40 protein-coding genes and 5 pseudogenes (1 of these 45 cut by a window edge) are annotated in these 57671 nt (G+C 62.1%); 25 read left to right on the top strand and 20 right to left on the bottom strand.

The genetic code is table 11. The annotated features are described in order from the left end of the window. The 7 genes and pseudogenes from ACHMXK_RS03315 to apbC all read right to left on the bottom strand — a co-directional run. Positions 1 to 2607, bottom strand: a pseudogene (locus ACHMXK_RS03315) (formate dehydrogenase subunit alpha) (it extends 370 nt beyond the left edge of the window). 32 nt (positions 2608 to 2639) lie between these two features. Further along, positions 2640 to 2843, bottom strand: coding sequence for a formate dehydrogenase (locus ACHMXK_RS03310; protein WP_397437653.1), 204 nt, complete (start codon positions 2841 to 2843; stop codon positions 2640 to 2642). A 299-nt stretch (positions 2844 to 3142) separates the two neighbouring features. Continuing rightward, a complete protein-coding gene (locus ACHMXK_RS03305) occupies positions 3143 to 3763 on the bottom strand; it encodes a molecular chaperone (RefSeq protein ID WP_397437651.1) in 621 nt (206 codons plus the stop codon). Positions 3764 to 3768: 5 nt separating this feature from the next. After that, positions 3769 to 5910, bottom strand: coding sequence for a 4Fe-4S binding protein (locus tag ACHMXK_RS03300; protein ID WP_397437649.1), 2142 nt, complete (start codon positions 5908 to 5910; stop codon positions 3769 to 3771). Further along, on the bottom strand, positions 5837 to 6502 hold the full coding sequence (locus tag ACHMXK_RS03295) for a DUF3306 domain-containing protein (protein WP_397437647.1): 666 nt from the start codon (positions 6500 to 6502) through the stop codon (positions 5837 to 5839). Before ACHMXK_RS03295 ends, ACHMXK_RS03300 begins: the two co-directional genes overlap by 74 nt. Further along, positions 6495 to 7022 carry a DUF3305 domain-containing protein gene (locus tag ACHMXK_RS03290; RefSeq protein WP_397442431.1) on the bottom strand — a complete coding sequence of 176 codons (528 nt, stop codon included), beginning with the start codon at positions 7020 to 7022 and terminating at the stop codon, positions 6495 to 6497. The genes ACHMXK_RS03295 and ACHMXK_RS03290 overlap by 8 nt, the downstream gene beginning before the upstream one ends. A 116-nt stretch (positions 7023 to 7138) precedes the next feature. Then, a complete protein-coding gene (gene apbC / locus ACHMXK_RS03285; protein ID WP_397437645.1) occupies positions 7139 to 8230 on the bottom strand; it encodes an iron-sulfur cluster carrier protein ApbC in 1092 nt (363 codons plus the stop codon). A gap of 189 nt (positions 8231 to 8419) precedes the next feature. Here apbC and metG point away from each other — a divergent pair, with 189 nt between their 5' ends. Next, positions 8420 to 10504 (top strand): methionine--tRNA ligase, encoded by a 2085-nt coding sequence (gene metG, locus ACHMXK_RS03280; RefSeq protein WP_397437643.1) that lies wholly within the window; start codon positions 8420 to 8422, stop codon positions 10502 to 10504. On the opposite strand, the gene ACHMXK_RS03275 is transcribed toward metG, so the two are convergent. Beyond that, on the bottom strand, positions 10501 to 11403 hold the full coding sequence (locus tag ACHMXK_RS03275; RefSeq protein WP_397437641.1) for a LysR substrate-binding domain-containing protein: 903 nt from the start codon (positions 11401 to 11403) through the stop codon (positions 10501 to 10503). The two genes, metG and ACHMXK_RS03275, sit on opposite strands and share 4 nt — an antisense overlap. Before the next feature lie 143 nt (positions 11404 to 11546). Here ACHMXK_RS03275 and ACHMXK_RS03270 point away from each other — a divergent pair, with 143 nt between their 5' ends. Both ACHMXK_RS03270 and ACHMXK_RS03265 read left to right on the top strand, forming a co-directional pair. Then, positions 11547 to 12524: a Bug family tripartite tricarboxylate transporter substrate binding protein gene (locus ACHMXK_RS03270; RefSeq protein ID WP_397437640.1), complete on the top strand. Its 978-nt coding sequence runs from the start codon at positions 11547 to 11549 to the stop codon at positions 12522 to 12524. Positions 12525 to 12531: 7 nt separating this feature from the next. Beyond that, on the top strand, positions 12532 to 13404 hold the full coding sequence (locus ACHMXK_RS03265) for an N-formylglutamate amidohydrolase (protein ID WP_397437638.1): 873 nt from the start codon (positions 12532 to 12534) through the stop codon (positions 13402 to 13404). Positions 13405 to 13412: 8 nt separating this feature from the next. Here ACHMXK_RS03265 and ACHMXK_RS03260 read toward each other — a convergent pair whose 3' ends face one another. Beyond that, positions 13413 to 15152 carry a 7TM diverse intracellular signaling domain-containing protein gene (locus ACHMXK_RS03260; protein ID WP_397437636.1) on the bottom strand — a complete coding sequence of 580 codons (1740 nt, stop codon included), beginning with the start codon at positions 15150 to 15152 and terminating at the stop codon, positions 13413 to 13415. Positions 15153 to 15293: 141 nt separating this feature from the next. Between ACHMXK_RS03260 and ACHMXK_RS03255 the strand changes: the two genes are divergently transcribed. Continuing rightward, positions 15294 to 16964 carry a SulP family inorganic anion transporter gene (locus ACHMXK_RS03255; RefSeq protein ID WP_397437634.1) on the top strand — a complete coding sequence of 557 codons (1671 nt, stop codon included), beginning with the start codon at positions 15294 to 15296 and terminating at the stop codon, positions 16962 to 16964. An 89-nt stretch (positions 16965 to 17053) separates the two neighbouring features. Here the strand turns inward: ACHMXK_RS03255 and ACHMXK_RS03250 are convergent, their stop codons facing one another. After that, positions 17054 to 17578, bottom strand: coding sequence for an outer membrane protein assembly factor BamE (locus ACHMXK_RS03250; protein ID WP_397442430.1), 525 nt, complete (start codon positions 17576 to 17578; stop codon positions 17054 to 17056). 126 nt (positions 17579 to 17704) lie between these two features. Here ACHMXK_RS03250 and ACHMXK_RS03245 point away from each other — a divergent pair, with 126 nt between their 5' ends. The 7 genes and pseudogenes from ACHMXK_RS03245 (at position 17705) to ACHMXK_RS03215 (ending at position 27720) form a co-directional block, all read left to right on the top strand. Then, complete coding sequence (locus tag ACHMXK_RS03245; protein ID WP_397437632.1) at positions 17705 to 17923, top strand: DUF3460 family protein; 219 nt, start codon at positions 17705 to 17707, stop codon at positions 17921 to 17923. A gap of 170 nt (positions 17924 to 18093) precedes the next feature. Further along, positions 18094 to 18891 carry a segregation and condensation protein A gene (locus ACHMXK_RS03240; protein ID WP_397442429.1) on the top strand — a complete coding sequence of 266 codons (798 nt, stop codon included), beginning with the start codon at positions 18094 to 18096 and terminating at the stop codon, positions 18889 to 18891. A 520-nt stretch (positions 18892 to 19411) separates the two neighbouring features. Next, positions 19412 to 21136 carry a ShlB/FhaC/HecB family hemolysin secretion/activation protein gene (locus ACHMXK_RS03235; RefSeq protein WP_397437631.1) on the top strand — a complete coding sequence of 575 codons (1725 nt, stop codon included), beginning with the start codon at positions 19412 to 19414 and terminating at the stop codon, positions 21134 to 21136. A gap of 50 nt (positions 21137 to 21186) precedes the next feature. Further along, positions 21187 to 23406 carry a filamentous hemagglutinin N-terminal domain-containing protein gene (locus ACHMXK_RS03230; protein ID WP_397437629.1) on the top strand — a complete coding sequence of 740 codons (2220 nt, stop codon included), beginning with the start codon at positions 21187 to 21189 and terminating at the stop codon, positions 23404 to 23406. A 372-nt stretch (positions 23407 to 23778) separates the two neighbouring features. Next, entirely contained in the window at positions 23779 to 24333 is a 555-nt protein-coding gene (locus ACHMXK_RS03225) for a hypothetical protein (protein ID WP_397437627.1), read from the top strand. A 290-nt stretch (positions 24334 to 24623) separates the two neighbouring features. Then, positions 24624 to 26322: pseudogene (gene nadB, locus ACHMXK_RS03220) on the top strand (L-aspartate oxidase). Positions 26323 to 26502: 180 nt separating this feature from the next. Continuing rightward, on the top strand, positions 26503 to 27720 hold the full coding sequence (locus ACHMXK_RS03215) for a Bcr/CflA family efflux MFS transporter (protein ID WP_397437625.1): 1218 nt from the start codon (positions 26503 to 26505) through the stop codon (positions 27718 to 27720). A gap of 13 nt (positions 27721 to 27733) precedes the next feature. Here ACHMXK_RS03215 and ACHMXK_RS03210 read toward each other — a convergent pair whose 3' ends face one another. Beyond that, positions 27734 to 28699, bottom strand: coding sequence for a LysR family transcriptional regulator (locus ACHMXK_RS03210; RefSeq protein WP_397437623.1), 966 nt, complete (start codon positions 28697 to 28699; stop codon positions 27734 to 27736). A 195-nt stretch (positions 28700 to 28894) separates the two neighbouring features. On the opposite strand from ACHMXK_RS03210, the gene ACHMXK_RS03205 reads away from it, so the two are divergent. Together ACHMXK_RS03205 and ACHMXK_RS03200 are read left to right on the top strand one after the other, a co-directional pair. Then, complete coding sequence (locus ACHMXK_RS03205) at positions 28895 to 29878, top strand: Bug family tripartite tricarboxylate transporter substrate binding protein (protein ID WP_397437621.1); 984 nt, start codon at positions 28895 to 28897, stop codon at positions 29876 to 29878. 9 nt (positions 29879 to 29887) lie between these two features. Further along, positions 29888 to 31744, top strand: a complete 1857-nt coding sequence (locus tag ACHMXK_RS03200; RefSeq protein WP_397437619.1) for a CocE/NonD family hydrolase — start codon at positions 29888 to 29890, stop codon at positions 31742 to 31744. A gap of 140 nt (positions 31745 to 31884) precedes the next feature. On the opposite strand, the pseudogene icmF reads toward ACHMXK_RS03200, so the two are convergent. The 7 genes and pseudogenes from icmF to ACHMXK_RS03165 all read right to left on the bottom strand — a co-directional run bounded on the left by icmF (position 31885) and on the right by ACHMXK_RS03165 (position 40985). After that, a pseudogene (gene icmF, locus ACHMXK_RS03195) lies at positions 31885 to 35179 on the bottom strand (fused isobutyryl-CoA mutase/GTPase IcmF). 24 nt (positions 35180 to 35203) lie between these two features. Continuing rightward, positions 35204 to 36043, bottom strand: coding sequence for a PPK2 family polyphosphate kinase (locus tag ACHMXK_RS03190; protein ID WP_397437617.1), 840 nt, complete (start codon positions 36041 to 36043; stop codon positions 35204 to 35206). Between the two features lie 116 nt (positions 36044 to 36159). Then, positions 36160 to 38082: a TRAP transporter large permease subunit gene (locus tag ACHMXK_RS03185; RefSeq protein WP_397437615.1), complete on the bottom strand. Its 1923-nt coding sequence runs from the start codon at positions 38080 to 38082 to the stop codon at positions 36160 to 36162. A 2-nt stretch (positions 38083 to 38084) separates the two neighbouring features. Continuing rightward, positions 38085 to 38711 (bottom strand): TRAP transporter small permease subunit, encoded by a 627-nt coding sequence (locus ACHMXK_RS03180; protein ID WP_397437613.1) that lies wholly within the window; start codon positions 38709 to 38711, stop codon positions 38085 to 38087. Positions 38712 to 38809: 98 nt separating this feature from the next. Beyond that, positions 38810 to 39928, bottom strand: coding sequence for a TRAP transporter substrate-binding protein (locus tag ACHMXK_RS03175; protein ID WP_397437611.1), 1119 nt, complete (start codon positions 39926 to 39928; stop codon positions 38810 to 38812). A gap of 165 nt (positions 39929 to 40093) precedes the next feature. After that, positions 40094 to 40558 (bottom strand): DUF6691 family protein, encoded by a 465-nt coding sequence (locus ACHMXK_RS03170; RefSeq protein ID WP_397437609.1) that lies wholly within the window; start codon positions 40556 to 40558, stop codon positions 40094 to 40096. 16 nt (positions 40559 to 40574) lie between these two features. Continuing rightward, entirely contained in the window at positions 40575 to 40985 is a 411-nt protein-coding gene (locus tag ACHMXK_RS03165; protein ID WP_397437607.1) for a YeeE/YedE family protein, read from the bottom strand. 78 nt (positions 40986 to 41063) lie between these two features. On the opposite strand from ACHMXK_RS03165, the pseudogene ACHMXK_RS03160 reads away from it, so the two are divergent. The 4 genes and pseudogenes from ACHMXK_RS03160 to cqsA form a co-directional block, all read left to right on the top strand. Beyond that, a pseudogene (locus ACHMXK_RS03160) lies at positions 41064 to 41741 on the top strand (MBL fold metallo-hydrolase); the annotation flags it as partial. Continuing rightward, the gene (locus ACHMXK_RS03155; protein WP_397442428.1) at positions 41739 to 42185 is read left to right on the top strand and encodes a rhodanese-like domain-containing protein; all 447 of its coding nucleotides are present in this window, start codon (positions 41739 to 41741) and stop codon (positions 42183 to 42185) included. The pseudogene ACHMXK_RS03160 and the gene ACHMXK_RS03155, both read left to right, overlap by 3 nt. A 159-nt stretch (positions 42186 to 42344) precedes the next feature. Further along, the gene (locus ACHMXK_RS03150; protein WP_397437605.1) at positions 42345 to 43655 is read left to right on the top strand and encodes an acetylornithine deacetylase/succinyl-diaminopimelate desuccinylase family protein; all 1311 of its coding nucleotides are present in this window, start codon (positions 42345 to 42347) and stop codon (positions 43653 to 43655) included. Between the two features lie 150 nt (positions 43656 to 43805). Continuing rightward, entirely contained in the window at positions 43806 to 45071 is a 1266-nt protein-coding gene (gene cqsA / locus ACHMXK_RS03145) for an alpha-hydroxyketone-type quorum-sensing autoinducer synthase (RefSeq protein ID WP_397437604.1), read from the top strand. Between the two features lie 25 nt (positions 45072 to 45096). Here cqsA and ACHMXK_RS03140 read toward each other — a convergent pair whose 3' ends face one another. Both ACHMXK_RS03140 and ACHMXK_RS03135 read right to left on the bottom strand, forming a co-directional pair. After that, positions 45097 to 46005: a response regulator gene (locus ACHMXK_RS03140; RefSeq protein ID WP_397437603.1), complete on the bottom strand. Its 909-nt coding sequence runs from the start codon at positions 46003 to 46005 to the stop codon at positions 45097 to 45099. Between the two features lie 88 nt (positions 46006 to 46093). Then, positions 46094 to 47311 (bottom strand): sensor histidine kinase, encoded by a 1218-nt coding sequence (locus tag ACHMXK_RS03135; RefSeq protein WP_397437602.1) that lies wholly within the window; start codon positions 47309 to 47311, stop codon positions 46094 to 46096. 174 nt (positions 47312 to 47485) lie between these two features. Here ACHMXK_RS03135 and ACHMXK_RS03130 point away from each other — a divergent pair, with 174 nt between their 5' ends. The 8 genes and pseudogenes from ACHMXK_RS03130 (at position 47486) to ACHMXK_RS03095 (ending at position 57332) form a co-directional block, all read left to right on the top strand. After that, positions 47486 to 48154, top strand: a complete 669-nt coding sequence (locus ACHMXK_RS03130; protein WP_397437600.1) for a LuxR C-terminal-related transcriptional regulator — start codon at positions 47486 to 47488, stop codon at positions 48152 to 48154. Between the two features lie 151 nt (positions 48155 to 48305). Next, positions 48306 to 49889, top strand: coding sequence for an ABC transporter substrate-binding protein (locus ACHMXK_RS03125; RefSeq protein ID WP_397437598.1), 1584 nt, complete (start codon positions 48306 to 48308; stop codon positions 49887 to 49889). A gap of 139 nt (positions 49890 to 50028) precedes the next feature. Further along, positions 50029 to 50982, top strand: coding sequence for an ABC transporter permease (locus ACHMXK_RS03120; RefSeq protein WP_397437596.1), 954 nt, complete (start codon positions 50029 to 50031; stop codon positions 50980 to 50982). Beyond that, positions 50982 to 51869, top strand: coding sequence for an ABC transporter permease (locus tag ACHMXK_RS03115; protein WP_397437595.1), 888 nt, complete (start codon positions 50982 to 50984; stop codon positions 51867 to 51869). Before ACHMXK_RS03120 ends, ACHMXK_RS03115 begins: the two co-directional genes overlap by 1 nt. Beyond that, entirely contained in the window at positions 51866 to 53512 is a 1647-nt protein-coding gene (locus ACHMXK_RS03110; RefSeq protein WP_397437594.1) for a dipeptide ABC transporter ATP-binding protein, read from the top strand. The genes ACHMXK_RS03115 and ACHMXK_RS03110 overlap by 4 nt, the downstream gene beginning before the upstream one ends. A gap of 5 nt (positions 53513 to 53517) precedes the next feature. Beyond that, positions 53518 to 55018, top strand: a pseudogene (locus tag ACHMXK_RS03105) (M81 family metallopeptidase). Positions 55019 to 55051: 33 nt separating this feature from the next. After that, entirely contained in the window at positions 55052 to 56497 is a 1446-nt protein-coding gene (locus tag ACHMXK_RS03100) for an amidase (protein WP_397437592.1), read from the top strand. 58 nt (positions 56498 to 56555) lie between these two features. Next, positions 56556 to 57332 (top strand): type III pantothenate kinase, encoded by a 777-nt coding sequence (locus tag ACHMXK_RS03095; protein ID WP_397437590.1) that lies wholly within the window; start codon positions 56556 to 56558, stop codon positions 57330 to 57332. Positions 57333 to 57671: the final 339 nt, after the last annotated feature.

Here is a 57671-nt window from a genome sequence, read left to right as displayed (position 1 = left end):
CCCTCGTATTCGACCAGTCGGCCCGAGGTCAGGATGAGCGGGTATTTCAGCTCTACCTTGTCGGCCACGTTTTTCTGCTGCAGGGTCTTGTACAGCGTGGGCAGACGCCAGAAAGCTTTCTTGTCGTCATGTGTCGGGTACTTGGCCACCAGGTCCGGGCGGATGCCGTAAATCGGCTCACGGTGCTGCGGAATCGCATCGGGGAAATTCCAGACCACGGCACGGGCCTTGGCATTGCCGAAGGGGTAACAACCATGGTTTTTCATGGTCACACGAATCATGCCGCCCGAGGAATCGGTTTTCCAGTTTTTGCCTTCGGCCGCGACCTTCTCGGCATCGGTCAATTCATCCCACCAGCCCAGCTTTTTCATGAACAGGTGGTCGACTTCCGGATAACCGGTGGTGATGTCCGCGCCCTTGGAATGGGAACCATCCTCGGCCAGCAGGTTGACGCCGTCTTTCTCCACGCCGAAGTTGGCGCGGAAATTACCGCCGCCATCCATCACGTGCCGGGAGGTGTCATACAGGTTGGGCGAGCCCGGGTGTTTGAGCTCGGGCGTACCCCAGCACGGCCACGGCAGGCCGAAATAATCGCCCGTCACGTCGTAACCGGTTTCCTTGTCCTTGCCGGGTTTGGCCCTGAGCGTTTTCACGTCGAACAAATGCATGTTGCGCATATGGGCCTTCAGGCGCTCCGGGCTTTGCCCAGTGTAGCCAATGGTCCAGCAGGTCTTGTTGACTTCGCGCAGGATATCTTCCGGCACGGGTTCGTCCAGGCCTTTGACTTTCTGCATCTTGAAGTTTTTCGACAACTCCTTGGCAAAGCCGAATTTTTCAGCCAGCTGGTGCATGATCATGTGGTCACTGCGGCTTTCCCACAGCGGCTCAATCACTTTTTCGCGCCACTGCAGCGAACGGTTCGACGCGGTCACGGAGCCGCTGGTTTCAAACTGGGTGGCCGCCGGCAGCAGGTAGACCGCACGGTTCGGGTTGAGGTCTTCGGCCTTGCCTGGCATGGCGGCCATGGCCGCGGTCGCCGACGGATAAGGGTCCACCACCACCAGCAGATCCAGCTTGTCCATTGCGCGTTTCATCTCCAGGCCGCGGGTCTGGGAGTTGGGCGCATGGCCCCAAAACACGCAGGCGCGCAAATTGGCGTCCTGGTCGATCAGCTCGTTTTTCTCCAGCACGCCATCAATCCAGCGCGACACCGTGATGCCGGGCTTGCCCATCATCGCGGGCGAGGCATAACGGCCCTTGATCCAGTCGAAGTCAACACCCCAGGTCTTGGCGAAATGTTTCCAGGAACCTTCGGCCAGACCGTAATAACCCGGCAACGAATCGGGGTTCGGGCCGATGTCCGTCGCCCCCTGCACGTTGTCGTGGCCACGGAAGATGTTGGCGCCGCCACCGGACACACCGACGTTGCCCAGGGCCAGTTGCACGATGCACGACGCCCGCACCATGGCATTGCCAATGCTGTGCTGGGTTTGCCCCATACACCACACCAAGGTCGAGGGCCGGTTCTTGGCCATCATGGTGGCCACACGCAGCATTTGCTCTTCCTTGACGCCGCAGGCTTCTTCGACCTTGTCCGGCGTCCACTTGGCCATCACGTCGGCCTTGACCTTGTCCATGCCGTAAACACGGTCGTTGATGTACTTGGTGTCTTCCCAACCATTGTTGAAGATGTGATACAGCAGGCCGAAGAGGAAAGGAATGTCGGAGCCGGAGCGGATACGCACGTATTCGTCGGCCTTGGCGGCGGTCCGCGTGAAGCGCGGGTCCACCACAATCATCTTGCAGCCGGTTTCTTTGGCGTGCAGCATGTGCAACATGCTGACCGGGTGTGCCTCAGCGGCATTCGAGCCGATGTACAAGGCGCACTTGCTGTTTTGCATGTCGTTGTAGGAGTTGGTCATCGCCCCATAACCCCAGGTGTTGGCCACACCGGCCACCGTGGTGGAGTGGCAGATACGCGCCTGGTGGTCACAGTTGTTGCTGCCCCAGAAACTCACAAACTTGCGCAGCAGGTAGGCCTGCTCGTTGTTGTGTTTGGACGAGCCCACCCAGTACACCGAGTCCGGGCCGCTGGCCTTGCGCAACTCCAGCATTTTTGCGCTGATTTCGTTGAGCGCCGTGTCCCAGCTGATACGTTCATATTTGCCGTTGACCAGCTTCATGGGGTAACGCAGGCGGTATTCCCCGTGGCCGTGTTCGCGCAGCGCCGCACCTTTGGCACAATGTGCCCCCAGGTTGATGGGCGAATCAAACACCGGCTCCTGGCGCACCCAGACACCGTTTTCAACCACGGCATCTACCGCACAACCCACCGAGCAATGTGTGCACACCGTGCGTTTGACTTCGATTTTCCCGCTGCCGTCACCGGTGCCGGGGCTGGCCGCCTGGGATTTTTTCGACCAGCACCAACTGGCTCGCCGCCAGGCCCACACCCACACCCAGGCCGGAGCGGCGCAGAAAGGCGCGTCTGTCCATGGTGGGCAAGGCGTTCGACAAACCGCGCGACAGGCTTTGGACAAAACGTGCAGAGCCGGCGCGATGCGCTGGATCACCATGGATAGCGTGAGGCTTTTTCGTGAGCAGCATGGGGCTCTCCGTAAGAAGAAAACGGGAAGAAACTAGATACGCGTGGTCGTGTAATAACGCTTGACGTGTTCCGAGAGGCTGTAACCACCGCCGTTCTCAGGCGCCGGCTTGGGCGCCGGGCTGGCCGCCTCGGGGATTTGCACCCCTGGCAAAGCAACGACCGCTGCTGCGGCAGCACCGGTAACGGCTGCGCCGACAAAAAAACTGCGGCGCGAAGGTTTGGGCTGGCTTTCCATCGTTGTCTCCCAGGAAGCTTGCGGACATCCAAGCAATATGAATATATGCACCGGTGAGCTATGCACCAGCATGCCTAACTGTACGCCAGACCGCGGCGCGCAACAATGGCTTGAAGCGGCCTAAAGACGGGGCTTAGGGGAAAACGATAGGGAAAGATAAGACAACTTAGTTTTGACCCGAACAAGGTCAATCCGCCCGAAGTGTCACATTTTGAGAAATGCTGCGACTGCAGCAAAAGCTCAGCGCGAACCAGCCCGTCCCAGGTGACACAGCTCGCACGCACAGGGGTTTGCCGGCTTCAGTCCAGCATGTCGAAACCCTGGGCTTCAACACTGATGAAGGCCTGGGTGAATCCGGCCAGGCCACGGTAAAAATCGGCTTTCGGATGACGGCTGACGGCTTCGCACAGCGCCGTTGCCCAGGGCTGGAGATGGCGCGCAAAAAACTCGCGCTGGCGCGTCAGGTTGGCGACTTCCACATCGTCGCCGGCAATCAGGTAACGCATGACCTCGCACAGGTAGGCCACATGGTCTTCGGTTTCAGGCATGGTTTCGTCGCGCGCCAGACCCAGGGCGGCAAGGTCGGTGCGTAATGCCGCCAGCGGTTTTTCGTTGAGGAAACCGCTGAGGTAATGGGAGCCGAACAGGTAGACCTCGGGCTTGCCGACGCCGCCGAATAAGGCGTCGTATTCGCGAACGATGGCGTCATCCGACAACTGGCGGGCGACACCGACCAGTTCGCGCCAGGATACTTCGAGCACGGCGCCGGCGGCCGGCGCTTCGGTCACCGCCACCCGGAGGTTCGCCATCAAATCGGCTGTCGGTGGCGCGTAATACAGCGCCGCCAGCAAGCCATAAACTTCGGCGCGGGCGGTTTCTTCGTCCAGCGTGGACGACACAAGTGGGGCGGGCAGGGTCATGGGTGTTAGCGGATGTCGGTGATCTTGATTTCGTTGTCGGCCGAATAAATGTCGATGACACGGCAGTCGCTGCACATCTTCAGGCGCTCGACGGCCGCGCCCTGAAACATGGCATGGCCAGCCAGCTTGCCCAGCATGGACTCGATGGCCTTGAGGGTGCCGAAAGGTTTGCTGCAGCGTATGCACTGATAGGGCTGGCTCTCGTTGAGCACGCGCGCTTCCTTGCGCTGCGGCGTGAGCAACAGGCGTGGCTGCAAGGTGATCGCATCTTCCGGGCAAGTCGTGGCACACAGGCCGCATTGCACGCAATTTTTCTCGATGAACTTGAGCTGCGGCTTGTCCGGGTTGTCCTGCAGCGCACTGGACGGGCAAGCGCTGACACAACTCAGGCACAAGGTGCAGCTGTCCTTGTTGACCAGCAGGCTGCCAAAAGGCGAACCCTGAGCCGGCAATGCAATGGTTTCCGGCAAAGACTTGGGTGCCTGCGTCATCAAATGGTCCAGCGCCATGTCCAGGGTGCTGCGTTTTTCCTGGGCCACGGCAAAACGCGCCGCGACTGTTGGCACAAGCGTGGGGTTGCGCGCCAGCTTTTGCAGACTGCTGTCCAGGGCCGCCAGGGCTTGGACACCCGGTCCGCCTTCGAGACATAGCAAGTGGAAATGTTGGCCGGTGTACCCCATGCCATGCAGCAACGCTTGCGCCACGGCCATTTGTTCGGACAAACCCGCCAGGTAAGCCGGCGCTTCTTCGTCGGTGACCAGCACCGCCACCTGGGTGGCGCCAAAAGCAATCGCGCTCAGCCACAGGTCCAGCCCGACGCTGGCGGTGTGCCACAGCGGCTGCGGAATCACATTCGCAGGCACCCCGCGCACCGTCTTGTCCAATTGCGCGGCGCGGCCCAGGGCCTCGACGGCTTGCTGGCCGCTGCCCTGGCTGTGGAACAGCAGTGTCGCCTGGCGCCCACCCGCCTTGTTATAGGTGCTCAACATGGTTTTGAGCCGCACACCCTGCTCGCTGGCACGTGGGTAGGCATAAGTCAGCGCGCCAGTCGGACACACCGTGGTGCAGGCACCGCAACCGATACACAGATTGGGATTCACCACAATCTGCTGGCGTTCTTTCTGGCTGCTGATCGCCTGGGCCGAACAGATATCGACACAGGCATGGCAACCGACGGTTTCGTTGCGGCTGTGGGCACACAGCTTTTGTTTGTAGGCGAAAAACTTCGGCTTTTCAAACTCACCCACCATGTCGCGCAGCTTGACCACGGTAGGCAACAAGCCGGGCGATGCCAGACCTGCCGACAGGTTCAAGGCGAAATAACCTTGCGGCGGCGCGTGCAGCGCGATCAAGGGCCGGGCGCCCAGATCCAGCACCAGGTCAAAAACTTCGCTGAGCGCCTGCGCTTCACGGCCAAAATCAATCGCGCCGGCCACCTTGCAGACCGCCACACAGTCCCGGTGCGCGCTGCACTTGTGGCTGTCCACCTGGTAGCTCAGATCTATCGCGCCCTCCGGACACACCGCCACACAGGCGTTGCAACGGGTGCACAGGTCGAGGTCAATCGGATTGTTTTTGATCCACTTCGCTTCAAAAGCGCCCAGCCAGCCGCCAAGACGCAAGTCGCCACCGCTGATCACCGGGTACTGGCGCTCCTGCTCGGGAAAACCGGGCTGCGCCGGGCTTGAGACACCCTGCGCAAAAATCGTCACGTCCAGGCTGTCGGCCAGCAGCGCCGCGACTTGTTCGGCCTGATCCAGCGCCCCCACGATGAGCAGGCGGCCTGTGCTTTTGTAGGTGACGGTTGCCACGGGTTCAGCATCCGGCAGATGCGCGGCCGCCAGCAGGGCCGCGATTTTCGGCATGGCACTGGCGGCGTCTTTGCTCCAGCCGCCGGTCTCGCGTATGTTGACGAACTTGATGACCGAGGTGGCGCCTTCGGTTTGTTGCCCGACCTCGGCAAACAGGCGTTTTTCCTGGGTACAGGCCACCACCACGTCATCGCCGGATTGCGCCGCCTTCTGGAAGGCGCCTGCTTCACGCCGGCACAGCGCCGAATGCAGCGTCAGTGGCTCATTGAGTGCCGCGCCCAGCTTCTGGGGCTGGAGCGGCATGGTCTGGTTGCAGTCGCAAATCAGTGTGGGCATGGTCTTCTTGGCTGGCGCCGGAACCCGGGGAGGGCTCGGCTTGGCTGGCATTGACGGGGCTGACAACACCCGGGGGCGCTATGTCAGCACTTTCATAAGACTGTGCCACGATTTCGCCAGGGGGGTCATTCGCATTTTCCCGCGGTAAAGCCACCTCGGCGTCCTGTTTGCCCGCGTCTTCCTCGTCGTCAAACAGCTTGAGAAACTTCGCACTGGCCATCTGCCTGAGCATGGATTCGGGCAGGGGGTCGGGCTTGGAATAGTCGTCAATATAAGTATCCAGACCATCCATCACGTTGAAGTGAGGGTCGGCGAACAGCTTTTTCATCGCCGCATTGCGCACCTCGGGCCCGACATCACTGGCCATGAAAGGCTTGAAGTCGGAGTCCTTGGTCAACAGCCTCACATCGTCCAGCGACAGCGTTTTTTCGGGCGGTGCGGATTCGACCGGGGCTGACGGCGGCGTCACCGGGGCAACAGCCACCGCGACGGGCTGCGCAGGCACGGCAGGCTGGTCCAGCGGTTTGCCCTGCAAGGCATCGGTCTTGCGGCGCGACCAGCGGCCTAAAAAACCACGTGCTTCCTCAGCCATGGCCGGACCCGCCAAAGCTCTTGTCGGTGCTCACCCGTGCCGGGTTGCCAAAACGGTCCTGCAAGGTCTTGAAACTCTGGGGCCGCTGGCGGCGTTTGGCTTCGAGCACATAGTGGGCATCCACAAAAGCCTGCAACCACAACGCCACCGCAGGCGGTACCGGCAGTTGTTCAACGGTTTCCTGCGCATCCAGCCAGCGCCCGGCGTCGTGGTAACTCAGGGTGACCACTTGCGGCACGGCCACCGGCTCGTCGGCCAGCGCGGCTTCTTCTTCCATGCGCCAGACCACCCAGAAGCAGGGTTGCTGGGTGGTGACATTCAGGTAATACCCCTCGGCATCGTCGGTAAACAGCTCTACCTTGAAACCCGGGTGTAACCAGCGCTCCTCGTGTTCCTCCTTGAACAGCAGGCGCGGCCGGTCGCCGAAGCCCGGCTCGTCCGGCACGATGTCGGCCAAGGTCCAGCGCCAAGGCTGCCAGCGGTTGTCTATGCGCTCGCGGCGCATGACCACCGCGACCATCACACAGGGACGGCGAACGGTCTCATCCGTCGCGGGGGACTGCAGCAGGAACTCAGACATGTCCGCAGTGTACGGCGGTCTTCATGCCCACGGCCGATGCGGTTTCTTTGCCGGCCTCAGGTGTTTTTCGAAATCGTGATGGTCGGGAATTTGGCCGAGAAGTCCTTGGCCTTGGCCGCCACCGTGATCGCCATCTTGCGGGCCACGGCCTTGTAGATCGCTGCCACCTCGCCATCCGGGTCTGCCACCACCGTCGGCCTGCCGTTGTCGGCCTGCAGACGGATGTTGATGTCCAGCGGCAGCGCACCCAAGTAATCCATCTTGTAGTCGGCCGCCATCATCTTGCCGCCGTCTTCGCCAAAGATGTGTTCGGTGTGGCCGCAGTTGGAGCAGACATGGACCGCCATGTTCTCGACGATGCCCAGAATCGGCACGCCGACTTTTTCAAACATCTTGATGCCTTTTTTGGCATCGAGCAGCGCGATGTCCTGCGGCGTGGTGACGATGATCGCGCCCGTCATGGGCACACGCTGGCTCAGGGTCAGTTGGATGTCGCCGGTGCCGGGCGGCATGTCGACAATCAGGTAGTCCAGGTCTTTCCAGTTGGTCTGGCGCAGCAGTTGCTCCAGCGCCTGGGTGGCCATGGGGCCGCGCCAGATCATGGCTTCGTCCTGAGCCACCAGGAAACCGATGGACATGACCTGGATGCCGTAGTTCTCCATCGGCTCCATGTTTTTGCCGTCCACACTCTCCGGCCGGCCCTCGATGCCCATCATCATGGGCTGGCTGGGGCCGTAGATGTCGGCATCCAGCAGGCCGACGCTGGCGCCCTCGGCCGCCAGGGCCAGGGCCAGATTGACGGCCGTCGTACTTTTGCCGACGCCGCCCTTGCCCGAAGCCACGGCAATGATGTTCTTGACGTTGGGCAGCAGTTGCACACCACGCTGCACGCTGTGGCTGGCGATCTTGAAGCCGACATTGACCGAGACATTGCTCACACCCGCCACACCCTTGGCGGCGGCAATCAGCGACTTGCGGATGCCTGCGATCTGGCTTTTGGCCGGATAGCCCAGCTCCACGTCGAAAGACACGTCAGCGCCGCTGATCTGCAGGTTTTTCAGTGCCTTGCTGCTGACAAAGTCCTTGCCCGTGTTGGGGTCCACCACCGCTTGCAGGGCGGTCAACAAGGTCTGCTGTTCTAGGGCCATCTGGGAAATCTCCGTTTGAATCTGACAAGGCAGGCCGGGGGCTTTGGGTGCGCCGCGTCTGCCGATAAGCTTGCCATGAAGTCTAACGCCGCAGCGGCCGGCCCTGGGGTCATGGGGGAATGCCCGGGTGGCAAAAACCCGGGCACCTTAAAATCGCCGCTTAGCCCCACCCAGCACAAAGCCACTCTTATGTCCCAGCGCCGCCTTTTTGTCACCACCGCCCTGCCCTACGCCAACGGCAATTTCCACGTTGGCCACATCATGGAGTACATCCAGGCCGACATCTGGGTGCGTTTTCAGCGCATGCAGGGCAATGAGGTGAACTTTGTGGGCGCGGACGACGCCCATGGCGCGCCCATCATGATTGCCGCCGAAAAGGCCGGCAAGACGCCGCAGCAATTCGTCGCCGACATCGCCGCCGGCCGCAAACAGTACCTCGACGGCTTCCACATCGCCTTCGACAACTGGAGCAACACCGACAGCCCTGAAAACCACGAGCTGTCGCGCCAGATTTACCGCGACCTCAAGGCCGCGGGTTTCATCGAGACCCGCACCATCGAGCAGTTCTTCGACCCCGAGAAGAACATGTTCCTGCCCGACCGTTTTATCAAGGGCGAATGCCCGCGCTGCCATGCCAAGGACCAGTACGGCGACAACTGCGAAGTCTGCAGCTCGGTCTACGCGCCCACCGACCTGATCAACCCGTTCTCGGCCCTGTCGGGCGCCAAGCCCGTGCTCAAAAGCTCCGAGCATTTCTTCTTCAAGCTGTCGGACCCGCGCTGCGTGGAGTTCCTGACCACCTGGACCCAGGACGGCGTGCATGTGCAGCCCGAAGTGGCCAGCAAGATCAAGGAATGGTTTGGCGTGCGCACCAACCCCGACGGCACGACCAGCGAAGGCCTGGGCGACTGGGACATCTCGCGCGACGCGCCCTACTTCGGCATCGAGATCCCCGACGCACCGGGCAAGTACTTCTATGTCTGGCTGGATGCACCCGTGGGCTACCTGGCTTCGCTCAAGGAACTGCTGACCCGCCGCGGCGAGGACTACGACGCCTACATGGCCGATCCCGGCCTGGAGCAGTACCACTTCATCGGCAAGGACATCATCACCTTCCACACGCTGTTCTGGCCCGCCATGCTCAAGTTCAGCGGCCGCAAGACGCCGACCAAGATCTGCGTGCACGGCTTCCTCACCGTGAACAACGGCGAAAAGATGAGCAAAAGCCGCGGCACCGGCCTGGACCCGCTCAAATACCTGAGCCTGGGCATGAACCCGGAATGGCTGCGTTATTACCTGGCCGCCAAACTCAACGCGCGCAATGAAGACATCGATTTCAACGCCGACGACTTCATGGCCCGTGTCAACAGCGACCTGGTCGGCAAATTCATCAACATCGCCAGCCGCGCCGCGGGTTTTATCGCCAAACGTTTTGCCGGCCAACTGGGCGAGATCTCCGCGGACGGCACGGCCTTGCTGGGCGTTCTGCGCGCGCAAAAGGACAACCTCCAGGCTTTGTATGAGGCCCGCGAGTACGCCAAGGCCCAGCGCGAAGTCATGCTGCTGGCCGACCATGTGAACGCCTATGTGGACCAGAACAAACCCTGGGAGCTGGCCAAAAAAGAAGGCATGGAAGCGCGCCTGCACGACGTGTGCACCGTGTGTATCGAAGCCTTCCGCCTGCTGTCGCTCTACCTCAAACCGGTCTTGCCCGCGCTGGCCGCACAGGTGGAAGATTTCCTGAACATCGACCCGCTGACGTTTGCGGATGCCAGCGGCAGCCTGGGCCAGGGCCATCTGATCGGCGACTACAAACACCTGATGCAACGTGTTGACCCCAAGCAACTTGAAGCATTGTTTGAGGCGCCAGCCCAGCCTGCATCAGCGCAAGCAGCTACTGAAATAATAGCGCCTGGCGGTGAAGCCATCGCCCCGACCATCACCATTGACGACTTCGCCAAAATCGACCTGCGCATTGCGCTCATCGCCAACTGCGAAGCCGTCGAAGGTTCGACCAAGCTGCTGCGCCTGACGCTGGACGTCGGTGAAGGCAAGACGCGCAATGTGTTCAGCGGCATTGCCTCGGCTTACAAACCCCTAGACCTGATCGGCAAACACACGGTGCTGGTCGCCAACCTGGCGCCGCGCAAGATGAAGTTCGGTATCAGCGAAGGCATGGTGCTGGCCGCCAGCCATGGCGACGAAAAAGCCCAGCCCGGTATTTATGTGCTGGAACCCACAGCGGGCGCCCAGCCCGGCATGCGCGTGCGTTAAACAGTTGGTGGCGCGCCGGCCTGTTGCATCAGCCACTGCGCAAACAGCTCGGCCGCCGGGTGTGCGTCCTGGGCGCGCCGCCGGCACAGGAAATAACCACGGCCGGTCGACGCCGACCCGGGCACCGGAATCACCAGCCGGCCCGAAGCCAGATCGGCTTCGGCCAGGCATTGCTGCACGATGGCCACGCCCATGCCCGAACGCGCGGCTTCAATCAGGTTCATCACCAGATCAAAACCCGCACCCTTGCGCTGCAGCGGCAGCTTCGCCCCCTGGGCCTGGGCCCACAAAGCCCAGTTATCGGGAAAGTTGGAGTGGTACAGCAGCGGCTGGGCCAGCAGCAAGGGCGCTGTCTGCGCCGTCCGCGCACGTTCGTGGGTGCACACCGCCACCACCTCGCGGCCTATCAGGTACTGCGCCGCGATGTGGCGCGGCCAGCGCTGCGGCGCGCTGCGTTTGATCGCAATCCACAGGTCGATGTCATCCCGTGTGAAGTCTTCGTCGTGGTGGTACTGGCGGAACTCGATTTCCACCTCGGGATGCAACAAATGAAAGGCTTCAAGCCGCGGCATCAGCCACAAAGCGCCCAGGCTGGTGACGACGCTGAGCCGCAAACGCAGGCGCTCGGGAGTTTTGCGCATGCGCACGGCCGCCGCCTGCAACGCGGCCACGGGTTTTTCCACCAACTGGCGCAACTGGGTACCGGCCGGGGTCAGGCTCACACCACCAGCGCTGCGCGCCAGCACAGCCTGCCCCAGTTCCTGCTCCAGCCGCAACACAGCGCGGCTCACGGCCGCCTGGGTGACATGCAGCTCTTGTGCGGCCTGACGGAAACTGCCGGCACGGGCCACGGCCAGAAAGGCATTCAACTCCACCAGGGACGGGCTGCGCACAGGCATGGGGATGGTCTCGCACGGTCAACAAGAAAAAAGGTCTGACTATTACATCATGTCATCACCTGCGACCAAAATGTTGCTTGTGGACACCCCGCACCGACCCTAAGCTCGCGCTCATAGACACCAACTCATCTGGAAACATTCCCATGGATACACGCCGTCAATTTCTCTACGCCTGCGCCGCCACAATCGCCCTGGCCGGCACCGCCCAGGCCCAGACCGCTTACCCCGACCGGCCCGTGAAACTGGTCGTGCCCTTTGCGCCGGGTGGCTCGACCGACCTGGCCGCCCGTTTGATCGCCGAATTTGCCGGCCGCGAGCTGGGTCAGCCCATCGTGGTGGAAAACCGCGCCGGCGCGGGCGGCTCCCTGGGCATGGAGATGGTGGCCAAGGCCAAGGCCGACGGTTACACCCTGGGCATGGCCACGGTCAGCACCCACGGCAGCAACCCGGCGGTGTATGCCGGCAAGCTCAAGTACGACCCGGTGAAAGATTTTGCGCCGGTGACCAATGTGGCCACCACCCCCAGCGTGTTTGCCGTCAATCCCAAAATCCCGGCCAACGACATGCGGCAATTTATCGCGCTGGCCCAGGCCAATCCCGGCAAATACAGCTTTGCCACCCCCGGCACCGGCTCGTTAGGCCATGCCAACATCGAACACTTTGCCTCGCTGGCAAAAATCAAGCTGCTGCATGTGCCCTACAAAGGTGGCGGCCTGGCCATGAACGATGCCCTGGCCGGCCAGGTGGACGCCATCACCGACAACCTGCCCTCGGCCCTGCCCCACATCAAGGCCGGCCGCCTGCGCGCCCTGGCCGTGTTGTCCGAAACACGCTCGCCGGCCCTGCCCGACGTGCCGACCTATGGCGAGCTGGGCCTGCCCCAGATGGGCGGCGGCGGCTGGTTTGGCATCGTGGCCCCGGCCGGAACCCCGAGCGCCGTCATCACCCGCCTCAACCTGGCGATTCACAAGGCCATGAAACAGCCCGAGTTCCTCAAAAAACTCGAAGAATCGGGCGCCACACCGATTCCCGGCACACCCGCCGAGTTCAGCAAACAGATCCAGCAAGCGATGGAGCGTTACCAGCGTGTGGCCCAGGTCGCCAAGATCCAGATCGACTGATCACAGCATGACAGTTCCTATCCACGCCTTCACCCTGTCCGCGCCCGAGGCGCCGGCGCTGCCCCTGGTCTGCGATTCGCCGCACAGCGGCACCAGCTACCCCGACGACTTTGCCCATGTCGTGCCGCGCGCCTTGCTGCGGCGCGGCGAGGACACCCATGTCGAGGCGCTGTGGCACGCCGCGCCGGCGGTGGGCGCCACCCTGCTGGCTGCGCATTTCCCGCGCACCTACATCGACGCCAACCGCACGCTGGACGACATCGACCCGGCGCTGCTGGCCGAGCCTTGGCCAACGCCGGTCGCGCCCAGCGAAAAAAGCCGCCTGGGTTTCGGCCTGATCTGGCGCCAGATGAGCGCCGACCTGCCGATTTACGATCGCCAACTGAGCGTGGCCGAGGTGCAAAACCGCATAGCCCGTTATTACCAGCCCTACCATGCGGCCCTGGCCGAAGCGATTGAACGCAGCGTGAAACGCTTTGGTGGCGTCTGGCACCTGAACCTGCACTCCATGCCCAACAACGCTTTCGAGCGCCTGCAGATCCAGAGCCCAGCCCCACTCGCCGACTTCGTGTTGGGTGACCGCGACGGCACCACCTGCGAGCCGGAATTTGTCGCGCTGGTGGAGGAGCAGCTGCGCGCCCGGGGTTACAGCGTGGCCCGCAACCACCCCTACAAGGGGGTGCAGCTGATCGCCAAAATCGGCCAGCCGGCGAAAAACCAGCACAGCCTGCAGGTGGAAATCCGCCGCCCGGTCTACATGGACGAGGTCACGCGCGAGCGGAATGCCAACTTCCCCGTGGTTCAGCGAGACCTGACGGAAGTGTTGCAGGCCATCGCGGCCTACCTGCGCGAGCGCAACGGCGTTGCGCTGGCCGCCTGAGACGGCGCTCAGACGACAAAACGCAAGGCCTTGCCCCGCTTGGCCGCCAGTTCGCTGACCGCGGTGTCCAGCGCCTGCAGCAACAACGCCACCCCCGAGGCCCGGAACGGGGTGGCCGCCACGGCGACCTTGAGTTGCAGCACGGCTCCCGGCGGCAACAGCTCACTCGGGGCCAGCCCGCGGGCGATCAGCCGCTGGCCGAGTTCGGCCACCTGGTCGTGCGCCACGCGGCCTTCCAGGATCACAACAAAATCGCCGTCGCGGTGGCGCGCCACCGTGTCGCCCTCACGCACAACATGGGTGATGCAGGCGCCCGCGTGCACCAGCGCCATCTGTGCCACCTGCAGGCCGTGATCGGCGCGAATCTCCTGGATATTGCCGATACGCACACGGATCACCACGCCGGCCTCGGGGTCGCGCTGCTGGTGACGCAACAGCTGCTCCAGCCGCGCCAGCATCACCCGGTGGTTGGCGGTGCCGGTCAGCGGGTCCACCCGGGACAAGGCGCCGACACGGACCTTGTTGTCACGTCGTTCGCGGTTGCGTAAATAGAGGGCCATCAGCAGCAGCGGGATCTCGATGGCCGCGCCTAGCTGCGTGCCGTACTGGGTCATGAAGGACAGCGGCACCAGCTGCATGTTGCGCAAGACGGGATAAATCGAACCGGCCAGCAAGGCCACAATGCCGGCCAGTATCCAGACACCGACCCGCGGCAGGCGCCAGGCGTACCAGAGCGACACCCCCAGGTAAATCCCCAAACTCGCCAGGTAATACGGTCCGCTGAGAACAAAAGCCGGATCACGTCCCAGCAGCAGGAGACAGGCAGCGAGCACACCGCCGACCGCCGCCATGGCCAGCATCAGGTGAGTGACCCAGCGCGCACCACGTTCGACCACCAGCTCGCGCAGGAAAAGATGGCTCAGCGCCGCACCGGCCATGGGCAAGACCTTGACCGCGGCGTCGTTCCACCAAGCGTTGTCGGGCCAGAAATATTCGCCGGCCAGACCGGTCATGGACAACTGGACCAGGGCGGCCACCGCGACATAAACGGCAAAATAAAAATGGATGGGATCGCGCCATGCATACGCATTCACACTGCACAAGACCATCACCAGCGCCACCAGCCCCATGTAGACACCCAGCAGCAGGTGCCAGCGTTTGCTGGACTCCTGGAAGTCGCGCATGGCCCACACGGTCCAGCGTACATTGATGGGGTGGCTGTGTTGCACCCGCAGGTAGCTGGGCCCGGCCTCATGGGGCTGCTGCACAAACTCAAACGCCGGGTGCAAATAACGCAGCGGCCACTGCGCCACCGGAACAGCATCGCCCGATTGTTCGACGCGCCAATCACCGTTGTCCAGCGGCCGGTAAAAATCCACCCGGTTCATGCTGGGGTGCGGCACGGCCAGCACCCGCAAGGTTGGCACCGTCACCGCCGGCAAGGCCAGTTGGTACCACACCGCCACCTCGCCACCCGTCGGCATGATGCGGTCGACCTGTGCGGGCTGGCCGTCACCGCGCTCGAAACGCAGCTGTACCTCATCAGGCGTCTGCGCGCCCGACGCGTCGATCAGGACCTGGGCCGCGCCCTGCTGACCCAGCCAGGGGTCGCTGGAAGCCGCCGCCAGCGGGCCCACGGCCAAAACCAGCACGGCCAGACCCATCGCCTTGCGCCAGTGCCTCCATGGCCGGGAAATTGCTTGGACAAAAGAAAGAAGACAGGTCCAGCGGCTGATAACAAATGGCATGGGCAAGGTGGCAGCTAAGATAGCCTGGGACCGATGTTGAGTGATTGGAAACGTATTCTTTCCAGCCTGGCTGCACTTTAACAAGGGACACCCGGTCTGACCATCCCATAGTTGAAGGAGGCGGCGCCCCGTTTTTTTCCGATGAACCTACCTGCTTACCTCGCCCCCTTTCGCCCCCGCCTGCTGTCGGCCCTGAAGGGCTACACCCGCGAACGTTTCACCAAGGACCTGGGCGCCGGCCTGACCGTGGGCATTGTGGCCTTGCCGCTGGCCATGGCGTTTGCGATTGCGTCGGGTCTCACGCCCCAGGCCGGCATCTGGACCGCCATCATTGCCGGCGCGCTGATTGCCCTGCTGGGCGGTTCGGCGGTGCAAATCGGCGGACCGGCGGGCGCCTTCATCGTGATCGTCTACGGCATCGTCGAACAATACGGCCTGCCGAATTTGCTGATTTCCACCGCCTGCGCCGGCGTCTTGCTGTTTTTGCTGGGCCTGCTCAAGCTGGGCACCCTGGTGCGTTATGTGCCGGTCAGCATCGTGGTGGGCTTTACCAATGGCATCGCCGTGTTGATTGCACTGTCGCAGCTCAAGGATGTGCTGGGCCTGCAGATCGCCAAGATGCCGGCCGATTTTTTCTCGCAGATCAAGGCCATCCACAGCCACCTGGACAGCGTCAACGTCCATGCGCTGGGCCTGGGCCTGGCGTGTTTCCTGGGCCTGATCATCTGGCCGCGGCTGTTTGCGTCGCGCAGCGCAGCTGGCGAGGGTTTTGCCATACGCCTGGTCAAGCGGGTCCAGGCCATGGAAGGGCTGCAGTTGCTGCGCGCCACCCGGGTCGCCTCGCGCGTGCCGGGGCCCATCGTGGCGCTGATCTCGCTGACGGCCTTTGCCTACTTCCTGAGTCTGCCGGTGGAAACCATAGGTTCGCGTTTTGGCGGCATTCCGCGCAGCCTGCCGCCTTTTGCTCTGCCGGATTTTTCCTGGGACACGGTGCGCCTGCTGTTTGCGCCCACCTTGACGATTGCCATGCTGGGCGCGGTGGAGTCGCTGCTGTGTGCACGCGTCGCCGACCAGCTCTCTGGCCTGCCCAAACACGATCCCAACCAGGAGTTGATGGCGCAAGGTCTGGCCAATTTTGTCGTGCCGTTTTTCGGCGGCATGCCGGCTACCGGCACGATTGCCCGCACCGTGACCAATGTACGCGCCGGCGCCAGCTCGCCGGTGGCCGGCCTGGTGCATGCACTGATGCTGGTCGTGATTGTGCTGGCCGCCGCGCCGCTGGCCGTGCACGTGCCGCTGGCGGTGCTGGCCGGCATTTTGTTGTATGTGGCCTGGAACATGGGTGAGTGGCGCGAGTTTGTGCATCTGCGCCAATACAGCAGCCACTACCGGCTGCTGATGCTGGGCACGTTTTTCCTGACGGTGGTGTTTGACCTGACCGTGGCGCTGCAGGTCGGCCTGCTGCTGGCCTGCGTCTTGTTTGTGCGGCGCATGAGTTCGCTGTTCCAGGTGGTGGAGACGGCGCGCAGTGACGAATCCGTCAACTTCCAGCTCTACGGCTCGCTGTTTTTTGGCGCGGTCGCCAAGATAGACCCGATTTTGTCGGTGGTCGAAAGTGCGCCGCGCGGCCTGTTGGTGCGACTCGACGCCCAATCACTGCAGTCGCTGGACGCCTCGGGGCTGGACGTCTTGGGCCAGCTCTACAAGGCGGTGGTGTTGCGCGGTGGCCGGCTGGTGATCTCCGGGCTGAACGCCCAGCCGCGCCGCGTGATGGAACGTTCGGGTTTTCTGGCGAAAATCGAAGAGTCCTGAGTCACTATCAAAAGAAGAGCTGATTGCGACCGCCCCATATGGGCTAGAGGCCTTTTCTACTTAAAAATGCAGGCCAGAACCGATAAAACTTAGCTGACGTTGCCGTTGACACCAGGTGCGCGCTCGTCGACCACCGAGCCGGTGCGCACCACCTTCAGGTCTTTGTCGAACTCGACCCGGAAAATCCGCGGCGTGTTCGGGCCGTCGCTGTAGCGCCACTCGTAAACAGTCTCCTGCTTGAGCGGCAGCGGCGTGATTTTCATGGGTTTGCCCAGCATCTTGCGCACCTGCTCCATGGGCATGCCGGGCAGGACCAGCGCAAAGTTTTGCGGCGTCAGGACCTGGCGCAGCGCGCTCATCTTGCCGTCCGCGCCTATGGTGATCATGTAGTTGACCTGGCCTTCGGGCTGGCGGTTGTATTCAAAGGTGCGGGCGCCGGGCTCTGCGGCCGCGCCGGGAAAGGGGTTGCCGGCCAGATCGCTCGCCTGCCAGATTTTTTCGGGCTCGCCGAACCGTTGGCGCACATCGGCTTCGGTGGCCACCCCTTCTTCCAGCGCCGCGATGCGCTGGTTGTCGCAAGCCACCAGACCCAGCAAAACCGAAAGTATTCCCATACAGCTCATCCACTTCTTGAACATCAAGCGGGTCGGTGCCGCCGGCCCCCGGAAAGCGAAAAAAGGCAGGTGCATGGCGGTCCCCGGTAAAATCGGCCGAATCAACGTTTCAGGCAGTTTAATCTCATGTCCATTTTCGCCCGGCCGCACTACACCTCAGACGTGACCCAGTTCATCAACGACCTCAAAGCGAAAAAACCCACGCTGGAAGCCGAACAACGCCAGGGGCGCGCCCTGCTGTGGGACAAAAAGCTGGACGCCTCCGAGCAGGCCGACTACCTGGACGCCCGCGTGGAGCAGCAGCCCTACGTCTACGGCACCAGCGGCCACCCGAACAGCCAATAGGCCCAGAACAGGCATAAAAAAGGCCTCCAGCCCTTGCTGGATAAGTGCAGACAGCTACCCTTTTAATAGCGATCACGCCGGCCACTGCAAGCCCCATGTCCATCCTCACAGAATTACCGCCTTCGCCGTCCGAACCGGGCCTGCCCGCCGACGTGTTGGCCCTGCCCGGCATGCCGGGGGTGATCGACCAGGTGGCGCTGGCCCGGCTGTATGGCGAGCCGCTGTTTGCGATGCCGCAGGATTTGTACATCCCGCCGGACGCGCTGCAGGTGTTTCTTGAGGCCTTTGAGGGCCCGCTGGACTTGCTGCTGTACCTGATCCGCAAACAGAACTTCAACATCCTCGACATCCCCATGGCTGCGGTGACGCGCCAGTACCTGGTTTATGTCGATGAGATCCGCAGCACCAACCTGGAACTGGCCGCCGAATACCTGTTGATGGCCGCCATGCTGATCGAAATCAAGTCGCGCATGTTGCTGCCGCCCAAGAAAACCGCGGAAGGCCAGGAAGCCGAAGACCCGCGCGCCGAACTGGTGCGGCGTCTGCTGGAATACGAACAGATCAAGCTGGCCGCCCACAAGCTCAACGAAATCCCGCAGTTCGGCCGCGACTTTTTACGCGCCCAGGTGTATGTGGAGCAGTCGCTGCAGCCACGTTTCCCGGATGTGCACGTGGTGGACCTGCAGGAAGCCTGGGCCGACATCGTCAAACGCGCCCGGCTGGTGCAGCACCATGTGATCTCCCGAGAAGAACTTTCGGTGCGTGAACACATGAGCATTGTGCTGCGCAAGCTGCAGGGCCAGAAGTTTGTCGAGTTTGAACACCTGTTCGATGCGGGCCGCGGCATGCCGGTGCTGGTGGTCACCTTCATCGCCCTGCTGGAGCTGTCCAAGGAAGGCCTGCTCGACGTGACCCAGGCCGAGGCCTACGCGCCGATTTACGTGCGCCTGGCTTACACGCCCGCCTGAGCAGCACCGAATTCCCCAAGATCGCATGGAGCCGCACAGACCGTCGCGGTAATTGGCCCGCTGCCCGCTGCGCTCGGCAGAATTCACCGGTTCAGTTCGCCGACTTGAACGGAACGTGTTGACAACCGATGCCGTGAATGGCTTTTGCTGCGCAAACGGCGGGTTGGGGTAGCTGCGGCCGCTGACCGTCCATAAACATCCCTCTGTGTCTGGACCGATTTCGCAAGAAGATCAGGTCATGGGCTGCGCCCATCAGCTGCCGTTGCCCCTGAACGCAGACTTCCCGTCTGGCAAATACGTCCCCAGCGGAAAGTACCGCCCACCCACACTGGCATCTGTTTGATCGCCTCAGCATCTAAAGAAGTCATTCCCGAACTCCCAATTTCAAAGATTGGAGATTCATCAACGCCCATTGAATTTATCAATTCAACAGCGCCTGACGATTGCTCGTCCCTTTGTCCTACATCCGTTAACAAAATTTACAAACACAATCGCTTCAGAACTTTAAGGCTGAGCACCCATGAACCACGCGCAACAATGTGACCCAACGGCCATCGGCCGCTGGCGTCTTCCCTCGGTGCTGAAAAAAGGGGTGCTGCCGTTTGCGCTGCTGGCACTTAGCCAGAGCCTCTTGGCCCAACAGATTCCCGGCGCCGGCAGCCAGATGCAGCAGATCCCGCCAGCGCCGGTCCCGCAGAAAGCACCTCCGGAAATCCGCATCGAACGTGGCACGGCACCGGCTGCTCCGGGCGCCGCCGAGGTAAAGATTCTGGTGCGCAGCCTGCGAGTCACTGGCGCACGGGTCTACCCCGAAGCCGATCTCATCGCGATCACGGGCTTTGCGCCGGGGACCGAACTGACGCTCTCCGAGTTGCGCGGCCTGGCGTCAAAGATCACCGCGCACTACGCCCAAAACGGCTACTTCGTGGCCCAAGCCTATCTTCCGGCACAGGACATCAAGGACAACACCGTCACCATTGCCGTGAGCGAAGGCCAATACGGCAAGATCATCCTGCGCAACCAGACCAACCTGTCCGATGATCAGGCCAACCGCCTGCTTGACGGCCTGAACAGCGGTGAAACCATCACCAACGACCCGCTCGAAAGCCGCCTCCTGCTGCTCTCGGACACCCCCGGTGTCAATGTCAAATCAACGCTGGCCCCAGGCACTGCGCCAGGAACCTCCGACCTGGTCGTTGACCTCACACCAGGAAAACGCGTGAGCGGCAGCGTGGATGCCGACAACGCGGGCAACCGCTATACCGGCGAGTACCGCCTTGGCGCGACCGTCAACCTCAACAACCCACTGGGGCTGGGCGACGTGGCCAGCTTGCGCACCATCACCTCCGGCAGGGGGCTCAACTATGGCCGTGCGTCCTACCAGGTGCCCTTCGGCAAAGTGACGGCCGGGGTCTCTTACAGCCGGCTGGCGTATGCGCTCGGCAAGGAATTCGAACCCCTGCAGGCCAACGGCACGGCGGAAATTGCGAGCGTCTACGGCATTTACCCGCTGATCCGCTCGCGCAACAACAACCTCTACACCCAGCTCGCTTACGAAGCCCGAACCTTCCAGGACCGGGTGGATTCGATTCCGTCGGTCACCGACAGGAAGGCGGACGTCTTGATGGCCAGCCTCTATGGCAACCATCGTGACAACCTGGGCGGTGGCGGGATCAGCGCTTATTCGCTGACCTGGTCGGCCGGCAAGCTCGACATACAAACACCGGCGGCGCTGGCGGCGGACGCGGCAAGTGCCCGAAGCAACGGCATCTACAACAAGCTCGCCTTCACCGCATCGCGGCTGCAGCGCGTCACGAATGCCGTGTCACTCTATGGCTCCGTCAGCGGCCAGGTGGCTTCGAAAAACCTCGACTCCTCGGAAAAGATGGAACTCGGCGGCATGAACGGCGTGCGGGCCTACCCCCAGGGTGAAGCCTTCGGCGACCAGGGCTACCTGGTCAATCTGGAAGCCAGGTGGTGGTTGTCCGATTTTTCGGAGCGCGTCCCGGGCCAAGTCCACCTGATCGGTTTCGTGGATGCTGGCAGCGTCACCATCCACAAGAGTCCCTGGGCTGCAGAGACCAGGCACAGAAACCTGGGTGCATACGGCGTTGGCGCCACCTGGGGCGATCCGGGCGATTTCCTGGTCAGGGCGTATTACGCCCGCAAGCTGGGCAACGAGAACGCAATGTCTGCCCCGGACAAGTCGGGCCGATTCTGGATTCAGGCCATCAAGTATTTCTGATCGCGGCCCACCCCAAGCACGGACTTGACACAGCATTTAAGGACTCACCCATGAACCGCATTCACCAATCCATCTGGAACGACAGCGCAGGCACCTTCGTTGCCGCCTCTGAAAGTGCCAGCGGCGCCGGCAAGAAAAAATCGTCGTGCACGACAGGACGCCCCAGTGCGGCGGGCTTCGCCGTCAACGCCCTATCGGCCTGCCTGATGCTCACCCTTGGCGCGTCCGTGTACGCCCTGCCCACTGGTGGCGTGGTTGCGGCCGGGGGCGCGAGCATTGTCAGTGGCGCATCGGCCACCACGATCACCCAGTCGACCGCCAACGTGGTGATCAACTGGCAGAGCTTCGGCATCGCTGCCGGCCAAACCGTGCAGTTCGTGCAACCCGGCAGCAATTCAGTGGCCCTGAACCGAGTCTTGGGTGCCGACCCTTCCAGCATCCTTGGCAACCTCTCTGCCAACGGCAAAGTCTTTCTGCTCAACCCCAACGGCATTCTGTTTGGCAGCGGCGCATCGGTCAACGTCGGCGGGCTGGTCGCCTCCACCCTGAGCATCACCGATGCGAACTTCATGGCGGGCAACCATGTCTTCACGGATGCAGGAAGCGGCACGGTCGTCAACCAGGGCACCATCAACGCGGCCAATGGCGGTTACGTGGCCCTGATGGGCAAAAGCGTCAGCAACCAGGGGGTTATTTCAGCCAAACTGGGTTCGGTGGCGCTCGCAGCCGGCAACGCCATCACCATGGACGTGGCTGGCGACGGCTTGTTGAATATTTCGGTGACTCAAGGGGCGGTCAACGCGCTGGTTGACAACGGCGGCCTGATCCGCGCCGATGGCGGCCGTGTGCTGCTGACGGCCCAGGCGGCTGGCAACCTGCTGCAAACCGCAGTGAACAACACGGGCGTGATTCAGGCGCAAACCATTGAGAACCGCAACGGCACCATTTTGTTGTTGGGCGACATGCAAACCGGCACCATGAATGTGGGCGGCACGCTGGACGCCAGCGCACCCCATGGTGGCAATGGCGGCTTTATCGAAACCTCGGCCGCGCACGTCAAGATCAAGGACGACGTTCGTGTCACCACGGCCGCACCGCAGGGTCTGATGGGCACCTGGCTGATCGATCCCCAGGACTTCATCATTGGCGCCGGTGGCAACATTTCCGGTGTCACACTCTCGGCGCAGCTGGTGAACAACAGCATCAACATCACGACGGCACCCGGTACCGGCAACGGGGATATTTTCGTCAACGACGCGATTACCTGGACAGCCGCCGGCGCCCCGACAACCCTCACGCTCACGGCGGACCGGGACACCAACATCAATGCGGCCGTGACGGCCACCAACGGCAATTTTGTGGCCTGTTGCGGACGTGATGTCAATGTGAACGCCGCCTTGACCACCACCAACGGAAGCATCCTGCTGAGCGCCGGACGCAACGTCAGCCTGAACGCCGCCGTCACCGCCACCGATGGCAACCTCATGATGTGCGCCGCCAACGATGTCAACATCAGCAGCAAGATCACGGTGACCAATGGCACGCTGGATGCCAGCCGCAGCCTGAGCCTGCCCCGTGGCCTGACCATCAGTGCGGACACGGACGGCACAGGCCCCGGCGTCGCGGGTGGCACGGTGATCTTCGCGCCACTCGCGCCACCCATCGCAGTCACCAACGCACCAGTCGTCATCACCTACAACCCCGTCTCGTACACCACGCCAACGGACTATTTGACCAAATTCACCCTGACCACGGGTGCGACACTGACGCAGCGCATGCTGGTCTTCCCCGAAGCCACCAAAAACTTCGACGGCACAACCACGGCGATCCTGACTTCCCTGAAGGGCAACCCCGCGGGTGCCTCCCTGATTGCCGATCCTGCCAGTACCGCCACATTCACCACCTCTGACCCGGGAACAGGTAAAACCGTGACCTTCAGCGGGTATCGTCTGACAGGTCCGAATGCCAGCCAATATGCCTTCGCAACGTCTTGCTGCGGGCCTGCCGTCAACAAAACAACCGCGAACATCGTCTCTCCCGTTCCTCCCGTTCCTCCCGTTCCTCCCGTTCCTCCCTTTGCGGGCATGACGGTCCTGGCTCTGGCCGGTTCCACGTATCCCGCAGACCTGATGCCGGTGAGTTATACCGATGCCGGCGACGTCTTCCTCGCACTGAAAGAAGAGGAAGAGGTGGTTCCCACCGCCATACCGTTCATTCCGCCGACACCTTACATTGCGCCGCGGTATGCACCCAAGCCAGCGCGCAACTAGTCAGCACCGAGGCAGCTCGTGACACATGATGCCCATGTCCCAAGCCAGGCAGTCAAAGGCGGGCGCGCGATGGGCTTGCCGCAGCAAAAGTCGTCCCTCCAGGGGCCTGGACGGGTGAGCGTCGTAGCAGGCCAGGGACTTTGCCTGGCCCTGCTGGCAGCATGTCTTGCCTTGCCGCCGGCCTCCGCCGCCCAGGATGTCGGGCAGCCGAGCCCGCTGTCTGCCGCGCCATCTGCATCAGCCACCCCCACCGTACAAACACAACGTGTCCCTGCAAGTCGCCCGAAGCGCGCCAACTTTGGACAGGAACGGGCCTCCCCGGAGGCCTCGCACGTCGCGGACTGGATCGTTGATTCCGGGGATAACCAGGGCATGCCCTTCATGATTGTGGACAAGGTCCATGCCAAGGTCCTGATGTTTCATGCCGACGGACGGCTGCAAGGCGCGGCGCCCGCGCTGCTCGGCCTGGCGCGCGGCGACGATTCCACGCCCGGCATTGGTGACCGCAAGCTGTCCACCATTCGCCCCGAGGAGCGCACGACCCCCTCGGGACGTTTCGTTGCCTCCTTGGGCCGCGGTCTTCGCGGCGAGGAATTCCTCTGGGTGGACTACAGCACGGCTCTCTCACTGCATCGGGTGGTGGCAGGTGCCCCCGGTGAAAAGCGCGCCCAGCGCCTGGACAGCGCGACTCCGGCGGACAACCGTATTTCCTACGGCTGCATCAATGTGCCGGTCACGTTTTACGAAAAAGTGGTGCGCCCGGCCTTCACCAGCACAAATGGCGTCGTCTATATCCTGCCGGAAACCCGGACGGCGCGCGAAGTCTTCGGGTCGTATGACGTCGAGGGCCCGGCACGAGCGCGGGACCTGGCCGAAGCCGCGTCAGCGCCGGTCACCTTGCATCCCGTGCCATTGCCGGTTCGATGAGGCAGTCGCGGCAGACATAGACCCCAGGCCGGTCTGCGTCCCGCAGCCTGACAGATAATCTGCTGTTTGACGAACAGGGCACCAGGCTGGTCAGGCGACGCCGCTCCACAACGGCTGACCGAGGCAGTTGCACAGATCCAACCAGGGCCGCAAGGCTTCCCATGAAAAACATCACCGCCACACACCACGGCGAACGGGGACAAATCCCATCCGGCAACACGCTGGCCGATGCCCTGCCCCTCGCCGGACACCCCGCAAAGTCACGCCCTTCCGGGACAGGCCTGTCCTCTTTGGCCGGCACGCAGCTTGCCTTCGATGTTCTGATTGTCGGCAGTGGCCTGGCCGGGCTGAGTGCCGCACTCAAGCTGCTGGAAAACCGGGGGCCGGCCTCCGACGGCGACCCGTTGCCGGATCGCCGTCCTGACCAAACGATCGCTGGCTGACGGCTCCAGTGGCTGGGCCCAGGGCGGCATTGCCGCTGTGATGGAAGAAAGTGAACAAGGCGACAGTTTTGAGTCGCACATCCAGGACACCCAGGTCGCCGGCGCCTGGCTGTCCGATACGGCGGCGACCACCCAGGTGGTGGAAGGCGCGCCGGCGGCGATTGCCTGGCTGCAGGCGCAAGGCGTGGTGTTCACGCAGGAGCCCGGCGCTGGAGAAACACCCACGCTGCACCTGACGCGTGAAGGCGGCCACAGCCACCGGCGCATCGTGCACGCGACCGACGCCACCGGCGCCGCCGTGCAACAAGCCCTGATCGCCGCCGTGTTGGCCCACCCGGCGATTGAGGTGTTTGAACACCACATGCTGGTCGACCTGATCGTGCAGCAGGACGCGGCCAGCGGCCAGGCGCGTTGCGTCGGCCTGTACGCGCTGGACAGCCGCCCCGACAGCGGCGGGACGGTCCACACCTTTGCCGCACGCCACACCTTGCTGGCCACGGGCGGCGCCGGCAAGGTTTACCTCTACACCAGCAACCCCGACAGCGCCACCGGCGACGGCATCGCCGCCGCCTGGCGCGCCGGTTGCCGCATCGGCAACATGGAGTTCATCCAGTTCCACCCGACCTGTCTGTACCACCCCGAGGCCAAGTCCTTTTTGATCAGCGAAGCGCTGCGCGGCGAAGGCGGCATTTTGCGCTTGCCGGCATCGGTGGGCGGTGCGCGTTTCATGCTGGCGCACGATGAGCGTGCCGAACTGGCACCGCGCGACGTGGTCGCCCGCGCGATTGACTTCGAGATGAAAAAACACGGCGTCGACTGTGTCTACCTGGACATCTCGCACAAGGGCGAAGCCTTTGTGCGCGAACATTTCCCGACCATCCACGCACGTTGTTTGGCACTGGGCATAGACATCGCGCGCCAGCCGATTCCCGTGGTGCCGGCCGCACACTACACCTGCGGCGGCGTCATGACCGACCTGGCCGGCCGCACCGACATTGCCAACCTCTACGCCGCCGGCGAAACCGCCTGCACCGGCCTGCACGGCGCCAACCGGCTCGCCAGCAACTCGCTGGTCGAATGTGTGGTGTTTGCCCAGCAGGTCGCAGACGCTATCAAATCAGCAGCATCTTGCGCTCATCCTGAAAGGGCTGGCGGCCAAAATGATGCACAAATGCTCCTGCCGGCCTGGGATGCCAGCCAGGTGACCGACGCCGACGAACAAGTCGTGATTGCCCACAACTGGGACGAGTTGCGCCGCCTGATGTGGAATTACGTGGGCATAGTCCGCACCAACAAACGACTCGAACGTGCGGCGCACCGCATCGCCTTGCTGCAAGCGGAAATCCAGGAGTTTTACGCCAACTTTTATGTCACGCGTGACTTGCTGGAACTGCGCAATCTGGTGCAAGTCGCCGAACTCATCGTGCGCTCCGCCCAGGCGCGCCACGAAAGCCGCGGCCTGCACTTCAGCCGCGATTACCCGCAGACCGATGCGGTGGCCGTGCCCACGGTGCTGGTGCCGGCCGGGCGTTCGCCAGCGCAGTAGAATTTGCCAGGCAGCAGACAGCCTGCCCACACTGATGTCGTTCAGCTTCACAAGGACTGGCGACGCTTCTGTTGGACTCCACCGAGTAGATCAAGGCCGCACCACCGTACGGCCCCAGCGATGCCCCCCCGGGCGCGATTGATCCAGGTCGATGGCGCCGTCTCCAGGAGTTCAACAGCAATGCACGCCAAGGAAGTTCCTCCTCTTGCGGTCTTGGTCGCCCTCTCTGCGCTCGCGGTCCTGCCTATCAACATGTTCGTGCCTTCGCTGCCGAACATCGCCAAAGACCTCCATGCGGACTTCGCACTGGTCAACCTCGCCGTCGCAGGCTATGCCATCGCCATCGCCGTCACCCATTTGATTGCGGGCGCCTTATCCGATCGATTTGGACGCAGACCCATTGCGCTCGTTGCGCTGGCCATCTTCACCATCGCCTCCCTAGGCTGCAGTCTGGCCAGCGACATCGAAACATTTTTGTGCTGTCGTTTGTTCCAGGGCACCGTCATCGCCGGCTATGCGGTGTCCCTGGCGGCGATCAGAGACAGCGCCGATGATCAAACGGCGGCAAGTCGCATTGCTTATGTGTCCTCGGCGTGGGCCGTGGCACCCATGCTGGGCCCAGCGATGGGCGGGCTGCTGGACGCGCACTTCGGCTGGCGTGCGAACTTCTTGGTATTCGCCATGCTGGGCATCGCCGGCCTGTACCTGGTGATTTTTCATTTGAAGGAGACAAACTTTCATCGCACCACGTCCATGGGTCTGCAGTTAAGCGCTTATGGCGAGTTGAGCCGTTCGGCGCGGTTCTGGACCTACACGTTTTGCATGGCCTTTGCACTGGGAAGTTTGTACGCGTTTCTGGGCGGGGCGCCCTTGGTGGCCGCACAACTGGGGGGAATATCAAGCACGGCGCTAGGTTTTTACATGGGGATGGTCCCCGCAGGCTTCATCCTCGGAAGTTACCTGGTGGGGCACGCCAGTTCCCGTTACTCGGTGACCGAGTTCATCCTGACGGGGCGAGTGCTTACTTGCTTGGGTTTAGTGGTGGGCCTCTTGCTGGTCGCTTCGGGTGTGACACACCCGCTTGCCTTCTTCGGCCCTTGTATCTTCGTGGGCCTGGGCAACGGACTGACCATGCCTGTTGCCAACGCCCGCGTTCTGTCGCTACGCCCCGGCCTTGCGGGAAGCGCATCGGGTTTGGCGGCGGCCTTGACCGTGATGGGCGCGGGCGTTATCGCCTTTTTTTCAGGACTGCTTGTCACAACGTCGAACGCACACTTTGCGCTGCTGGGCGTCATGTTGCTGTCTTCGGCGCTGTCCTTGGTCGCGGCGATATTGATCACCTACGCAGAAAAGAAAAGCGCGTCACGGCCCCCTGGTCATTCAGATTGCGCCTCGTAGCGATCTTTGTGTCTCAGGCGACGGGATGGACACTGAGGCTTCCATTCGTCTTGCCGCCAACTTCCTTGGCAATTTTCACAAAATCATCAACCGTTTCGGAGAAGACATCCGTACTCCACAAGATGCCCACGGCTCCAAATTTGAGCACGCGATCAATAGAAAGCCGGTGTACTGTTCCGCGCGCGACCTGGTAGCGGGTCATTTCTTCAGAACAGATGCCAATGTAGTTACCGCAGTGCAACAGGGCGAGCAAGGTGGTGATGGCCGAGGTTTCGACCTTGGGCTGCAGCCATGGCACGCCTGCGTCAACGAGCGCCGAGTCCAGCTGGCTTCGCATGGACGTCCCGTGCTGGGGCACGATCCAGTTCTCGTGTATCAAGGCGCTGAGTTTGTGTTCCGACGGGTCTTGCCAGAGCGGGCTTCCTTGTCCGACGACCACACAAATACCATCTTCAAACAGGATTTCGTGGTGAAACCCTGAGTCATAGGCCCTCGCGTCGATGGTTCCTATCACCACATCCAGCTCTTTTCTTGCAAGGCGTTCCAACAAACTGCTGAAGGTCCCCTCTGTTACGGTGATGGCCACGCTGGGGTGCATGATGTGAAACTGGCTGATTGACGCGGGAAGCACGCCTGCCACGCCGGCCCAAACGCTGCCCACATGCAGGCGCGAGGCCTTGCCTTGGGCGACGGCGTCGAGCGCTTTCCCCACGCGTGACACATCGCCCAGGACACGGATGGCCAACTGCTTGATCAACTGGCCCGCAGGCGTCAGCTCCAGTCGCCGGCCTCGCATCATGAGGGGCGTCCCAACCAGGCTCTCCATTTCAGCCAACCAGTGCGACATCGCCGATTGCGTCAAATGCAGCCTTGCCGCCGCTTCGGTCAACGTGCCTGCTTCATCGAGTACCAGCAGCGATTCCAGATGCCGGACTTTCAGCTTGCGCGCCCAAGCGAATTCGCCGTACAGATCACGCATGAGCAATTTCTAATGTATGCATTGATTAATTTCAGTAGCCTGAAGCCGAATAAACACAAATAATAAAAAATGACTTCTAAATTCAAGGGCAGATTCTTGCTTGCGGAGTGTCATTGATTTTTTTGCTGTGATTTGAGTATCCATTTTTGCGCAGTCGAAAGTCAGTTTTCGGTTTGTGATCAATCTGAGGAAGTTATGAACAATAGCGGTATCCAGCGTCGTACGCTCGTCAAGTTCGCGGCCGTTGCCAGTATGGGAGCAAACCATGCGTTTGGGCAGGATTTCCTGTCGCGTCCTATCAGGCTGATGATTCCACAAGGGCCCGGATCTGGTGCGGATGCGACCGGCCGCCAACTGGCGGAGTTTCTGTCCAAGTACCTCAATACGTCTGTCGTGGTGGATAACAAGCCAGGTGCGAATGGCATCTTGGCGTCCTCCATCGTGGCCAAGGAGCGTCCCGACGGGAATACCGTTTTTCTGACCAGCGTGTCACTGGCCAGCTTTAACCAGCATCTTTACAAAAAAGTGCCTTACGACGCGATCAATGACTTCACCTTCATATCGCCTGTGGCCGATGCCAGCTTCATGGTGATTGCCAGCAAGAAGAGCGGTATCAAGAATTGGTCGGATTTTCTGAAGAAAGCAAAATCCGAACCCGGCAAGCTGACGTTTGCCAGCGCTGGATTAGGCAATTCGACACACCTGTACATGGAAAAGATTGCCAAGGATTTGAAGCTGGACCTGCGGCATATCCCGTACAAGGGATCGGGCCCGGCGCTGATGTCTGTGGTCTCCGGTGAAACGGACTTGATGTGCGTGACCACGGTGACGGCCCTGCCACAGTTCGAAGCGCGTACGGTCACAGCCTTGGCCCAGTCTGGCGACAAGCGAGCCAGTCGCATGGCGGATATTCCGCTGATCAAAGACCTGGCCCCCGAGATGCCCGCATTGCCTGGTTGGTACGCCCTGGTTGGGCCCGCAGGCATGTCGCCCGATGTCGTCAAAAAACTCTCCGGTGCCGTCACGGCCTTCCTGGAAGATGAACAGAACAAGAAGAAGCTGAACGAGCAGTTTCTTTTCCCGATCCCCGGCTCCAGCGAACAAATCAAGGCAAGGGCGATTCAAGAGTCAAAAATTTGGGGTGAACTGATCAAGTCGCTCAATATCAACCTGGATTAAACAAAAACCATGTCAGATTCAGATGTCAACGGGACGGCGTGGACGATTCCCCCCAGTGCGTATTGCGCGAGGCGACCTGCGCGCTGGATGACCGGTGCGCCCACCTCGCACTACCTGACCATGCAAGATGGCTGCCGGCTTGCCCTGGATGTATATTTGCCCGAGGGAGATGGTGTGGACGCCGCCCCAACCTCTGTGCCCGTGATTGCGATCATGACACCCTACTACAAGCGTTTCAAGGTGACGGCGCCAGGCGCCGAGCCTGCGCCCAACATTGCCATTTACCGGGACTTTTTTGTCCCACGTGGCTACGCGCTGGTTGTGCTGGACGTGCGCGGTAGCGGTGCCAGCTTTGGCCGGCGTGATGCTTTTCGTTCGCCCAAAGAGCGTGGAGACTATCTCGCCCTGGCGCAGTGGATCTCCGAACAGCCATGGTGTGACGGGTCCATCGGTGCCACGGGGATTTCCTACCTGGGTGCGGCTGCGTGTTTTTTCGGGAGTACCGGGCATCCCGCGATCAAAGCGGTGGCGCCGCTCTTTGCCGTCTCGGATACCTACAGTGATCACGTGTTTCCCGGTGGGATCATGTGCAAAACGGTCACATCCAACTATGACGATTTGATCCGGGCGCTGGACTGGGATTTGAGAGACGAACTCAAGGCCTATCCCTATTTCAGCGACCCGCGCTACGCCGGGCCGGCACCGGTTGACGAGGATACGAGCGAGGTGCTGTTGGCTCAAGCTATCGAAGAGCACAAGGACAATTTCATGCTACGGGACATGGCACCCGAGATGTCTTTCCGTGAAGAGGGATGCCTGCACGACCCCGAGCTTCACAGTGGCGTCTGCAGCCCCTATTGGTACTTGAAGGAAGTGGCCGGCAAAGTGGCGGTGTATTCCGTCTCCGGCTGGTACGACGGCAGCGCGTTTGTGCATGGTTCCATCTCCCGCTTCATGACGCAGAAGGGCAAGAACGATCGCTTGCTGCTCGGCCCATGGGACCATGGCGCGCGCACCAACGGTTCGCCCTGGCGCTCACCGTCAGGCAGCGCGCCGGAGTTCTCCATTCTTTCCGAAGTTCTGCGATTTTTTGACCACCATCTCGCCGGACTCGACACCGGGCTGGAGGCGGAACAGCCTGTGCATTACTTCTGCACACATGCCGAGGAGTGGCGCAAGGCGCCTGATTGGCCCCCGGCGGCATCGCCGAAGTTCTGGTATTTGCACGGTGAAAAATTGCTTCCAGAGCAGCCGGATGCCGTGAGCACGGCCAGTTTTCAGACCAGGTTCACCGTCTCCAGCGGTTGTCATTCGCGTTTTGAGCGGCTGTCGGCGCAGCCTGTCGTGCAGTACTACCAGGACTGGCCGGAGAACGAAGCACAAATGACGTCCTTCCTCTCCGATCCGCTGCCGACCGATGTCGAGTTAGCAGGCCATGTTTTGCTGGAGTTAAGTCTCAGCAGCAGCGAGATGGACGGCGCCATTTTTGCCTATCTCTCGGAAGTCGACACGAATGGCCGCTTGATCTACATCAACGAGGGTTGCCTGCGTCTGGCACACCGCAAAGTCAGTGAAGCGCCGGACCATTACAAGACGGCGTGGCCGTTCCGGGACTACTCGCGCAACAACGCACAACGCATGAGCCCCTCTGTGATCGAAAACATCCAGATCGCCATGTTGCCCATTGGCTGGAAACTGGCCGCAGGAAGCCGCCTGAAGCTGTCCTTGTCTGGCGCCGACGCCCAACATTTTCAGCAGGTCCCCCATGGCAGACCGCCACGGTACACACTGCAGTTGGGGGGCGTGACAGGCTGCAGGCTGCAGTTGCCGGTTGTGGAGCGCCAGGTCGGCAGGCGCCGGATTTGATCAGCTCAAGGTTTCGTCTGTCACCCCGCGCAGCAGTTATTCCTTGTGCCGACTGTCACAAGCCAGCTGAGCGCTGCCGGAGGCGTCACCTTTTTTGGCCAACCTATGCGTTAAGTCGCATCCATTGAAGCACCAAAAGCCTACATATTCCGCCGGTATTGCCCACCCACCTCAAACAAGGCATTGGTGATCTGGCCCAGCGAGCAGACACGCACTGCGTCCATCAACACTTCAAACACATTGGCATTGGCAATCACCGCTTGCTGCAGGCGTTTGAGCATGGCCGGTGACTCGTCGGCGTGGCGTTGCTGGAAGTCGTGCAGGCGCTTGAGCTGGTTTTGTTTTTCTTCGTCGGTGGAGCGCGCCAGCTCCAGCTTGTCCTGCACCACTTCACCCTGCGGGTTGCGGAAGGTGTTGACGCCAATGATGGGCAGCTCGCCCGTGTGTTTGAGCATTTCGTAATGCATGGACTCGTCCTGGATGCGGCCGCGCTGATAGCCGGTTTCCATGGCGCCCAACACACCGCCGCGTTCGGCAATACGTTCGAACTCGGCCAGCACGGCCTCTTCGAGCAACTCGGTCAGCTCTTCGATGATGAAGGCGCCTTGTGAGGGGTTTTCGTTTTTCGCCAACCCCCACTCGCGGTTGATGATGAGCTGGATGGCCATGGCGCGGCGCACCGATTCTTCAGTCGGCGTGGTGATGGCCTCGTCAAACGCATTGGTGTGCAGGCTGTTGCAGTTGTCGTAAATCGCAATCAAAGCCTGTAGCGTCGTGCGGATGTCGTTGAACTGGATCTCCTGCGCGTGCAGACTGCGGCCTGAGGTCTGGATGTGGTATTTCAGCTTCTGGCTGCGCTCGTTGGCGCCGTATTTTTCTTTCATGGCCACGGCCCAGATGCGGCGCGCGACACGGCCCATCACGGTGTATTCCGGGTCCATGCCGTTGCTGAAGAAAAAGCTCAGGTTGGGCGCGAAGTCGTCGATATGCATGCCGCGCGCCAGGTAGGCTTCAACAAAGGTGAAGCCGTTGGACAACGTGAAGGCCAGTTGGCTGATCGGATTCGCACCGGCTTCGGCGATGTGGTAACCGCTGATGGAGACGCTGTAGAAGTTGCGCACCCGGTTGTGCACAAAATACTGCGCAATGTCCCCCATGACCTTGAGGCTGAACTCGGTTGAAAAAATGCAGGTGTTTTGGCCCTGGTCTTCTTTCAGGATGTCGGCCTGCACCGTGCCGCGCACGTTTTCCTGCACCCACTCGCGGATTTTGGCGGCTTCGGTCGCCGTCGGCTCGCGCCCGTTGTCTTTTTTGAACTTGTCCAGGTTCTGGTCAATCGCCGTGTTCATGAACATGGCCAGGATGGACGGCGCCGGGCCGTTGATGGTCATGGACACCGAGGTGGACGGGCTGCACAAGTCAAAACCGTCGTACAGCACCTTCATGTCGTCCAGCGTGGCAATCGACACGCCGGAGTTGCCGACCTTGCCGTAAATGTCGGGCCGCAGGTCGGGGTCGTTGCCGTACAAGGTGACCGAGTCGAAGGCGGTGGACAGGCGTTTGGCGGCCATGCCTTCGCTGAGCAGCTTGAAACGGGTGTTGGTGCGAAAGGGGTCGCCCTCGCCGGCAAACATGCGCGTCGGGTCTTCGCCCTCGCGCTTGAAGGCGAAGGTGCCGGCGGTGTAGGGGTAGCTGCCCGGCACGTTGTCCAGCATCAACCACTTGAGGATTTCGCCGTGGTCTTCGTACTGCGGCAAGGCCACCTTGCGGATAGGCGTGCCGGACAGGGACTTGGTGATCAGCGCGGTGCGGATTTCCTTGTCGCGGATTTTTACCACGTATTCATCGCCGGCATAAGCGGCCTGCATGTCCGGCCACTGGGCCAGCAACGCCCGGGCGTCGCCGTCCATACGCGCCTTGCGGTGGCCCGCCAGGTCCAGCGCGGCTTCGGCGGCGGGCGCGCGCTCGGGCTTGTCGACCTTGAGCATGGCGGCGGCGGCCTTGAGCTGCTGCACCTCGCGCGCCAGTTGCGCCTGGACTCTGGCGCGTTTTTTTGTAGCCGCGCACGGTGTCGCTGATCTCGGCCAGGTAACGCGTGCGTGCCGCCGGCACCACAGGCGTCTGGTTGGTGCTGTGGCGCACATCCACCAGCGGCAGGGTGCCGTCACCCAGCGTGAGGCCCAACGCCGCCAAACGCGGTTTGAGCGCCTGGTACAGCGCGGTAACACCGTCGTCGTTAAAACGCGCGGCCATGGTGCCGAACACCGGCATGTTGTCGGCCGGGGTGGTCCAAGCTTCCTTGTTGCGCTGCACCTGTTTGGAGACATCACGCAAGGCGTCCAGCGAACCCTTGCGGTCGAACTTGTTGATGGCGACAAACTCGGCAAAGTCCAGCATGTCGATTTTTTCCAGCTGGCTGGCGGCGCCGAACTCGGGTGTCATCACGTACATGGGCACATCCACATGCGGCACGATGGCGGCGTCGCCCTGGCCGATGCCGGAGGTTTCGACCACGATCAAATCGAAGCCGGCCACCTTGCAGGCCGCAATCACCTCGGGCAGCGCTTTGCTGATTTCGCTGCCGAATTCACGCGTGGCGAGCGAGCGCATAAAAACCCGCTGGCCTTGCGACCAGGGATTGATGGCATTCATGCGGATGCGGTCACCCAGCAGGGCGCCGCCGCTTTTGCGGCGCGACGGGTCGATGCTGATGACGGCCACACGCAACTGGTCGTTCTGGTCCAGCCGCAGGCGGCGTATCAACTCGTCGGTGAGCGACGATTTTCCGGCGCCGCCGGTGCCGGTGATGCCCAGCACCGGTATCTTTTTACCAGCCGCCTGCGTCCGCAGAGCCTCGACCAGGGCCGGCTTGGCCTTGTCGTTTTCCAGTGCGGTGATGAGTTGCGCCAACGCCCGCCAGGCCAGTTCGCCATGGCCCGTGATGGCCTGGAGGTCTTTGGGCGCAAAACCGGTCAGGTCCTGGTCGCAACGCATGACCATCTCGCCAATCATGCCGGCCAGCCCCATCTTCTGGCCGTCTTCGGGGCTGTAGATGCGGGTCACGCCATACGCTTGCAGCTCGCGGATTTCCGGCGGCACAATCACGCCACCGCCGCCGCCAAACACCTGGATGTGCTGACCGCCACGACTTTTGAGCAGGTCCACCATGTACTTGAAATACTCGACATGGCCGCCCTGGTAGGAACTGATGGCAATGCCCTGCACATCTTCCTGCAGCGCGGCCGAGACGACTTCATCGACGCTGCGGTTGTGGCCCAGGTGAATCACCTCGGCACCCATGCCCTGCAGGATGCGCCGCATGATGTTGATGGCCGCATCGTGCCCGTCAAACAGGCTGGCGGCAGTGACAAAACGCACTTTGTGCGTGGGACGGTAGCTGGCAAGGGCCTGGTATTCGGCGGACAGGTCGGTCATGGCGTGGTCTTTCTCGGGAAGGCTTTAAGAGATCGTCAGGTTCTGGAGCCCGGGATCGCTGGGCGGATAACGCAGTTTGAGCTTTTTCAGGGTGCCCTGCACCACGCTGGCAATCATCAGGTTGCGGTGCGTTTTGGAGTTGGCGGGCACGATGGTCCAGGGCGCATGTTCTGTGCTGGTGCTACGCAGCAAGGCTTCATAAGCCTTCTGGTAATCGGCCCATTGCTTGCGCACCTTCAGGTCGTCCAGGCTGAATTTCCAGTGTTTGGTCGGGTCATTTACCCGCTCTTGCAGGCGCTCACGTTGTTCTTCAAAACTGATATGCAGCATGAACTTGAGAATGACGGTGCCGGTCTCACTGAGGAGGCGTTCAAAGTCGTTGATGTGCCGATAACGCTGCGCGGTCTGTTCGGGCGTGATCCATTGGTTGACCACGGGCACCAGCACGTCTTCGTAGTGGCTGCGGTTGAACACCATCATCTCACCGGCGCCGGGCAGGGCTTTGTGAATGCGCCACAGGTAGTCGTGCGCACGTTCTTCTTCCGTGGGCGCTTTCCAGCCGACGGTATGGACACCCAGCGGGCTGGTGCGGCTGAAGACCCCGCGTACCGTGCCGTCTTTGCCCGAGGTGTCCGTGCCTTGCAACACCACCAGGAGCTTGAAGCGCCGGTCGGCATAAAACAGGTCTTGCAGCGCGTCGAGCTCCAGCGCCAACGCCTCCACCGCCGCCTTGTCCTGTTCCTTGTCGCCGGAGGACCAGGGTTTGGCGCCCGGGTCCAGCTTGGACAAAGAAAAGGCCGCCACGTGTTTTCCTGCGGGCTGCCAGTCGGTCAGTGCCGGGCTGGGAGGGTTCTTTTTTGCCATGAAGACCTCAGCGGGGTGATGAATTTAAGTTGACGTTTACGTAAACGTCAATATTACCGCGTTCCCAACAAAAAGGGGCGCTTGCGCGCCCCTTGAACGGTCAATAACAGCATCTGCTATCCGGCTGGTCCGCCATACAGGTATTGCGGTAACCACAGTGTCATGCCCGGCCAGATGTACATGAACACCATGCAGAGGATCACGATCAGCATGTAAGGCATCATGCCCGCGAAGATCTGGTTGATCGTGACATGCGGCGGTGACACCCCTTTCAGGTAAAAGGCCGCCATGGCCACCGGTGGCGACAGGAAGGCCGCCTGCAGGTTGACGAAAACCAGCACGCCCCACAGGATGGGGTCGATCTGGAAATGCTGTAGCAACGGCAGAAAGATGGGCACAAAAATCACGATGATTTCGGTCCACTCCAGTGGCCAACCGAGGATGAAGATGATGGCCTGCGACAGCAGCAGGAACTGCAGCGGAGACAGATCCATGGACAACACCCACGTTTCGACCACACGCTGGCCGCCCAGCAGCGCGAACACGGCCGAGAACAGCGCCGAACCGACAAACAGCCAGCACACCATGGAGGTGGTCTTGGCGGTCAGGAACACGGCCTCCTTGATACGCTGGAAGTTCAGCGTGCGTGCATGCCAGGCCATCAGAAAGGCCCCGGCCGCACCGACCGCCGCCGACTCGGTGGCCGTGGTGATGCCAAACAGGATGACGGCCAGCACGATGAAGGTCAGCAGTGCCAGCGGCATCACCGACGACACCAGCATGCGCAGGATCTCGAACTGCTCGGCATCAAAGCGCCAGTAATACCAGGCCAGCAGCAGCAGGCTGATGGCGCAGGCGATCCAGAAGCCGGTGTAAAACGCCGGCGGCACGGCTGCTGTTTGCGGGCCATGGGCCGATGGGTCGCCAAACTGCTCCATAGCCGGCTCGCCCTTGCTGCCTGACGGTGGCTCCTGCACATCGCTGGAGCCTGGCGGGGCTTGCAGGCCGTCTTCGGCCGGTGGCTCTCGCAAACTGCCGGCGGCAGGGGGCTCCCGCACGTCGCCGTCCCCGGGCGATGCGGGGCTATCGGTACTCGCTTTGGCGGTTTGTGTCACCTGGGGGGTGCTGGCGTTGTTGTCTTCCTGGGAATGGATGACCACGTACCACCAGACGGCGCCCAGCGTGACAGCGGTCAGCGCCAGTGGCACCAGCGACAGCCCCAGGCTTTTGACCAGCAGGCCACGCGTGATGGTCACACCTTCCGCGGCGCCGCGCAGCGCCCTGCCCGGCGCGGCCGCGGCGGCGGCCAGAGCGGGCAACATACGGCGCGAATAAACGTTCGACACATGGGACACCCAGGGCTGCACCGGCACCTGTTGCTGCTCGGGCGGAAGTTTGGGCGCAATCTTCGGATTGATCAGCACCCAGCCGATGATGTAGATCAGGTAGAGCAGTGCCAGGAAAAAACCAGGAAACATGGCCGCGGCATACAGCTTGACCACCGACTGACCGGCGACCGCGGCGTAAACAATGATCATCACCGACGGCGGGATCAGGATGCCCAGCGTGCCGCCGGCGGTGATCACGCCGGCCGCCAGCCGCGTGTCATAACCGGCATTGAGCATGGGTCGCATCGCGATCACACCCATCAGCACCACCACGGCACCCACCAGGCCGCTGGCAATACCCCAGAAGGTGCAGATGATCAGCGTGGTGACGGCCAGCGAGCCGGGTACGCTGCGAAACGCCAGCTGAACACTGTGGAACATCTTGTCCACCAGCGCGCCGCGTTCCATCACATAACCCATAAGCACAAAAAGCGGTATCGATAAAAGCGTTTCATTGGTCATGGCGCCGAAAGCGCGCTGCACCATCAGGTCGAAAATCCGGTTGTCCAGCCAGTGTGCGGCGGGATCGTAAAACGCGGCGTAGCCGAACAACATGCCCAGCCCCATCAGGGTGAACGCCGTCGGGAAACCCATCATGATGACCACCACGATGAGGCAAAGCATGGTCATGCCAAGTGCTGCATTACTCATGATCAACCCTTCATCCCTTTGGACTTCTCGATGGCCAACTGGCGCGACGCTTCGTCGACATATTCGCTGCCAGCCAGTTGCTGCGCGACCACGTCGGCTTCCTCGGCGTCCTGCAGGCGCGGCGTCCAGACGCCGGTGCGGACACAAACCAGGCAGCGCAGCATTTCCGAGAGGCCTTGCATCAGCACAATCGCGCCTGCCAGCGGGATGATGAACTTGAAGGGGTAGACCGGAATCGGGTCGGCGTTGAAGGTCTGCTCGTGGATGGCCAGCGAGTCCTGAAAATAAGTCCATCCGGCCCAGGTGAGCGCCGCGATGCCGGGGATGAAAAACACCAGGTAGAGCACCAAGTCCAGCGTCGCCTGGGTGCGCGGTTTCATGCTGCCATAAAGGAAATCCCCGCGCACATGGCCGTCATGCGCCAGGGCGTAAGCCCCGCCCAGCATGAACAGCGTGCCATACAACATGTTGTTGGCGTCATAAATCCAGGCCGTTGGCGCGTTGAGCGCGTAGCGTTTGAAAACCTCGGCGCAAACCAGAAGCATCAGCGCCACGATCAGCCAGGCCGCAGCCTTGCCGACCCAGGTGCTGATGTGGTCAGCCATGTGAATAAGTTGTTGAACGGTCATGAAAATACTCGTTGGCCCAGGGGTGGAGCGGTACAAAACAAAACCAGCCATCCAGAACAACCGGATGGCTGGCTGACGTCTTCAAGGGAATACCGGGATCAGGCTTTTTTCTTGCTGAAATAATGGTTGTAGGCCATTTTGAAATCCACCGTGTAGTCGTTATGCCACTGGCCGGCGCGCTGGGCAAAGGTGCGCTGCGAATCCAGCACCTTCTTGAACAGCGGGTTCTCTCCAGCCTTTTTGGCAATCGTGGTGTCCCAGGCTGCCAGTTGGGCGCGCAGCACCGCATCCGGCGTCTTGTAGAACTTGATGCCCTGCTTTTTCATGGCTTCATAGTCCTGCGAGTTGCGGTCGATGGACTTCCAGCTCATGTCGGCGCTGGCGGCTTGCACGGCGTAGTCGATGATGGAGCGCAGTTCCTGCGGCAGCGCGTTGTATTTGGTTTTGTTAAAAAGGATTTCGAATTGCTCGCCGCTTTGGTGAAAGCTTTGCAACATGCAGTTTTTCACCACGTCGGGAAAACCCAGGACGCGGTCGGACGTGGCATTGTTGAACTCGGCTGCGTCGATCAGGCCGCGGTCCAGCGCCGGCACAATCTCGCCGCCCGGCAGCGGATTCACGGCGGTACCCATCACGGTGAACATGTCAACCGCCAGGCCAACGGTGCGGAACTTCAGGCCTTTCATGTCTTCGACTTTGGCGACCGGTTTCTTGAACCAGCCCAGCGGCTGGGTGGTCATGGGGCCGTACAGGTAGGACACCACGTCCATGTTGATCGATTTGTAAATCTCGTCCAGCAGCGCCTTGCCGCCGCCGTAGTTGTGCCAGGCCAGCACCATGTTGGCGTCCATGCCATAGCCGGGGCCGGAACCCCACAAGGCCAGCGCCGAATTTTTGCCGTAGTGGTAGGCCACCACGCCGTGACCGCCGTCCAGCGTGCCCTTGTTGACGGCTTCCAGCAACTGGAAGGCCGGCACTACAGCGCCTGCAGGCAAGACTTCAATCTTGAGTTTGCCGCCGGCCATGTCGTTGACCTTTTTGGCGAAGTCATTGGCGAATTCGTGGAAGATATCCTTCGCCGGCCAGGTACTCTGGAAGCGCAGGGTGGTGGCGGTTTGTGCGGTGGCCAGCATGGGCGCTGACATGGCGCCAGCGCCGGCGGCCATGGCGGCGCCCTTGAGCAGGCTGCGACGGCGAGGGGTTTTGATATCGGTCATGGTTTGTCTCCTGTTGTTAAAAAACGTTAGCAAGCTATCTTTTGTCATTGACGTCTTGCATGTAAGAGGGTTTTTACCAACCGAACAAAGCCAATGGCACTTAATTGGGCTGAAACTGTGCTTCCGGCCTTGGCCGGCGTTCTGTTGTCAGTTTCACGTCAAGTTTCAAGCCGCTACGCGCCCTATCCAGCGCCGCGCCAAGGCCATACCAACAAGCATCGCCAGCACAAATACCCCCGCGTCCAGACCGCCGGTCAACAGCGACGCCAGCGCCGGCCCCGGGCAATAACCCACCAGCCCCCAGCCAATGCCGAACAACGCCGCCCCCAGCAACAGTCGACTGTCGATATCGCGGCGTGTGGGCAACTCAAATTTATCGGCCAGCCAGGGCTTGCGTTCTGGGTGCTGGCGGGACGGCGGCGTGAGGGCGAAAGCCAGCAGCATGAGCAGCAAGGCGCCACCCATCACAAATACCAGGCTGGGGTCCCAGGGACCAAAACGCGCGGGGTCGACGATGCCGGCCACGTTCAGAAAACCCATCACCTTGGCCGGCTGCGTCATGCCGGAAACCACCAGCCCCACAGCAAACAAGGCGCCCGATGCCAGGGCCAGCAAAATTCTTTTGATCATTTTGGCCTCCAGCCCTTTATCTATAAGCGTAAGAAGCTATAAAAACCGTAGCAACTCCGGCACCCATGAAGGTCAGGGTTGCCACCAGTGAACGCAGCGAACGGCGACCCAGGCCGCAGACGCCATGGCCGCTGGTGCAGCCGGAACCCAGCACGGTGCCGAACCCCACCAGCAGGCCGGCGACCAGCAGCAGCGCCAGAGGCCGCAGCGGTGTGGCCGGCGGCTGCAGCCAGGCGGCCGTCGCCGCACCGGCCAGCACCAGGCCAGCAAGAAAAGCCCAGCGCCAGGCGACGTCCGAGCGGTCGCGGCTGAGCAGGCCAGACACAATGCCGCTGATGCCGGCGATGCGCCCCAGTGACGCCAGCAACAGCCAGCTGGCCAGCCCAATCAGCAGGCCGCCCACAAGGGATTGCAAATAGGGATGCATGAACCACTCCTTAACGTTCTAAACTTGTTGTCGATCCCCGTCAGCATAACGGTCTGACCCCCCGTCCGGAGACCCGCCATGAACCCGATTCAGCTTTTTGATCCTGCCTCCAGTACCTACACTTATTTACTGTTCGATCCCGCGACACGCGAGGCCCTGATCATCGACCCGGTGGATCAGCAGGTCGAGCGTGATCTCGCCGTGTTGCGCGAGCACGGTTTGACGCTCTTGTGGACCGTGGAAACCCATGCCCACGCCGACCACATCACCAGCGCCGGACAACTGGCCGAACACACGGGCGCCCAGACCGCGGCGCCGGAAGGCTGCGGCATCGCGACGGCCGCCAGCCAGCTCAAGGACGGCGATGTGTTGCGGTTCGGCGGCGAGCAAATCACGGTGATACACACGCCCGGGCATACCGCCGGCAGCGTGTGTTATCGCTGGCGCCAGCATCTGTTCACCGGTGACACCTTGCTGATCAATGGCTGTGGCCGCACGGATTTCCAGTCGGGCAGCGCCGAGGCTTTGTACCAAAGCATCACGCAAAAGCTGTTCACCTTGCCGGACGACACCGTGGTCTGGCCCGGACACGATTACCAGGGCCGAACCCAGTCGACAATCGCGGCCGAGAAGGCCGGCAATGCACGCATCGCCGGCAAAAGCCAGGCCGAATTTGTGGCCACCATGGCGCAGCTCAAGCTGCCCCGGCCTGCACGCATGGATGAGGCGCTGCCCGCCAACCAGAATTCAGGCATGGTGGCCCGCCGCCACGATGCCGGTGGCGAGGAGGTGTCGCAGCCGCAGCCCGCGGCCGGTTACGCCGGTGATGTCTCGGCCCAACTGGCCTGCCAGTGGTGGCAAGCCGGCGAGGCGGTCTTGATTGATGTACGCACCGACGCCGAACGCGAATGGGTCGGTTTTGTGCCCGGTGCGGTGGCACTGGCCTGGAAGCAGTGGCCGGGCATGGCCTTGAACCCGGCCTTCGACGCGGGTCTGCAGGCCGCCGTGCCGCCCGGCAAAAAGGCCGTGCTGTTGTGCCGCAGCGGCGTGCGTTCCATCGCGGCGGCAAAACGCGCCACCGAACTGGGGCTGGAGGCCTACAACATCCTCGAAGGTTTCGAGGGCGACCCGGACGCCGAGGCGCACCGCGGCGCACGCGGCGGCTGGCGCTATCGCGGTTTGCCCTGGCGGCAGAACTAAGCCCCCACGCTTGTCGCTTCGCGTACTGCGCTGCCCCCTGAGGGGGCCACTGCGCCTGCGGCCCGGCTAAGCCGGTTCCGCGGCCCCGGCTTGAAAATTCCGGCACCGACGATGGCCAGGCGACAAGACAGCGATGCGGGGTTCACATAAACTGGCCGCATGAACAACGACAGCCTGCTCAAACGCATTGAAGCGAAGCGCGACGAGGTGGTGGCGCTCACGCAAGACCTGGTGCGTATCCCTACCGTCAACCCGCCTGGTGATGCATACGAGGCCTGCGCCCGCCTGCTGGGTGAGCGGCTTCGAAAACGCGGCTTTGCCGTCGAATACATTCGTGCCGAAGGTGCGCCGGGGGATCGCCACTCGCATCCGCGGGTCAATGTGGTGGCGCGTTACGAAGGTACATCCGCCGGCGAGTGTGTTCACTTCAACAGCCACATCGACGTGGTGGAAGCCGGCTCTGGCTGGACCACCGATCCCTTTGGCGCCGAGGTCAAAGACGGCAAGGTTTTCGGCCGCGGTACCTGCGACATGAAAGGCGGGCTGGCCGCCAGCGTGATTGCCTGCGAAGCGATTCTGGAGGAAGGTCTGCCCTTTCCCGGTGCGCTGGAAATTTCCGGAACGGTGGATGAAGAGTCAGGCGGTTTTGCCGGTGTCGGGTATCTGGCCGAGCGCGGTTATTTCACGAAACCACGTGTGCACCACGTGATCATTCCCGAGCCGCTGGGGGTGGACCGCATCTGCCTGGGCCACCGCGGCGTCTGGTGGGGCGAGGTCGAAACCCTGGGCCGGATCGCCCATGGCTCCATGCCTTTTTTGGGCGACAGCGCCATCAACCACATGAGCGCTTTTATTCACCTGCTGGAAACCCAGCTGCAGCCGCGCTTGTCGCAGCGCCACACCGCCGAACCGGTGGAGCCGCCCGGTGCGCGTGTCAGCACGCTCAACATCAACAGCTTGCATGGCGGCCAGGTCGAACAATTGTTTGCGCTGGACGCCCTGGGCCGGCCTACCGGCGACCTGCCTTCGCCTGTTGTTGCGCATTCCTGCCGCGCGGTGCTGGATCGCCGTTTTATCGCCGAGGAAAACCTGGAGGCGGTCAAGGCGGAGATCGTGGCCATGCTCGAAGAACTCAAACGCAACCGGCCCGGCTTCAATTACGGCCTCAAGGACATCATGAGTTTTGTGCCCACGGCCACACCCAGGGAGGCGCCCGTGGTACTGGCCACCGCCCGCGCGATTGCCCGCGTCTTGGGCCGCGAAGCCAGCTACATCTCCAGCCCCGGCACCTACGACCAGAAACACATCGTGCGCACCGGCAAGCTCGATGCCTGTATTGCTTACGGCCCCGGCATTCTGGATCTGGCGCACCAGCCCGACGAATACGTGGGTATCCAGGAACTGGTGGACAGCGCCAAAATCATGGCGCTGGCAGCGCTGAGCCTGACCAAAGGGCAACACGCCCCATGATTTGATTAGTACAAAAGTATTGGTTTAATCAACCACTACCACTTAATCTCATTTTTTGGCGTTTGACCCCTGTTAATGTTGACAGGGGGTGACAACTCAAATTTGTCAATTTCATTTTCAATGGTGTTACTTTTTCACAAGGTAACCACCATGCATACTGAAATTCTTGAGCGTTCCCCCCTTTCTGCGGTCACCAAATCCGCCATCAACCCCGGGCTCTCGGCCCATTTGAAGCAGCGTATTGCCCGCGACTTCACCCCGCGCTGGCAGGACCAGTGGGGCGGAAAATTTGTCCTGCACGGCAAAACCGCCGGTTCTAACGCCGTGCGCCTGGATGGCAACGACTACCTCAGCGTGACCGGCCATCCGGACATCGTGGGCGCCCAGGTGGCGGCCCTGCGCAATGACAACGAATTCGTGATCCAGTCCGGCGTGTTTGTCCATGGCGAACACCCGGCCCGTTCGCTGGAAAAAAACCTGGCGCAGTGGGTGGGCAAGGAGGACGGTTTTGTGTGCCAGTCCGGTTATTCCGCCAACGTTGGCCTGCTGCAGGCGATCGCCGATGCACAAACGCCGGTGTACCTCGACACGCTGGCGCACACCTCCTTGTGGGAAGGTGCCCACGCAGCCCGCGCGCCGGCCCACCCGTTTCGCCACAACGACCCGGCCCACCTGGACCGGGTGTTGTCGCGCCATGGCCCCGGCGTGGTGGTGGTGGATTCGGTCTACAGCACCACAGGCGCCCTGTGTCCGCTGCGCGAGATCGTGGAGGTGGCCGAGCGCCATGGCTGCATGATCCTGGTGGACGAGTCGCACTCCCTGGGCACCCACGGACCCGGCGGCGCCGGACTCTGTGCCGAACTGGGTCTGACGGACCGGGTGCACTTCATCACGGCCAGCCTGGCCAAGGCCTTTGCCGGACGCGGCGGCTTTTTCACCGCACCGGCGGAACTGAGGTATTACATCCTGAGCTCAAGCTACCCGAACATCTTCAGTTCCTGCCTGCTGACGCATGAAATCGCCGGTCTGGATGCCACCCTGACCGTGATCCGCAACCGCGACGAGCAACGGCAGCGTCTGCGTGCCCACACCCTGCGTCTGCGCACCAGCCTGTCCGACATGGGTTACCCGATTCACCAGGGCACGGAGCAAATCATTTCACTGGAGGCCGGGACTGAGCCGGACACCATGGTGTTGCGCGACCATCTGGAAGGCCGCGGGGTTTTTGGCGCCGTTTTCTGCGCGCCAGCCACCAGCCGCAACCGCGCCATGGTGCGTCTGACGCTGCATGCAGCCCTGACGGATGCTGAACTTTGCCACGTGGAGGCGGTGGCGCGTGAGGTGGCGCCGCTGGTCAAACCTTGGGACTGGCCAATTGCCAAGCGTGCACGCGCGGCGGAAGCAGCAGCCAACTAAAACAGGCCAAGAAAGCTGGCTTTGGCTAGTCCTGCACCGTGCGATGGCTGTGCTTTTTAAGCCATTGGCTGTAGCCCGTCCATCCACGCGGCCGGGTCGCCAGTTCGACCGGAAACAGCGCTGCCAGCAGCGAGCCTTCGTGGCCAATCGAAAATGCGGGCGTGAGCCGGGGTGGGCCGGCTTGCCCCAGGGCTTGCTGAAGCTCCAGATCCACCAGGTGGCGACCGTGGCGGATGTCGGCGGCCGCGGCGGCCCCCAGGCCTTGGGATTCGGCCAGTTCCGCCAGCTCAGCCAAGCCCGCGGCGGATTCCAGTTGCAGCCAGCTGACCCGGCCTTCGGCATCCATACCCAGAATGCCGAAGGGCTGACCAATCACCACATGTTCGACCCAGTGGCTGCCGGCCAAGCCAGTGAGTTGCCGGGCCACCGAGGGCACTTGCAGCAGGGCATGCTGCGGCTGCGTCAGTGCGGCACGCCAGGTCTGCGTGTGGCGCAGCTGCGGCCGGTCCAGCATGCGCTGCACAACGGCAATCAGGTGTTGCGAGATATCCGGCGTCTGTTTGGCGATGAACTGGTCGATCAAGCCCCGGTTGAAGGCGCTGACCGCCACATGTTCGTCGGCCTGGCCGGTCAGCAATATCCGGCCGCCCGGCCAGTCTGTCAGTTCGGTCAGCGCCTGCAGGCCGTCCATGCCGGGCATGGCGTAGTCGAAGACGCAGACCTGGGTCAAGGCATAACGTTCGGTATGGGTGGCCCAGTACTGCAGGATTTGCGGGATCAGCAGGCTGCCGGCCCGCCAGTTGTCGATCATCTCCTGCTGGGCCCAGGCATCAGCCTCCCACAGCGGGGGCTCCTGCTGCAATTCATTGATACAGGCCTGAGGCCGCAGGTGGAACTTGACGTGCCACTGCCGTGGCAACACCATGGCCAGCATTTCAAGGTAGCCAGGATCGTCATCAAGAAAAACAATCGCCCCGGGGCGATGGAACAGGGGAAACTCATGGTGACGGTTGTGGGTTGAGTTACCTGAGAACCGGAAGTTCAATGATAAAGATAGCGCCGCGGCCAGGCTCCGACTTAACACGAATGGTGCCGCGGGCGCTCTGCACCACTTGCCGGCAAAAAGCCAGCCCCAAGCCATGGCCGGTTCCCCGGTCGGTCGAGAAAAACGGCTCAAAAATACGTGCCTGCAGCTCCGCGGCAATCCCGCTGCCCTGGTCCGTGATGACTATACGCCCGGAACCGTTGAGCACCCCGATTTCAATGCGCAAGTCACCTGTTTTGGGGGCTGCGCTACCGGCTGCCAGCGAATGAAAGGCATTTTTCAACAAGTTGTTGATGACTTGCGCGAACAGCCTGTAGGACGACTCGAAAGAAAAATCCTTGCGCAGCACCAAGACGACGCTGTCCCGCTCGCGCGAGTTGCGGTAAGGGTAGTCCTTGATCACGCCACGCAGCAATTCGGAGGCCACAACCGTTTCCTTATGGATGGGCAGGCGCTGCAGGCGTGCATTGGCGATCTGGGTGTCGATCTGCTGGTTCATGTTGCGCACCAAGGTGTGCAGCCGCACCACCAGTTGCTCAAGCCGTTGCGCATCGATCGCCTCCCGGGGCTGACGGGTTTCGTTGCGCACGGCATCACCAATCAGCGACATGGTGGCCAGCGGCGTGCGCAACTCGTGGGCCATGATGCCAATGGTGGTCAGCGTGTGCTGGAGGTGGTCGCGCCTCAGGTTGGCCGACGACAGCCCCAACAGCAGGGCGCTGGCCCAACTGAAGGCAATCACCACAGCGTTGATCGCGAACTGCTGCTCGCTCATGGGGGGCACGGCAGGTCCGACCCACAGGAACAGCGCACCGGCCAGGAACACGCCGCTGAGCGTGCCCAGGGTGGCGACACGCCAATCGGTCACATGGTAATAAATCAGCACCATGGCGCAGAAGCTGCTCAGCCAGACCGTGTTGCCGTTGTTGCAAAAATACATCCAGCTAAAAAACAGCGGCAGCTGGATCCAGAAAACCAGGCTGAAAATACGGGCGGACAGTTTGCTCGACGGATCGCGGGTGATGCTGTTGGAAATCAGCAGCAAACCCAGCGCGCCCAGCACGGCGCGCAGCCCGGGGTTTTCATAAGGCTGCGGCAACCAATGGCCCCAGATCCAGCCAAACAGCGGGTGGCCCACCAGCGTGAACAGGCCCAGGGCGCGCAAACGCCACGGCGAGGGGTGCAAAATAGGCACCAGCTGTTCCTGAAACAGTTCCACCTTGATTCGCGCCAGCAGCCGGCCCCACGTCCCGGGAAGACGCCACAGCGCATGAATCCATTGTTTGATCCTCGCAGGCCACCTGGACGTCATGAATAAATCTTGGAACATATCTCCGCACATTGTCACCGTTCTGGAGGGGCGCTGAAGGTGCGCCTACCTGTCAACTTTGACAGTGTTGCGCTCGATGGCATGTTGGGTGACTGGATCTCCGCGCTGCGCGACTTTTCGGTGGAAGCGGTGGTGGTTCTGGGGCCCGACCCGTTTGGCCAGCGGCAAGACCGCCTGGTGGCGGCTGTGCACCCTCCCCGCTTTCTGGACGCAGCTTCGGCGCTGGCCGAAAGCCTGGACTTTGGTGCGCCCTGGCGGGAGTCGGATGCGCCGCTGGTCGCCTGGCAGCACATTGCCAACTCAGACCGCGCCAGCGGCGGCCGCTGGCGCCTGCTGTGGCTGGCGCACGGGTTTCAAAGCGTCGTGCGGGTCGAATTCCCCTTGCCGGCGGGCCGCGCCTTTGAATGCTTCATGTTCAGCCCGCGCCAGTTTCACGACCGGGCCGAAGCCGCCGCCCTGGTCTGGTCGGCCCTCAATATCTGGCCGTTTTTCAAACGCACCATGGCCACGGCCAGCAGTCCCTTGAGTCCGCGCGAGGGCGAATGCCTGATCCTGGCTTTTGAAGGCCTGACGGCACGCCAGACCGCCGAGCGTTTGTTGTGCACGGAACGCACCGTGAATTACCACATGGCCAATGCCATGGCCAAACTCAAGGTGGACAACAAGATGTCGGCGATCCAGCGCGCCTGCTGGCTAGGTGTGATCTGAAGGATGACCCGTACAGGCGCTGACAGGACGGTGGGCGTGCATGGTGTTTAATGAGATGGCTGGAAAGTTGCCTCTTGCATGTGGTTACATTACGAGGCTAGTCTGTGCGTCTTGTCTGAATTTTCCAACTTTGTCTTGAAGGAAATTTGTCATGAAACGTCGTTCCCTCTTTGCCCTGGCCAGCTCGGCGGCCTTGATCACAGGTCTTCTGATGCCTCTGGCGGCCCAGGCGCAGACAAAAACGCTGAAGATCGTGCCGCATTCGAACATCACGATCCTGGACCCGATCTGGACCACGGCATTTGTGACACGCAACCACGGTTACATGATTTACGACACGCTGTTCGGCACCGACCTCGAAGGCAAGGTCAAACCGCAGATGGTGGACACCTACAGCGCCTCCAAGGACAACAAGGTCTGGACCTTCACCTTGCGCGAGGGCCTGGAGTTTCACGACGGCAAGCCCGTGACCAGCGAAGACGTGGTGGCCTCGCTCAAACGATGGGCCAGCCGTGACAGTTTTGGCGGTGTCATGGCCAAGAGCCTTGACAGTTACGAAACGCCCAATGCCAAGACATTTGTCATCAAGTTCAAGCAGCCTTTTGGCGTGATGCTGGAAGCCCTCGGCAAGCCTTCGTCGAACGTGCCTTTCATCATGCCCGCCCGGATTGCGGCCACGCCGGGCAGTGAACAAATCAAGGAAAACATCGGCTCCGGCCCCTACAAGTTTGTCACCGCCGACTACAAGCCAGGCGAGAAGCTGGTTTATGTCAAAAACGAAAAATACAAGCCACGCGCCGAGGTACCCAATGGCACCACAGGTGGCAAAAACGTCTACCTGGACCGGGTCGAGTGGATCATCATCCGGGATCCGCAGACCCAGTTCAATGCGCTGATTGCCGGGGAAGTCGACATCATCGAGCAGCCGGCTTTTGAGCAATACGCCTCGCTCAAGGCCGCCAAGGACATCAAGATTGTGGACGCCCAGCCGGACGGCCTGCAATTCATCTTCCGCTTCAACCACCTGCATGCGCCGTTTGACAACGTAAAAATCCGGCAAGCCGCGATGGTCGCCATGGGCCAGGAGGCGTTTCTGAAAACGCAGGTGGGTGCGCCCGGCATGTACAAGTTCTGCAAGAGTATTTTTCCTTGCGGCACGCCCTATGCCAGCGACAACGCCGGCATTTTCACCGGTATGGCCAACCCCGTCAAAGCCAAACAAATGCTGGCCGAAGCCGGCTACAAGGGCGAACCCGTGGTGCTGATGCGCCCCACCGACCTGACCTCGATTGCCAAGCTGCCGCTGGTCGCCAAGCAGCAGCTGGAAGCCGCCGGCTTCAAGGTGGACATGCAGCAGTCCGACTGGGCCACGCTGCTGGCCAGACGCGCCAAAAAGGATGCCCCCGACAAAGGCGGCTGGAATGCCTTCATGACGGCCTGGACCGCCGGTGACATCCAGAACCCGCTGACCATGGCCATGCTCAACGCCACTGGCGACAAGGGTTGGTTTGGCTGGCAGGACGACAAGGTGATTGAAGAACTCAAGGTCAAGTTCGCGCAGGCGGGCAGCGAGGCGGAGAAGAAAAAACTCGCCGAGCAACTGCAGCTGCGCGCCATAGAAACCGCCACCCATGTGCCACTGGGCCAGTACAACAACCCGGCCGCCTTGCGGAGCAACATCACCGGACTGGTGCCCGGTGGTGCTCAGGTGTACTGGAACATCAAAAAGAACTAATGCCCCCACGCTTGTCACTGCGTGTACTTCGCTGCCCCCCTAGGGGGCGCTGCGCCTGCGGCCCGGCGAAGCCGGTTCCGCGGCCCCGGCTGGTGAAGAGGGCGCCCCACGCCGGGCGGATGGCGGTCGGCAAACAGGCATGCTGAAATTCCTGCTGCAACGTCTGCTGGCCACCATCCCGGTTCTGCTGGTGGTGGCTGTCGTGGTTTTCCTGATCCTGCGGCTGACCCCGGGGGATCCGGCCGCGGTGATTGCCGGCAACAACTCGACCAACGAAGACATCGAAAAAATCCGCGAAGCGCTGGGCCTGAGCAAACCCTTGCTGACCCAGTTCTGGATCTGGTTCAGCCATGTGTTGCAGGGGGATCTGGGGTATTCGTTCTACCTGAACAAACCCGTCACCGAACTGATTGCCCAGCGGCTGGAGCCGACCCTGAGCCTGGCGGTCGGCACGCTGTTGCTGGCCGTGCTGGTGGCGGTGCCGCTGGGAACCATCGCCGCCTGGCGTATGGGGGGTTGGCTAGACCGGCTGCTGTCGGGCTTCTCGGTAGCGGGATTTTCAATTCCGGTGTTTGTGACCGGTTACCTGCTGATTTACATTTTTGCCGTGCAACTTGAATGGTTCCCGGTGCAAGGCTACCGGCGCCTGTTCGGCGCCGACGGTCAGGGTGTCTGGGCCTGGGCGCGCCAGCTGGTGTTGCCCTGGGTCACACTGGCCATGATTTATGTGGCCCTGATTGCCCGCGTCACACGCGCGAGCGTGTCCGAGGCCTTGACCGAGGACTACATCCGCACGGCCCGTGCCAAAGGCCTGACCGAATCCGCGGTGCTGATGCGCCATGCGCTGGCCAACGCCGCCGTGCCCATCGTCACCGTGATTGGTATTGGTGTGGCGCTGCTGATCGGCGGCGTGGTGGTGACCGAAACCGTGTATTCCATACCCGGCTTGGGCTCGCTGACGGTGGACGCGGTGCTGAACCGTGATTTCCCGGTGATCCAGGGCCTGGTGTTGTTTTTCAGTCTTTTGTACGTGTTGGTCAACTTGCTGGTCGATGTGAGTTATCTGTTTCTCGACCCGAGGATTCGTTACTGATGTCGGCCTGGCAACTTCTTTTGCAGCGCCTCTGGCGCAACAGCGCTTTCCGCTTCGGCGTAGGGGTGTTGGGCCTGTTGCTGCTGCTGGCCGCGCTGGCCCCCGTTCTCGGTACGGTCGACCCGGCGGCCATGGATTCGGCCCACATCAATACGGCGGCGGGCGTGCATGGCCAGTTTGCGCAGCTCGACGGCACGCAGGTGGGACACACCTTCTGGATGGGCGCCGACAACTTCGGCCGTGATATTTACAGCCGCGTCTTGTACGGCACGCGCACCTCGCTGCTGGTCGCGGCTTTCACCGCGGCGGTGGCGATAGGGGTAGGGGCCTTGCTGGGCATGTTGGCCGGTTATTTTCGTGTGGTGGATGCGGTGCTGATGCGTTTCATGGACGGGCTGATGGCCATTCCCGCCATCCTGCTGGCGATTGCGCTGGTGGCGGCGTTGGGCGCGCAGTTGTGGACGGTGGTGGTGGCGATAGCCATTCCCGAAATCCCGCGCGTCACGCGCCTGGTCCGGGCCATGGTGCTGACCTTGCGTGAGGAGCCGTTTGTCGAAGCCGCACGCGCGCTGGCGACGCCAACGCCGGTAATTTTGTGGCGACATATCCTGCCCAATGCCATGGCGCCGCTGATTGTGCAAGGCACCTTTGTTGCCGCGTCGGCTGTGTTGACCGAGGCGATTCTGAGTTTTCTCGGCCTGGGCCTGCCGGCCGACATTCCGACCTGGGGCAACATCATGGCCGAGGGCCGGGTGCAGTTCACTCAGTACCCGGGCAATGTGTTGTTCCCCGCCCTGTTTCTGGTACCGACGGTGTTGGCGATCAATCTGCTGGGCGATGGATTACGCGACGTGCTGGACCCGAAATTTTCCAGGCGTACCCCATGAGCTCAAGCACCGAACCGGTCCTGGTCATCGACCAGCTGCATGTGGCCTTGCCGCCCGGCAGCGACCGGGCCTATGCGGTCGAAAACGTCAGCTTCGGCATCCACCCCGGTAAGACGCTATGCGTGGTGGGGGAGTCCGGTTCCGGCAAATCGGTGATGGCCACCGCCGTGATGGGCTTGCTGGCGCGCGAGCTGAAAGCCGGTCCGGGCAGCATTCTGCTGCAGGGCGAATCCTTGCTGCTTGCCTCGGCCCAGCGCCTGCGCAGCCTGCGCGGCCAGGCCATGGGCATGGTGTTTCAGGAGCCGATGACGGCGCTGAACCCCGTGATGACCTGCGGCGACCAGATTGACGAATTGCTCAGGCAACACACCGACTGGGGCGCCAAACGGCGCAGCGACGCGGTGCTGGACATCGTGCGGCGCGTCAAGCTGCCGGAGCCTGAACGCATGGTGCGCAGCTACCCGCACCAGCTCTCGGGCGGGCAGCGCCAGCGCATCGTGATTGCGATGGCCGTGATTTTGCAGCCAGCCCTGCTGATTTGCGACGAACCGACCACAGCGCTGGATGTCACCACACAAAAAGAAATTCTTAGGCTGATTGAAGAGTTGCAAGCCGACCTGTCCGGCGGGCATCGCTGCGCCGTGTTGTTCATCACACACGACATGGGGGTGGTGGCCGAGATCGCCGACGATGTGCTGGTGATGCATCAGGGGCGTGCGGTTGAATACGGCACGCGCGATGCGGTGCTGAACCATCCGCAGGCCGACTACACCAAGATGCTGCTGGCAGCGGTGCCCAGCATGACGCCACCGCCGGCACGGCCGGCACCGGCGGGCCCGCCTTTGCTGCGCGGGCAGGCGGTCAGCAAAACCTATATGGCGCGCGACTGGCTGGGCCGCAGCCGGTCGACGCATGCGTTGCAGGCGGCCTCGGTGGCCGTCCATGCGGGTGAAACCGTGGGTGTGGTTGGGGAGTCCGGTTCGGGTAAATCAACCCTGGCGCGTTGCCTGATCCGTCTGATCGATCCCACCGGCGGTCAAGTCTGGTGGGGCCGGACTGGTCAGGAGCAGAACGGTGCTTTGCTCGACGTGGCCCACTTCGGCGAAGGCCAGCTCCGGCCCTTGCGCAGCCAGGTGCAGGTGGTGTTCCAGGACCCCAATCGCTCGCTGAATCCGCGCCGCAAGGTCGGTGATTCGATTGTCGAAGGCGCTATCAATTTCGGAGCCACTTACGCAGAAGCCATGGCGCTGGCGGTCAGTTTGATGGATAAGGTCCGGCTGCCCGCCGAAGGGCTGCAGCGTTACCCCAGCCAGTTCTCGGGCGGACAGCGCCAGCGCATCGCGATTGCCCGTGCGCTGGCCTGCCGGCCGCGTGTGCTGGTGGCCGATGAAGCCGTCAGTGCACTCGACGTGAGTGTGCAGGCGCAGATTTTGAAACTGCTGCGCGAGATCCAGGCCGAGTTGGGTCTGGGCCTGCTGTTCATCACCCATGACCTGCGCGTGGCGGCCCAGCTCTGCGACCGTGTCATCGTCATGCACCAGGGCCGCATTGTCGAAGAAGGGCCAACCACCGAGCTGTATGCCCGCCCGCAACACGATTACACACGTCGGCTGCTGGCCGCCGCACCTGGAGCTGTATTTTGAAAAGCCTGAAAGTTCTTGTCGCTGGTTACCAGCATGAAACCAACACCTTCGCGCCGACGCTGGCCGACTGGGCGGCCTTCAACCGGGGCGACTCTTTTCCCGCGTTTATTCATGGCCAGGCCATGCTGGACAAACTCACCGGCATCAACATCCCCATGGGCGGGTTCATCGACGCGGCGCACACCAAAGGTTGGCAGCTCATCCCCAGCAGCTGGTGCGGCGCGATCCCGTCGTCTTATGTGACCAAGGACGCCTTTGAGCGTATCAGTGCGTCCATCCTGGCCGATGTGCAGCGGGGCGGTTTTGATGCGGTCTACCTGGACCTGCACGGCGCGGCCGTGGCCGAACATGTGGACGACACGGAGGGCGAATTGCTGGCCCGCATCCGCCACGTGGTCGGCGCTGACATTCCCATCGTTGCCAGCCTGGACCTGCATGCCAATGTCACGCAACGCATGTTGCAGGAGGCCGACGCGCTGGTGGCCTACCGCAGTTATCCCCACGTCGACATGGCGGCCACCGGCGAGCTGGCCGCGCAGTTGCTGGCACGCCGGCTCAAGCTCGGGCGGCGTGAGCCGCTGGATGCCCGGCGCCTGCCTTTTTTGATTCCGCTGAATGCGCAAAGCACCTGGATGGAGCCGGCCAAAAGTATTTACGAGGAGTTGCTGGCACTGGACCGAGACTTTGATGCGGTCCTGAGTTTTTGCATGGCGTTTCCGGCGGCTGATTTTGCGGAATGTGCGCCTATGGTCTGGGGCTATGGCGAGTTGGCGGCGCAAGCCGTGCAGCGCCTGGGGGATCGCGTGGCCGAGCCGACACAGTGGCGGCTGACGACGCTGGACGCCGCCGAAGCCGTGACGAAAGCCATGGCGCTGGCCGCGCACAGCGGCAAACCGGTGGTGATGGCCGACACCCAGGACAACCCCGGGGCCGGCGGCGACAGCAACACGACGGGCCTCTTACACGCCTTGCTGCAGCAGGGCGCGGGCCGGCGTTTTCCCGGCCAGGTCGCCCTCGGCCTGATGTTCGACCCCCGAGGCCGCGGCCATGGCCGCGGCAGCCGGCGTGGGTGCCACGATTTCTACCACCCTGGGCAAAGCCGTGCCCACCTTCACTGGCCAACTGAGTGATACGCCAGTGCGCGGCGCCTTCAAGGTGCGCGCCGTGCACGAGGGCACTGTCACGCTCAAGGGCCAGATGATGACCGGGCTCGCCGTGCACCTCGGGCCTTGCGCCTGCCTCGAGATCGAGGGTGTGCTGGTGGCCGTGGCCAGCGGCAAAAAACAGATGCTGGACCGCGAGTTGTTCCGCATGGTCGGCATTGAACCCGAAGCCATGAAAATCATCGTGGTCAAAAGCTCCAACCACTTCCGTGCCGACTTCACGCCGCTGGTGGCCAACGCCGCCACCGACATCCTGATTGCCAAGGCGGCGGGGCCCATGGCCGCCGACCCGGCCGACCTGCCCTGGAAAAATTTGCCCGAGTCGATCCGGCGCAGGCCCTAGAACCGTTTCCAGTCCCCCGCTTTGGAGTACCCGATGACGCCATCCGCACCTTCTTCCGACCTCGCCGACTGCACGGCGACCGAGCTGCTGCAGCTGTACAAAGCCGGCGAGGCCTCGCCGGTCCAGGCCACCGCTGCGGTTTTGGCGCGGATTGACACGCTGAATCCCACAGTCAACGCCTTCTGTCTGGTGGCGCATGAGTCCGCCATGCAGACTGCGCGCAATAGCGAGGCGCGCTGGCAACGTTTTCGCAACAAGGGCGAGCCCTGCGGCGAACTGGACGGTGTGCCGGTGTCCATCAAGGACCTGATCTTGACCCGCGGCATGCCTACCTTGCGCGGCAGCCACACCGTCGATGCGAAACAGCCTTGGGACGTGGACGCCCCGGTCACGGCGCGGCTGCGCGAAGCCGGCGCGGTGATTCTCGGCAAAACCAACACACCCGAATTTGGCTGCAAGGGCGAAACCAATTCGCCACGCAGCGGCATCACACGCAACCCCTGGGATCTCAGCAAAACCCCGGGCGGCTCCTCAGGCGGGGCCGCGGCGGCGATAGCGGCCGGCATGGGGCCACTGGCCATGGGCACGGATGGCGCCGGCTCGGTGCGTATCCCGGCGGCGTTTTGTGGCAACTTCGGCCTCAAGCCCAGCTTTGGCCGGGTGCCGGCCTATCCGCTGTCGCCGTTTGGTTCGGTCGCCCACCTGGGCCCGCATAGCCGCAGCGTACGCGATGCCGCGCTGATGATGAATGTGCTGAAAAAGCCCGACGACCGCGACTGGACCTCGCTACCACCCGACCCCAGCGACTACCTGCAAGGCCTGGAGGACGGTGTGCGCGGTCTGCGCATCGCCTGGTCGCCGACACTCGGCTATGCAAAAAACGTGCATCCCGAGGTGGCCCGTTCGGTCGCGCAAGCCGTGGCGCAACTGGTGGAGCTGGGCGCCCATGTCGAGCTGATAGACCCCGGGTTTGAGGACCCGCTGGAAATCACCACCGGCCTGTGGTTTGCCGGCGCCTGGACGGTCTGGAACACACTGTCGGCCGAACAGCAGGCACTGACCGACCCCGACTTGCGCGCAGAGGCGCTGCTGGGTGAAAAACTCAGCATGCTTGAGCTGCAACGCCTGCATTTGCGGCGTGGCGCTTTAGGCAGCCACATGCGCCAGTTCATGCGGCGTTTTGACCTGCTGGTGACGCCCAGCGTCGCCGTGCCGGCCTTCGAGGCGCGACCGGCCGGTCATTCACCGATGGATTCAGCGGCCATGCTTGGCTGGACGCCGTTTTCTTATCCCTTCAACCTGACCCAGCAACCGGCCAGCACCGTGCCTTGCGGCGTGACGACGGCGGGTTTGCCGATAGGCCTGCAGTTTGTCGGACCTATGTTTGGCGATGCCCTGGTGCTGCGTGCCTCGCGTGCTTACGAAGCCGCGCGTACGGGGATGGTTGACTTCAAACGACCGGTGGCACTGGCGTCCTGACAAGCCCTTGGGCACCACAATTCGGAGTGGTCCCCGAACCTGTTCATAATCCTGACACATGACTTTCCTTGCACTTGACGTGGGCAACACCCGCCTGAAGTGGGCCCAGTACGAAACGCCGATCGCCGGATCGCGGGTGCTGGCCCATGGGGCCGTGTTTCTCGAAAACATTGACAAGCTGGCCGATGAAGAATGGCACGGCTTGCCCGTGCCCTCGCGCATCCTTGGCTGCATCGTGGCGGGCGACGCCATCAAGCGGCGAGTGGTCGAGCAAATGGAGTTGTGGGACGTGGCGCCACGCTGGGTCGTGCCTAGCGCCCAGGAGGCCGGGGTGAGCAACGGCTACGACCACCCGGCCCGGCTGGGCGCTGACCGCTGGGTCGCGATGATAGGCGCGCGGCACCGGCTGCTGGCGCGCGGTATTCAAAAACCCTGCGTGGTGGTGATGGTCGGTACCGCGGTCACGGTCGAGGCGCTTGATGCGTCCGGCAAGTTTCTGGGCGGCATCATCCTGCCTGGCCACGGCATCATGCTGCGCGCTCTGGAGTCGGGCACGGCCGGCTTGCATGTACCGACCGGCGAAGTCAGAGACTTCCCCACCAATACCAGCGACGCCTTGACCAGCGGCGGCACCTTCGCGATTGCCGGCGCCGTGCAACGCATGGTGGAAAACGTCACACGGCATTGCGGTGAATCCCCCGAATGCATCATGACCGGCGGCGCAGGCTGGAAGATGGGCCCCAGCATGTCGGTCAAGTTCGAGCTGGTGGAAGGCCTGATTTTTGATGGTTTGCTGGAGATTGCTTCCAGGCGATTTCCGCTGGATGTCTCCTAGCCATTTTTGACGCGGAACACCGCCTCCAAGACTCCCCGCGTCCGTTCCCGCTTCGCTCCTTAATCCCCTCTTGTGGATCCATTTCGTCCATACGTGGAAGGGCTCCGCCGGCACAACCATTCGCATGCGCGGCTGAGCCACCAACGAAATTTTGGTCAAAAAGCCGTGACTTGAAGCGATGGCTTGCGCAATCGTGAAGGCAGCCGTGATTCACATTTTCGGGAACACGAACTGGCAAAGTCCAGGCAACAAAGTCAGTCACTCGACGTTTGCAAGGACGTCAACAGCTAGCACCCGGCATGACCGTGAACATCGTGAACGAAGCGTCCAGACGATCGA

Origin of the sequence: Polaromonas sp. UC242_47, from assembly GCF_044452385.1 — a bacterium.
In the GTDB taxonomy this organism is placed as follows: Bacteria; Pseudomonadota; Gammaproteobacteria; order Burkholderiales; family Burkholderiaceae_C; genus Polaromonas.
Note: the sequence above shows the minus strand (reverse complement) of the source record. Positions and strands in the feature narration are given on the sequence as shown.

Bases quoted from the DNA above. Each gene is read 5' to 3' on its own strand.
- ACHMXK_RS03310 (WP_397437653.1), bottom strand. From the start codon at position 2,843: ATGGAAAGCCAGCCCAAACCTTCGCGCCGCAGTTTTTTTGTCGGCGCA.
- ACHMXK_RS03305 (WP_397437651.1), bottom strand. From the start codon at position 3,763: ATGACCCTGCCCGCCCCACTTGTGTCGTCCACGCTGGACGAAGAAACC.
- ACHMXK_RS03300 (WP_397437649.1), bottom strand. From the start codon at position 5,910: ATGCCCACACTGATTTGCGACTGCAACCAGACCATGCCGCTCCAGCCC.
- ACHMXK_RS03295 (WP_397437647.1), bottom strand. From the start codon at position 6,502: ATGGCTGAGGAAGCACGTGGTTTTTTAGGCCGCTGGTCGCGCCGCAAG.
- ACHMXK_RS03290 (WP_397442431.1), bottom strand. From the start codon at position 7,022: ATGGTCGCGGTGGTCATGCGCCGCGAGCGCATAGACAACCGCTGGCAG.
- apbC (WP_397437645.1), bottom strand. From the start codon at position 8,230: ATGGCCCTAGAACAGCAGACCTTGTTGACCGCCCTGCAAGCGGTGGTG.
- metG (WP_397437643.1), top strand. From the start codon at position 8,420: ATGTCCCAGCGCCGCCTTTTTGTCACCACCGCCCTGCCCTACGCCAAC.
- ACHMXK_RS03275 (WP_397437641.1), bottom strand. From the start codon at position 11,403: ATGCCTGTGCGCAGCCCGTCCCTGGTGGAGTTGAATGCCTTTCTGGCC.
- ACHMXK_RS03270 (WP_397437640.1), top strand. From the start codon at position 11,547: ATGGATACACGCCGTCAATTTCTCTACGCCTGCGCCGCCACAATCGCC.
- ACHMXK_RS03265 (WP_397437638.1), top strand. From the start codon at position 12,532: ATGACAGTTCCTATCCACGCCTTCACCCTGTCCGCGCCCGAGGCGCCG.
- ACHMXK_RS03260 (WP_397437636.1), bottom strand. From the start codon at position 15,152: ATGCCATTTGTTATCAGCCGCTGGACCTGTCTTCTTTCTTTTGTCCAA.
- ACHMXK_RS03255 (WP_397437634.1), top strand. From the start codon at position 15,294: ATGAACCTACCTGCTTACCTCGCCCCCTTTCGCCCCCGCCTGCTGTCG.
- ACHMXK_RS03250 (WP_397442430.1), bottom strand. From the start codon at position 17,578: ATGGGAATACTTTCGGTTTTGCTGGGTCTGGTGGCTTGCGACAACCAG.
- ACHMXK_RS03245 (WP_397437632.1), top strand. From the start codon at position 17,705: ATGTCCATTTTCGCCCGGCCGCACTACACCTCAGACGTGACCCAGTTC.
- ACHMXK_RS03240 (WP_397442429.1), top strand. From the start codon at position 18,094: ATGCCGGGGGTGATCGACCAGGTGGCGCTGGCCCGGCTGTATGGCGAG.
- ACHMXK_RS03235 (WP_397437631.1), top strand. From the start codon at position 19,412: ATGAACCACGCGCAACAATGTGACCCAACGGCCATCGGCCGCTGGCGT.
- ACHMXK_RS03230 (WP_397437629.1), top strand. From the start codon at position 21,187: ATGAACCGCATTCACCAATCCATCTGGAACGACAGCGCAGGCACCTTC.
- ACHMXK_RS03225 (WP_397437627.1), top strand. From the start codon at position 23,779: ATGCCCTTCATGATTGTGGACAAGGTCCATGCCAAGGTCCTGATGTTT.
- ACHMXK_RS03215 (WP_397437625.1), top strand. From the start codon at position 26,503: ATGCACGCCAAGGAAGTTCCTCCTCTTGCGGTCTTGGTCGCCCTCTCT.
- ACHMXK_RS03210 (WP_397437623.1), bottom strand. From the start codon at position 28,699: ATGCGTGATCTGTACGGCGAATTCGCTTGGGCGCGCAAGCTGAAAGTC.
- ACHMXK_RS03205 (WP_397437621.1), top strand. From the start codon at position 28,895: ATGAACAATAGCGGTATCCAGCGTCGTACGCTCGTCAAGTTCGCGGCC.
- ACHMXK_RS03200 (WP_397437619.1), top strand. From the start codon at position 29,888: ATGTCAGATTCAGATGTCAACGGGACGGCGTGGACGATTCCCCCCAGT.
- ACHMXK_RS03190 (WP_397437617.1), bottom strand. From the start codon at position 36,043: ATGGCAAAAAAGAACCCTCCCAGCCCGGCACTGACCGACTGGCAGCCC.
- ACHMXK_RS03185 (WP_397437615.1), bottom strand. From the start codon at position 38,082: ATGAGTAATGCAGCACTTGGCATGACCATGCTTTGCCTCATCGTGGTG.
- ACHMXK_RS03180 (WP_397437613.1), bottom strand. From the start codon at position 38,711: ATGACCGTTCAACAACTTATTCACATGGCTGACCACATCAGCACCTGG.
- ACHMXK_RS03175 (WP_397437611.1), bottom strand. From the start codon at position 39,928: ATGACCGATATCAAAACCCCTCGCCGTCGCAGCCTGCTCAAGGGCGCC.
- ACHMXK_RS03170 (WP_397437609.1), bottom strand. From the start codon at position 40,558: ATGATCAAAAGAATTTTGCTGGCCCTGGCATCGGGCGCCTTGTTTGCT.
- ACHMXK_RS03165 (WP_397437607.1), bottom strand. From the start codon at position 40,985: ATGCATCCCTATTTGCAATCCCTTGTGGGCGGCCTGCTGATTGGGCTG.
- ACHMXK_RS03155 (WP_397442428.1), top strand. From the start codon at position 41,739: ATGGTGGCCCGCCGCCACGATGCCGGTGGCGAGGAGGTGTCGCAGCCG.
- ACHMXK_RS03150 (WP_397437605.1), top strand. From the start codon at position 42,345: ATGAACAACGACAGCCTGCTCAAACGCATTGAAGCGAAGCGCGACGAG.
- cqsA (WP_397437604.1), top strand. From the start codon at position 43,806: ATGCATACTGAAATTCTTGAGCGTTCCCCCCTTTCTGCGGTCACCAAA.
- ACHMXK_RS03140 (WP_397437603.1), bottom strand. From the start codon at position 46,005: ATGCTGGCCATGGTGTTGCCACGGCAGTGGCACGTCAAGTTCCACCTG.
- ACHMXK_RS03125 (WP_397437598.1), top strand. From the start codon at position 48,306: ATGAAACGTCGTTCCCTCTTTGCCCTGGCCAGCTCGGCGGCCTTGATC.
- ACHMXK_RS03120 (WP_397437596.1), top strand. From the start codon at position 50,029: ATGCTGAAATTCCTGCTGCAACGTCTGCTGGCCACCATCCCGGTTCTG.
- ACHMXK_RS03115 (WP_397437595.1), top strand. From the start codon at position 50,982: ATGTCGGCCTGGCAACTTCTTTTGCAGCGCCTCTGGCGCAACAGCGCT.
- ACHMXK_RS03110 (WP_397437594.1), top strand. From the start codon at position 51,866: ATGAGCTCAAGCACCGAACCGGTCCTGGTCATCGACCAGCTGCATGTG.
- ACHMXK_RS03100 (WP_397437592.1), top strand. From the start codon at position 55,052: ATGACGCCATCCGCACCTTCTTCCGACCTCGCCGACTGCACGGCGACC.
- ACHMXK_RS03095 (WP_397437590.1), top strand. From the start codon at position 56,556: ATGACTTTCCTTGCACTTGACGTGGGCAACACCCGCCTGAAGTGGGCC.